We start from the raw sequence: 57,671 nt of genomic DNA on the forward strand, positions 1-57,671 counted from the left end.
TGCGGCGGGGCATATCCGTATTGGTCTGGTGCTGGATCGGGTGAAACTGGCGGATGCCTGTGCGCGGATTGCGCTTTGTGCTGCGCAGCTGTTACAGGCGCGCAGTGCCTGATGGTTTTGTGTTGCCCGTCCCGGCCTCTTCGCGAGCAGGCTCGCTCCCACATTGGTTTTGTGAACACTGAAGATCCAGTGTGGGAGCGAGCCTGCTCGCGAAGGCGGCATTACAGTCACCGATTAATTCAGCCCTGCCAGGCCGATGGATTCACCAGATTCGCCGGCCTCTCTCCCTTCAGCGCCGCCAACAGATTCTCCACCGCACACCGCGCCATCGCCTCACGCGTCTCATGCGTCGCCGAGCCCATGTGCGGCGTCGCCACCACATTGTTCAACTGCAACAGCGGCGAATCATGGTTCAGCGGCTCACGCTCAAACACATCCAGCCCCGCCGCACGAATCCGCTGATGACGCAGCGCATCGATCATCGCCGCCTCATCGACCACCTTGCCCCGCGAGATATTGATGAAGATGCTTTCCGGGCGCATCAGCGCAAACTGCTCGGCGCCGATCAAGCCTTCGGTGTGCGCCGTCAGCGGCAAAGTCAGGCAAATGAAATCAGCCTGCTGTAACAATTCTTCGAGGCTGCGATATTGCGCATCGAATCGCGCCTCGACCGCCGGTTTACGCGACTGGCTGTGATAGATCACCGGCATTCCAAACCCGAAATGCCCGCGCTGCGCCAATGCTTCGCCGATGCGGCCCATGCCGATGATGCCCAGCGTCTTGCCATGCACATCGGTGCCGAAATGCGCGGGACCGATATTGCGGCTCCATTGCCCGCTGCGCACCATGTTCGCCAGTTCGACCACGCGCCGGGCGGCAGCGAGGATCAAGGCGAAACCGGTGTCAGCGGTGGTTTCGGTGAGCACGTCCGGGGTGTTGCTCAGCAGGATCTTGCGTTGGCTCAGGTAATCGATGTCGTAGTTGTCGACACCTACCGAAACGCTAGCGATAGCTTCGAGTTGCGGCGCCAGATCAAGCAACGCCGCATCAAGTTTCAGGCTGGCGCCGAGCAAACCGTGGGCGCGGGGCAGGGCGTCGCGCAGTTGCATCAGACCGTCGGCGTCGAGGCTATTGATCAGCGTCACTTCGCACTGTTCTTGCAAACGCGCCATCAGCGCAGGCGAAAGTTTCTTGTACAACACGACCTGTTTTTTCATGGCAGAAGTCTCTTCAGGAATGTGCTGGCACGGCACGCGTGGCAACGGCTTTGGCGACGACGCGATCACTGGCGCCGGGCTTGAGAAAAATTGTCAGCACCACCGACAGCAGCAGGGCGCCGCTCATCAACAGATACGAAGCGCCGGGCGAACCGGTGGAGCTGTTCAGGTAACCGACCAGATACGAGCCGCCGAACGAACCGAGCGCGCCCATGCTGTTGATCAGCGCCATCGCGCCACCGGCCACGTTGGCCGGGAGAATCTCCGGGACGATGGCAAAGAACGGCCCGTAAGGTGCGTACATGCAGGCGCCGGCAATCACCAGCAGCGTGTACGACCACCAGAAATGTTCAGCGCCCAGTGCGTAAGAACCGTAAAACGCAATGGACGCGATCAGCAGCGGCGGCCAGACAAAGCGTTTGCGCTTCTGCAACTTGTCCGAACCCCACGACACCACGAGCATGCCGATCACCGCCGCTAGATACGGTAGCGCCGACAGCCAGCCGGCTTCGATCATGTCCATTTGCGCGCCGGCCTTGAGGATCGACGGTAGCCACAACACGAACCCGTAGACGCCGATGCTCCAGCAGAAAAACTGCAGCGCGAGAATGATCACCTTCGGCGAACGGAACGCCTCGGCGTAGTTTTTCACCGCTTTGATCCCGACCTGTTCGGCGGCGAGTGCGCTTTCCAGATCGTGCTTTTCCTGGTCGTTTAGCCACTTGGCCTCGGACGGACGATCATCGGCCAGACGCCACCAGATAAACGCCCAGAGCACCGCCGGCAAACCTTCGATGATGAACATCCAGCGCCAGCTGAAATGCTGCACCAGATAACCCGAAACCACTGACATCCACAGCATGGTCACCGGGTTGCCGAGGATCAGAAACGTGTTGGCCCGCGAGCGTTCGGCACGGGTGAACCAGTGGCACAGATACACCAGCATGGCTGGCATGACAGCGGCTTCGACCACGCCGAGCATGAAGCGGATGACGATCAGCCAATAGGCGTTGGAGACCACGCCGGTTAACGTGGCGAGACCGCCCCAGAGGATCAGGCTGACGAAAATCAGTTTCTTCACGCTGTGTTTTTGCGCGTAGATCGCACCGGGTACCTGGAAGAAAAAGTAACCGAGGAAGAACAGTGCACCGAGCAGTGATGACAGGCCCGGGGTGATCATCAGGTCTTCGGCCATGCCCGATGCAGCGGCGAAACCGTAGTTGGCGCGATCCAGATACGCCAGGCTGTAGGTGATGAACACAATCGGCATGATGTACCACCAGCGGCGGGTGGCGAGAGTTGCGGTTTTCATGGGTCTTGCTCCTGAGCTTGTTGTTTTTGTCGCAGCAGGTTCAATGAATCGGTTGCCTGTCAGGGCCTCATCGCTGGCAAGCCAGCTCCCACAGGGATCTCGGGTATGTCAAAGATTGCATTGCCAACATCAACCCTTGTGGGAGCTGGCTTGCCAGCGATGGCGGCCTCAAATTCGCTGAAGAGTTCAGCCCGGGTTGGAAGGCCTTCCATATCCCCGCGACTCTGCACTGCCCGACTGCCAATCCAGTTCGCGCGCTGCACCGCCTCGGCAAAACTCTGCTGTTCGAGCAGGGCGCTGATCATCCCCACTGCAAAACCATCACCGGCACCGACCGTGTCGACGACATTGGCCACCGGCACACCGGCGACAAATCCCGACGCCAGATGCGTTCGGTAATAAGCGCCTTCCGGCCCGAGTTTGATCGCCACCGCTTCCGCACCTTGATCGAGATAAAACGCCGCAATGTCCGCCGGATCGTCAAAACCAGTCAGCAAGCGACCTTCGCTCAAACCCGGCAACACCCAATGGGCGAGGGCGGCGAGGCGATTGATCTCAGTGATCATTTCGCGCTCGCTGGTCCACAGGCTCGGGCGCAGATTGGGGTCGAACGACACGCTGCGCCCGGCATTGCGCATGCGTGTCATCAGTTCGAAAGACATCTCCCGCGCCGAAGCCGAGAGCGCCGGAGGAATGCCGGTGGCGTGCAGATGGCGGGCGCTCAGCAGATTGGTCGTAATCGACTGCGGCGACAAATGACTGGCCGCCGAACCGCGCCGGAAATACTCGACTTGCGGATCGCTGCCATCGTCATTGCGCGATTTGAACTGGAAACCGGTCGGGTGCTGTTTATCGACATCGACGTGGCTGCAATCCAGACCTTCCTTGATCAAGGTCTGCACCACAAAGCGCCCGAGCGAATCATTGCCGACCCGGCTCAGCCACGCGACGTTGAAACCCAGCCGCGATAGCCCGATCGCGACATTGCTGTCCGCTCCGGCAATACGTTTGTGGAAGTGCTCGACCGCCGCCAGATCACCGGTCTGCTCGGCGACCAGCATCGCCATGGTTTCGCCGAACGAAAGAATATCGATCTCAGACATGCGCAGGCTCCAGACGGGATTGGCCGAGGCGGGCGAGGGCGGCCACGTGCTCGGTGGTCAGTTGCACCAGATCTTCGCCCTGCAATGGGTATTCGGCGGCGCGCATAACGCCTTGGGCCATGTGCCGCAACAGTTGTTCCCACAGATGCAGGTCACTGACCGCCGGCGGCACCGCCACCAGTTTGCCGTCGGGGCGGCGGGCCACGGCTTTGCAGTGCACGTAACCGACGTGCCGGCCCAACAGGCGCGCCGCGTTGGTGGCGGACTGGTCCTGCCACTGCCAGTTACCAATGTCGAAGGTCATCTTGATCGGCAAGCTGTGCTGCTCGACGGCGGCGAAGAAGCGCTGAAACGGCTCGATCCGACCGCCATGCAAGGTCTGGTCGTTCTCCACCAGCAACTGCACCGGGCTGAGTTTCAAGCGTTCGTCCAGGGCTTGCAGATCATTGTTATCGGTGAAGTAGCCGAGAGAAACCTTCAACCATTTCGATCCGAACGCTTCGGCCTGTTGCAGCGCGGTGATCAGCTCGGGATTGGGGCGTGACTGGCCGGCCAGCCAGAGTTCGGTGGGCGAGGAATAGATGCTTTGCAGACCTTGCGCCAGCGTGGCCTGAGCCAGTTGCGCAGGGTCTTCACGCGTCAGCAGCTCTTCGCGCCACTCAATGCGATTCGCCCCGGCCGCAGCCAGAACATCGATGAAAGCATCCTGCCCGCGCTGGCGCACAAGCTCGGCGCCGTAGCTGGACAGGCTGATGGAAACGGCGGGTTTATTCATTGTTATTGACCTCTGAAACCGGTTTCATTTTTGTTCAAAAAAATATCAGGTGTTTCTGTGTTGTCCTTTAGGGCGCCTTCGCGAGCAGGTCGAATCGTCGCACCGTCGCTCCCACATTTGGAACGCGGTCACCTGTGGGAGCGAGCCTGCTCGCGAAGGCGTCAGATCAAACACCACCAACCTCACGGGTCGACCCACGCTCAACCAGCACCGGCGCAAAATCCACCACCCGCGCCACCTCATCATCCCCACGCAAACGCTTGAGCAGACACTCAAACGCCCGCGCACCAATCTCTGCCGTCGGCTGAGCCAGCGCGGTAATCCCGCTGCCCACCAACGGATACCAATCCAGATCATCCAGGGCGATCAGCCCGACGTCCTCGAACAATCGGCAACCCATTTGGCGTAACGCAGTCGTCGCAGCCAGCGCCGCTACGCCATTGGCGCAAAACAGCGCTTTCGGACCATTACCGGGTGTGTTTAAAAAGGTTTGAAGTTGCGCGTTCAGATCATCGCCGGTTTCCAGCACCGCCCCGGTCAACCCCGAGCGCTGCGCAATCTGCGCCTGAAAACTGCTGACCCGCTCAATCCGCGAACTGGTGCCGTCGTACGGTTCGGTCACCAACAGCAAATCCCGATAGCCACGTTGTTCAAGGTGCGCGAGGGCCATCTGCACCGCTTGCGGGTTATTCAACCCGACCATGTCGCTGTCGAGCCCGTCGACCTTGCGATCCACCAGCACCAGCGGCATCTCGCGGCGCAACTCGTGCAACTCGTCGCGATGATGCCCCAGCGTGTTCACGATCAGCCCTTCGATGTTGTACGAGCGCAACAGCGCCAAGTGCTGGCGTTCCTGCTCGTCATCGCGGTCGGTGTTGCACACCACCAGGCTGTAGCCGTGGGCACGGCAGGCGGTTTCCACCCCGTGCATCACGGCGATTGAATAAGGGTTACGGATATCGGCCACCAGCATGCCGATCAGGCGTGTGCGACCGCGTTTCAGACCGCGAGCCATCTGGTTGGGGCGATAGCCGAGTTCCGCGATGGCCTGCTCGATGCGCAGGGCAATGGTATCGGAGAGCAGGGCGCGGTCATCGCCGATAAAGCGCGAAACGCTGGCCTTGGACACACCGGCGCGCTCGGCAACATCGAGCATGGTCACGCGGCTGCGCTGGGCGGCGGAGAAGTCGTTCACGGTCTGAAACCTTGTTATTGGATTTATAGGCTCAACGTCTGAATACAGCGCTGAAACCGGTTTCAGGAAACACCAAAAACAAAGCTTCCGTCAAGTGAATGATCACCAGCGATCTTTGTGCCGCCGACGGGCGGGGTCGCGTCAGCCGAACAAACCCGCGGCGATATTGATCGAAAATCCCAGAATCGCGGTGTTGAACACGAATCCGATCAACGATTGCGCCAATACGATTTTGCGGATATCGCGGGTGGCCACGCCGACATCTGCAGTCTGTACGGCCACGCCGATGGTGAAGGAGAAGTACAAGAAGTCCCAATAGTTGGGGGTCGTCAGCCCCTCGGCGAAGCGCAACGCCGGCTCTTTGCCATTCCAGGTGTAATACAACCTGGCGTAGTGCACGCAGAAAATCACCCCGATCAGCAGCCACGAGCCGATCACCGTCAGCGCGGTGAAACCGTAGTGCAGCAGTTTGCGCGTGGTTTCCAGGTCCTTGCTGCCAGCCAGCTCGAAGGTGATGGTCGCCAAACTCGCCAGCGCGGCGATGCACACCACGAACAGCACCAGCCCGGCATTTTCGTCTTCGACTTCAGCGATGCGTTTGACGTCCGGAGCCTTGGCGCGCACGGTCAGCCAGAACATCAGGATCAGGTAAGTCCAGACGCCAGCGTTCCAGCCGATGAGGATTTTGCTGACGATGGAATCGGCGGGGACCAGGAGACCGGTGGCAAGGCCGAGGAGGGCGGCGGCAGACAGGCGAGGGTGGGTGCGGGCGAGGAAGCGCATGGGGACTCGATGGGCCAAGGTGGTTCAGACACCTTAGCCCAGCGATGGCGGATATGACCACTGGCTCAAGTTTATGACGATCCATGTGGGAGCGAGCCTGCTCGCGAAGGCGTCGGTACATTCAACATCAATGTTGACTGACCGGACGCCTTCGCGAGCAGGCTCGCTCCCACAATTCAGATCAGTGGGATTTGGTGAATCGTTGTACGAGCTTCATGACCACCACGAAGAAGACAGGTACGAAGATGACTGCCAGCGTTGCGGTAATCATCCCGCCGATCACGCCAGTACCGATCGCCTGTTGGCTCGCCGAGCTGGCACCGGTGGCAATGGCCAATGGCACAACGCCAAGAATGAATGCCAGCGAGGTCATTACAATCGGCCGCAGACGCAGGCGTGCTGCCTGCAACGTCGCATCGATCAGATCGTGACCTTCGTCGTACAGGCTCTTGGCGAACTCGATGATCAGGATCGCGTTCTTCGCCGACAGGCCGATGATGGTGATCAGGCCAACCTTGAAGAACACATCGTTGGGCATTCCGCGCAGCGTCACGGCCAGCACCGCGCCGAGCACGCCCAGCGGCACCACCAGCAACACCGAGGTCGGAATCGACCAACTCTCGTACAGCGCCGCCAGACACAGGAACACTACCAATAGCGACAAACCGAGCAGGATCGGTGCCTGGTTGCCGGACAAGCGTTCCTGCAACGACAGACCGGTCCATTCCTGGCCCAGACCTTTCGGCCCCTGCGCCACCAGACGTTCAATTTCCGCCATGGCTTCACCGGTACTGTGCCCCGGTGATGGTTCGCCGGAAATCGCGATCGCCGGATAGCCGTTGTAACGGGTCAACTGCGCCGGGCCCTGAATCCAGTTGGCCTGGACGAACGCCGACAGCGGCACCATGTGCCCGGCGTTGTTACGCACATGCATTTTCAGCAGATCGGCGACCTGGCTGCGTTGATCGCCTTCGGCTTGCACGACAACGCGCTGCATGCGCCCCTGATTGGGGAAGTCGTTGATGTAGCTGGAACCGACGGCAGTGGACAGCACGTTGCCAATGTCGGCAAACGACACGCCCAAGGCATTCGCCTGTTTACGATCCACGATCAGTTGCACTTGTGGCGCTTCGGCCAACGCGCTTTCACGCACGTTCATTAGCACCGGGCTTTTCTCGGCGGCAGCCAGCAACTCAGTACGTGCCTGCATCAAGGTCGCATGGCCAAGGCCGCCGCGATCCTGCAAACGGAACTCGAAGCCGCTCGACGTGCCGAGGCCATCCACGGGCGGAGGCAACACCGAGAACGCCATGGCGTCCTTGATTTCACTCAGGGCGATATTGGCGCGATCGGCAATCGAGCTGGCCGCATCATCACTGCTGCGCTGCGACCAGTCCTTCAGTGTCGAGAACGTCAGTGCCGCGTTCTGGCCGCTACCGGAGAAGCTGAAACCGAGGATCACCACCGTGTCACTGATCCCAGGCTCGCCGGCGTTATGCGCCTCAAGCTGTTCAGCCACGGCTACCGTACGATTCTTGGTCGCACCGGGCGGCAGCTGAATGTCAGTGATGGTGTAACCCTGATCTTCCACCGGCAGGAACGAGGAGGGCAGACGCGCGAAGCACAGCCCCAGTCCTACCAACAGCACAACGTAGATCAGCAGGTAACGACCACTGCGTTTCAGCGCATAGCCGACCCAGCCCTGATAGCGATCGGTCAGGTGCTCGAAGCGGCGGTTGAACCAGCCGAAGAATCCGGACTTCTCATGATGTTCGCCCTTGGCTATGGGCTTGAGCAGCGTCGCGCACAGTGCCGGTGTCAGGGTCAGGGCGAGGAACGCCGAGAACAGAATCGACGTCGCCATCGACAGCGAGAACTGCTGGTAAATCACCCCGACCGAACCTTGCATGAACGCCATCGGAATAAACACCGCGACCAGCACCAGGGTGATGCCGATGATTGCGCCGGTGATCTGGGTCATCGCCTTGCGCGTGGCTTCCTTGGGCGACAGACCCTCGGTGGCCATGATCCGCTCGACGTTCTCGACCACGACAATCGCGTCGTCGACCAGAATGCCGATGGCCAGCACCATGCCGAACATGGTCAGCACGTTGATCGAGAAACCCAGCGCGAGCATGGTTGCGAATGTGCCCATCAAAGCCACCGGTACCACCAGCGTCGGGATCAGCGTGTAGCGCACGTTCTGCAGGAACAGGAACATCACCGCGAACACCAGCAACATCGCCTCGCCCAGGGTGTAAATCACTTTGGTGATCGAGACTTTGACGAACGGCGAAGTGTCGTACGGGATCTTGTATTCCACGCCCACCGGGAAGTAGCGCGACAGCTCATCCATCTTCGCCCGCACCAGCGTCGCGGTGTTCAGCGCGTTGGCACCCGGCGACAACTGCACGCCGACGGCGGTGGACGGCTTACCGTTTAGGCGCGTACCGAACTGGTATTCCTGACTGCCGATCTCGACCCGCGCGACGTCACCGATACGCACAGTGGAACCATCGCGATTGGCTTTGAGGACAATGTCGGCGAACTCTTGCGGCGTCGACAACTGACCTTTCACCAGAATGGTCGCGGTGATTTCCTGGCTGGATGGATTGGGCAGATCGCCGATGCTGCCGGCGGAGACCTGAGCGTTCTGCGCGACGATGGCTTCATTGACGTCAGCCGGTGTCAGGTTGAACGCGATCAGCTTCTGCGGATCGATCCAGATGCGCATGGCCCGTTCGGCGCCATACAACTGCGCCTTGCCGACACCGTCCAGACGCTTGATCTCGTTCATCACATTGCGCGCCAGATAATCGCTGAGCGCCACGTCATCGAGCTTGCCGTCGCTGGACGTCAGGGTGATCAGCAAGAGGAAGCCGGACGAGACTTTTTCGACCTGCAAACCTTGCTGATTGACCGCTTGCGGCAGGCGCGACTCGACTACCTTGAGGCGGTTTTGCACGTCGACCTGCGCCAGTTCCGGGTTGGTGCCCGGCTGGAACGTGGCTTTGATCGTCGCGCTGCCGAGGCTGCTTTGCGATTCGAAGTACAGCAGATGATCGGCGCCGTTGAGCTCTTCCTCGATCAGGCTGACCACGCTTTCATCGACGGTCTGCGCCGAGGCTCCCGGGTACACAGCGTAGATTTCGATCTGCGGCGGGGCGACGTCCGGGTATTGCGCCACCGGCAACTGCGGAATGGCCAGCGCACCGGCCAACAGGATGAACAATGCGACGACCCAGGCAAACACCGGGCGGTCGATAAAGAACTGCGGCATAGAAAAGCGTCCTGCTTACTGACCAGAGGTCTGGGCAAGTGGAAGAGGGGTGTCATCGATCTGCACGGTTTCGCCGGGACGGGCGTGTTGCAGGCCTTCGATGACGATGCGGTCGCCGGGCTTGAGGCCGCCGGTGACGATCCAGCGATTGTTCTGCACCGCGCCGAGTTGGACCGGTTGTTCGGCGACGCGCATTTGCTCATCGACGGTCAAAACCTGGGCAATGCCGGCGCTGTCACGCTGCACGGCACGTTGCGGTACGGTGATGCCGTTCTGGATGGTGGCCTGCTCGAGGCGCACGCGAATGAAACTGCCCGGCAGCAAGTCGAGATCCGGGTTGGGGAATTCGCTGCGCAGGATGATCTGGCCAGTGCCCGGGTCGACCGTGATGTCGCTGAACAGTAATTTGCCCGGCAGCGGATAAAGGCTGCCGTCATCCTGAATCAGCGTGGCTTTGACCTGATCCTGGCCGACTTCCTGCAGTTGCCCGGAGCGGAATGCGCGGCGCAACTCGTTGAGTTCACGGGTCGACTGGGTGAGGTCGGCGTGGATCGGGTTGAGCTGCTGAATCAGTGCCAGCGGCGTGGTTTCGTTTTGCCCGACCAGCGCGCCTTCGGTCACCAGTGCGCGGCCAACACGCCCGGAAATCGGCGCGGAGACGGTGGCGTAACCGAGGTTCAGTTTTGCGCGTTCGACAGCAGCCTTGTTGGCCGCAACGTCAGCGGCAGTTTGCCGGGCATTGGCGCGGGCGTTGTCGTAGTCCTGGCCGCTAATGGCCTGGTCATCGATCAACTGGGCATAGCGCTGCTCTTGCAGTTTGGCCTGGAAGGCATTGGCTTCTGCCTTGCGCAACGCGGCTTCGGCGCTGTCGAGGTCAGCCTTGAACGGCGCCGGGTCGATGCGGAACAGCACGTCGCCCTTTTTCACGTCGCTGCCTTCGCGGAAGGTGCGCTGCAAGACCACGCCGGCCACCCGTGCCCTCACTTCGGCGATACGTGGTGCGGCGATGCGGCCGCTGAGTTCGCTGCTGAGCGTCAGGGGGTGCGCTTCGATCGTCTCGATGCGCACCGTGGCCGGTGGCGTCTGATCCTCTGCCTTCGAGGACGAATCACAGGCGCTCAGCGTCAGCGCCATCGCGATCAGGCCGAGCCCGGCCAGCAGTTTGTTCGACATGTACAACCCCCAATATTGATGTCCGCATCCTACGGGCAGACGCCGAGATTAGCGGTGAAGCTTTGTAGGCGCTGTGTGAAATTGTGTAAGGGTTTTGCTCAGGGATGGGCGAGGGCGTATATCCTTCAGGTCTTGAAATTTATTGCGACAGATAGATAGCTTTCGCGAGCAGGCTCGCTCCCACAAGGAATCGCATTCCCAGTGTGGGAGCGAGCCTGCTCGCGAATGGGCCGTATCGGTCGCCACAGCACTTTCTGGATCACCCCATGCCCAACATCCTCCTGGTCGAAGACGACACCGCCCTCGCCGAACTGATTTCCAGCTACCTGGAACGCAACGGTTATTCCGTCAGCGTGATCGGCCGTGGCGACCATGTGCGCGAGCGGGCGCGAGTCAATCCGCCGGATCTGGTGATTCTCGACTTGATGCTGCCAGGGCTTGATGGTCTGCAAGTCTGTCGTTTACTGCGCGCCGATTCGGCAACATTGCCAATCCTGATGCTCACCGCCCGCGACGATAGCCACGATCAAGTGCTGGGTCTGGAAATGGGCGCCGACGATTACGTCACCAAACCTTGCGAGCCTCGGGTCTTGCTGGCGCGTGTGCGCACCTTGTTGCGCCGCAGCAGCCTCGGTGAACCGTTGACCGTCAACGACCGCATCGTCATGGGCAATCTGTGCATCGACCTGTCCGAACGCACCGTGACGTGGCGCGATCAACCGGTCGAGTTGTCCAGTGGCGAATACAACTTGCTCGTGGTGCTGGCGCGACACGCCGGTGAAGTGTTGAGCCGCGACCAGATTCTGCAACGCCTGCGCGGTATCGAGTTCAACGGCACCGACCGCTCGGTGGACGTGGCGATTTCCAAGCTGCGCCGCAAGTTCGATGACCACGCTGGCGAGGCCCGCAAGATCAAGACCGTGTGGGGCAAGGGCTATCTGTTCAGCCGTTCCGAGTGGGAATGCTGAGCTGATGTTTCGCATCCTGTTTCGCCTGTATCTAGTGACGATCGTTTCCTACAGTGCGGCGATCTATCTGGTGCCGGATCTGGTGGTCATGGCGTTCCGCGAGCGCTTCGTCACTTACAACCTGGACTATTCGCGCGGACTGCAATCGCTGATCACCCGGCAGTTTCACGCGGTGCCGCAAGCGCAGTGGCCGGCGCTGGCGGCGTCGATGGACAAGGATTTCCAGCCGCTGCACATCGTTCTCGCGCGGATCGACGATGCCCAGTTCACCGCGATCGAGCAGGAGCGCCTACGGCGGGGTGAAAACGTCGTGCGCATTGGTGATTGGGGCTGGCGCACGCTGGCGGTGACGCCGCTGGACGACATCTCGGCCGTGCAAATGGTCGTGCCGCCGGACCCGATGGACGTCAATCTGTTGTACTGGAGCATCAACGTATTGGTCGGCGCGACGCTGCTCGCCTGCCTGCTGATGTGGCTGCGCCCGCACTGGCGCGATCTGGAACGGCTCAAAGGTACCGCCGAACGCTTCGGCAAGGGCCATTTGAGCGAACGCACGGAAATTGCCCCGAGTTCCAACATCGGCAGCCTTGCCAACGTCTTCGACACCATGGCCGGCGATATCGAAAATCTGCTCAATCAGCAACGCGACTTGCTCAATGCGGTCTCCCACGAATTGCGCACGCCGCTAACGCGGCTGGATTTCGGTCTGGCGCTGGCGCTCTCGGACGATTTGCCGGCTGCCAGTCGCGAGCGCTTGCTGGGACTGGTCGCGCATATCCGCGAACTCGATGAGTTGGTGTTGGAGCTGTTGTCATACAGTCGCTTGCAGAATCCGGCGCAAATGCCAGAGCAGGTCGAGGTGTCGCTGGATGAGTTCATCGACAGCATTCTGGGCAGTGTCGATGAAGAGCTTGAGTCGCCGGAGATCGTCATCGACGTGTTGCTCCACGGTCAATTGGAGCGGTTTTCGCTCGATCCACGCCTGACCGCGCGGGCGATCCAGAATCTGCTGCGCAACGCCATGCGCTATTGCGAGAAACGCATTCAGATTGGCGTGCAGGTCAATGCCGAGGGCTGTGAGATCTGGGTCGATGATGACGGCATCGGGATTCCCGATGACGAGCGTGAGCGGATTTTCGAGCCTTTCTATCGACTGGATCGCAGCCGGGATCGGGCGACCGGTGGTTTTGGCCTGGGCCTGGCGATCAGTCGCCGTGCACTGGAAGCGCAGGGTGGCACGTTGACGGTTGAGTCTTCGCCGTTGGGCGGTGCGCGGTTTCGGCTGTGGTTGCCCACTAACGCCTGAACTTCATGCCCCTGAAAAGATACCTGTGGGAGCGAGCTTGCTCGCGAAGGCGGTATGTCAGCCAAATATGCGTTGACTGACCCGACGCCTTCGCGAGCAGGCTCGCTCCCACATGGGGATTGCGTTGTTCAGACCAGCTCTGTGGATTGAATCAACCCGACCCCGGCACTTTGCATACGCTCAATCGCTGCCGTCAGTGATCCGTTCAGATCGATCGCCCGGCACGCATCCAGCACCACATAAGCATTGAATCCCGCCGCCCGAGCATCCAGCGCTGAATACATCACGCAGAAATCCAGTGCCAGGCCCACCATGTAGACCGTATCGATCCCGCGCTCTTTCAGGTAGCCGGCCAGCCCCGTGGTGGTTTGGCGATCGGCTTCCAGAAAGGCCGAGTAGCTGTCGATATCAGGATTGCAGCCCTTGCGAATGATCAACTGGGCATGAGGCAAGTCGAGTTCCCGGTGAAACTCGGCCCCCGCTGTCGATTGCACACAATGGTCGGGCCAGAGTGTCTGCTCGCCGTAAGGCAATTGAATGACATCGTAGGGCTGGTGACCGGGATGACTGGAGGCGAATGAGGCATGGCCGGTGGGGTGCCAATCCTGTGCAACGACGACCTGGGTGAACTGGCGGGCGAGCCGGTTGATCAGCGGCACGATCAGATCACCTTCCGGTACCGCTAATTGGCCGCCGGGGGTGAAGTCGTTTTGAACGTCGATCACCAGTAAGGCAGTGCGAGACGAAATCGCCATCGGGGGAGTACTCCTGGAATATGACTTTCTTCGGCGTGGAAGTAACGTTTCTCTTGGCACAAAACGACTGCTCAACGAATTCAGGCGTGGGATAAGCCGCTCTACGATTGCTGCGAATGGCGCCGGCTTTCGTTCGCCTTTTGCGGTTACTCCGACCAATGGTAGCGTTTTAACCGGTTTTACAGGGTTCACCTGTCAGATCTGACAGTAGGCAACCGCGGGCGATGGGTGTTTCATGCGCAGGACAAGAACCCCTGCTTCCGATCGTATCGGACCCTGCTCCCAAAGGATGATCACTATGGACGTCAAGACCCTTGAAAAACCGCGAATTGCCGGCATGAGTCAGCCGGTCCCCGGGCCAGAAAATGCAGATGCAGGGCTGCCTCTGGCACTGACTTATCTGTACCCGGAAGGGGTGAAGGTGTTCATCGAACCCGCCACTACCGCGCAGGACAATGACGTCTATGTCGTGCGTTTGAACGGAGAACGGGTTGCGGAGAAACCCATCGCCACCGGCGAGGCCTCTCAACGGGTAATCGTCTATGTGGCTGCGGACAAATGGAAGAGTCCGCTGAATGTTCTTGATTACGGGATAGAGCGAGATGGCGTGGAGCTCGAAGCTTCGGCGCCGTTGACGGTTATTTATCACGACAAGCGTCCGGGTAACGTGGACCGTTTTCCTGAGGAGGAAGGCCATTCCGAACTGGTGTTTGAAGTGGCTCCGGATGCGTTGGATGAAGGTGTAGACGCCGAGCGTGCGCGTACAGGCGTAAGCATCAGCGTTACCTACCCGATAATGAGAGCGTTCGACACCATCGTGGTGTATTGCAACGGTAAAACCTTCAGTCATGTGGTCAGTGAGGAAGCGGCGGATCAGCAGCGGCCCATCCAGATGACCATCGATGAGGCGACCTTTCGCGCGGCCGGGGACAGTGCTCACTTTGAAGTGCGTTACACGGTATTTGATCGTGTGGGTAACAGTCCGGATGTCAACAGTCCGAACTCGGCCAGCCAGTATCTGTACGTCAACCTGAATGGCACCTGGTATGACCCACCGATCCTCAGCGAGGACCCCGATGATCCTGACGATGACGCCAGCAGCGTCGAACTGGAAAAACTGGCTGGCGAACCGGCAATTGCACAAATCTATGTATCGCGCAGTTGGCTCAGAGACGATGAAATCCGTTTGACGGGGCGCTTCTATGCTAAGGACGGAGCGTTACTGGAACATTTGACGCTGACCGAAAAAGTGAAGAATGCACCGTTTTCCTACTCGATCCCTGTGCCTTACGCTGCGTTTGCTGCCGCCGCGAAGGGACATGCAGTGTTTTCGTATCAGCGCGTCAGCCAGGGGGTCGAACTCGACCGCTCCTATGTCCTGAAAACCAGTATCACCGGCGAGCCCGCTGCGACCCTTTTACCACCTGCACTGGTGGGCTCCGGTTACCTGATCGATCCTCTGGATTTGCCCAACGGTGTGACAGCCCGAGTCGAATACCTGGAGGATCAACCCGGGGACAAAGCGCGGCTGTTGGTCCAAGGCATAACCGGGCCGGGCTCGCCAGTCTTTGTTCCAAGCACCTTCAACAAGAACCACCGGGCCAACTTTCTGATCGAGTCTTCAGTGCTGGCGGCCAGTCATGGCAAGACAATCCAGCTGTCATGGGAGTTGCTGCGAGGTGCGGCCCCTCAACCCTCCGCGCACCGTGACGTGGTGATCAAGCGGATCGAGGATCGGGATCGACGGCTGCCCACACCCGATATCCCTCAGGCCAGCAACGGGATACTTGATCTGGGTGATTTTACCGGTGGTGCGCAGGCGCAATGTGCGGTGTGGCCATTGATGGCGGAGGGGCAATTGCGTTGGTTTCGTTTGCACGGCACAGATATCAACGGTGACAGTTACACGATTGTCCTCGCCGAAGCTGCTCCAGTGACAGCGCCGGAAAAAGACAGCGGGCTGGATAATGCGTTGCCTCGCAGCGAACTCCGGAAACTCAAACCGGGTACGTCCGTGCGCATGGAGTTGAAAGTTGCCTATGACGGGCTCAATGACGAAACCACTGCAGTGGTGTTCAATTCGCCGACATTCACCGTGCTGAATTCTCCCGCGACGTTAATGGAAGATTTCACCGGCGTGCCGAATCAGACGGCACGACAAGGCGCAATCATGGAAACGCCCACTATGCAGATCACGTTCAAATCCGGTGATGGCGAATGCGCGATCATGCCTCGTTCCGACATCGGTCAATCCTTTCCCGGTCGAATCGATGGTCAGGTACTGAGCATTGGCCGCGACGCCTTTGGCGAGGCCGCGCAGGTAGTGGAAATAAAACTGAAGAATGCCTGCTCGCGAATCAGTTTTTTTCATTTAAGCGTTAACTATGAGGACAGCACCGTGACTTACTACACCAGCAATGGGGAGCTTTTGGGGCGTCAGGCGTTAGGTTCGTCCTACGGCACACCGGTCAATGTTGCCTTTGATGCACCGGGGATCGCACGACTTGAGTTCCATAGTCCGAAACCTGACTGGTTTTCCCTTGACTCCTTTAAAGTGGATGCCTAGTGCCGTCAGACCAGTTCCGCCAACTTGAACATGCCGGTCAAGGCACTAGCCGATGGATCGCGATTTCAACAGTGTTGCGCTCTGCTCAAGTGCAGCCGCCGGAACGTGTCCGATCAACATCCAGGCATGTTCATGCTCTGTCCAGAACACTACGTTCATCTCGTGTCGACGTTCATGCTCAAGCGCTCGGCTACCCTGGTTCGAGCGCGTGACGCATAACGCCAGAGGCCCATGCCTGGCATCGAGGTACATGATCTGTGCGATCGGCACACCGTCGTATTCAAGCACTTGTGCGCGTTTGAATTCGGCACCCGGCAGTTTCAACGTGGCGGGTGAGAGATTCAGGCCCAGACGCGCATCAACCGTGCGCAGTTGCGCGCGTTGGGAGGCTTCGTCGGTGGGCAGGTGATCAAGCGTTTGCGGCACATACAGCGCCATGTAATCGCCCACCAATGCGCGCCAGTTGTTCGATTGCGCGGCGTGCCAGCCGAGGAATAACCGGTCGGCCAACACGCCTCCGGCCAACAGCGCAGCGGCCGCGCCACCGATAAACCAGCGGCGACTCAGCCCAGGCTTTTCTGGCGAAGGAATGGCATCCAGCCGCGCTTGCAGTCGATCCAGCGGCGCCTGTTGCGCCAGCTCGTCATAGGCGTTCTTGAACGGCAGATTACTGCGGCTCAGCCATTGCACGCGCAGGCTGAGCAGCGGGTCTTCGACAATGGCATTGTCCAGTTGGTTGCGATAGTCGCCGTCCAGTTCGACGTCGAGGTAGGCGACCAGTTGTTCATCCGAAGGTTTGTTCATGAGCGGTCTCCTTCGGTGGTTTTTGGCACAGCCTGCAACGGCGGGTATTCGGCGAGTTTCAGGCGGGCGGTGGCCAGACGGCTCATCACAGTGCCGATCGGCACTTGCAGGATCTCCGCGACTTCGCGGTAGGACAAACCTTCGACGTAGGCGAGGTAGACCGTTTCCCGCTGGATTTCAGGCAGCGCATCGACGCGGCGAATCACTTGCGCCGCCATCACGTGCGTCTGCGCCGCGTATTCACCATCGAACGCCAGTTGACCATCGGCATCGACCTGTCCCGTCCCCTGACGCACGCGACGAGCGCGCACTTCATTGAGCCAGATCGAATGCAGAATGCTCAGCAACCAGCGATCCATGCGCGTACCGGCGATGTACTGATTGGCGCGCTCCAGCGCTCGTACACACGTGGCCTGTACCAGATCCTCGGCCACGTGCCGGTTGCGCGACAGCAGCAGACCGTAGCGCCACAGTCGCGCCAGATGCTGCCCGAGTTCTGCTCTGAATGCCTGATCGTTGAAGATGATGGCGGCCCTTATAAGTGCTCAGGTTTTCGATGAGTCGTTGATGGCTTCAGCCAGGTCCTGATATTCCTCGCACGAGGTGCCGCAAATCGATCTGATCTGCTGCAACTGCTCCTGCGCCAGGTCGACGCGGCCTTTGATTACATAGGCCTCACCGAGGTATTCGCGCACTTGCGCGTACTGCGGATCGAGCTGCACCGATTGCAGGTAATAGCCGATGCCCTCGTCGGTGCGCCCCAGTTTGCGCGAGGCGTATCCGCGATAGTTGAGGGCCTTGGCGGTGTTCGGTTGCTTGAGCGTATCGAGCAGCACCAAGGCTTCTTCGTAGCGACCGGCCTTGGCAAGGCGATAGGCGTAATCAGTACGGTCAGCGTCCGGCAGCAGACTGCTGGTTTGCAGCACGCATTTTTGCGTTTTGCTGTCCCAGACCTGGCCTTTCGGGCATTCGGGCTTCTGCACCGGTTCTTCTTCATCACCATTGGCCAAGGCCAATTGGCTGGACATCGCGGCGACCAGCAGCAACGGGGCGGCGAACATAACGGAACGGATAGTCATGGGCAAGGCTCCACAGGGGTTATGTTTCACATTGAACACCACAGGGTGAATTTTTATTCATTGCTTTATCAGTGACTGTTCAAGTTCAGCGTAAATTCAAGCGCTATGCTCGGGAGCGTCTGCCGTCGATCCGATGTTTTGTCGTAAGGAGAGTTGCCATGACCGATCACGTCCATCATTCAGCCGCTGCCGGCTACAAAACCGCCGCCGACACCTACGTCAAAGGGCGGCCGGACTATCCGCCGCAGGTCAGTGAGTGGTTGACTGCGACGCTGGGCCTGGATAGGCATAAAACGGTGATCGATCTGGGCGCCGGCACCGGCAAGTTCACCGGACGCCTGGTAGCGACGGGCGCGCAAGTGATCGCCGTTGAACCGGTGGCGCAGATGCTGGAAAAACTGTCTGACGCCTGGCCCGATGTGCTGGCTGTGTGCGTTACGGCGACCGACCTGCCGTTGCCGGACGCTTCAGTGGATGTGGTGATTTGCGCGCAGGCGTTTCACTGGTTCGCCAGTACCGAGGCGCTGAGCGAAATCGCTCGAGTACTCAAGCCGGGTGGCAAGTTGGGGCTGATCTGGAACTTGCGTGATACCGCAGTCAGTTGGGTGCCGAAACTGGATGCCATCGTCAACGCACTGGAAGGGGACACGCCGCGCTATTACACCGGCACCTGGCGCACAGCATTTCCGCACCCGGCTTTTGAGAAATTGCAGGTTGAACAGTTTCATCATGGTCATACCGGCTCACCGGAAGATGTGATCTTCAACCGCGTGCGCTCGACCAGTTTCATCGCCGCGCTGCCGGATGCGAAACGGGCGAAAGTCGATGAGCAGATTCGTGCGTTGATTGCCGCCGAGCCGGAACTGCGTGACAGGGATGTGGTGACGGTGCCGTATGAAACGGCGGCGTATGTTGCGATTAAGCGGGGCTGAGGTAGCCGGGTTGCGAGAACGCCGGGCTAACCCTGTCAATGTTTACCCCGGCCCTTGGTTGCAGCCGAGGTAAAGGTCTAATTTGTCATGTTGAACTTGCCATTTTTGATAAAGACTTGCTGCCCGTTTTTTTCATTCAGAGCTGTAAAAAACACTGTGCCCTCCACTTGTTCACCTTCGGCTGACGGCACGATAGTTAGCGTTATTTGTCCTGATGTTGAATAGTACGGCTCCGCATCACCAAGAGTGCCGACCGCATAGCTTCCTCGAAAGTCGCCGTCCCTGGTCAGCGGATAGGTGCCTGCCGTTACCCCCACAGGGAAATAGACACTCAGATAGGCGTGTCGCCGCGGAAGCGGTCCGTCGAATTCCTGATCGCCAATAGCTTGCCAAAAAGGGACAGGCACCGGGCGAGAGCTGATGGCCAGATTCACTAACGTCGTATGAAACAACAAGCGTTCACCACCTTCCGTCTCGGCAGAAAACTCTCCTGTAGATGTGTACGCTGAATCACTCATTGCTCATGCTCCTGACGTATGGCCTCAATGGGATCAAGCTCCCGGTGAAGGCTCAAGTTACTGCATCAGGATGTGCCGCATAACTGTCATAGTTGACAGTTGACATCTGGGTTGATCAGGCATTCTTGAACGACATGCACCTTGCCAGTGCTGACACCAACCCCTGTGGGAGCGAGCCTGCTCGCGAAGGCGATCTACCCGGCATCCGATAACCCGGATCAACCCACCCGAGCCAGATCCACCAGCTTCCTGTTGCGCTCGCGAACCCCACGCACCACCAGATACAACAACGGCCCGATCGACACAAAAACCGCCGTCAGCAACAAATAAGGCACCACCGACCAGACCGACTGCCCACGCGATCGGGCATCCTTGACCATCCACACCCCGGCCAGTGTGGCCAGCAGATACAGGTCAATCACCACCTGCGCGGTGTCGGGCCGCGACATCAGGCTGATGCCAAAATCGATCAACGACTGTTCAGCCTGGAGCATCACCGAAACGGTATAACCGCTAAACGCGAGCAAAGCCGTGAGGGGCAGGGCGATAGACATCATGCAATCCTTCCTTGGTGTGATGAGAGAGTCGCCAGACTAACGCCGCCGCGCAAAATTGGCCATTGACTTGCCATTAGCGCACAGGCTAATTTCCAGCCCATGACTTCGACTGTATCGCGCTGCCAGCCAAGCATTATTACCGCCATTCCTCATTTGGCGGGCTAGCTCACGACTGCAGCACCCAACCCGCCCTAGAGGCGGGTTTTTACTTTCTGTCTCCGGGGTTCTGAAAAATGTCAGGAGACGACCATGCCGCACAGCCCCGACCAGCAAACCCTGCTTGAGCACTACGTGAAAAAGATCCTCGCCGCGCCGGTGTACGACCTCGCGGTGCGCACGCCTTTGCAAGCGGCGCCGGCGCTGTCGGAGGCGCTGGGCAACCGGATTCTGCTCAAGCGTGAAGACCTGCAACCGACGTTCTCCTTCAAGATCCGTGGTGCCTACAACAAACTGGTGCAATTCAGTGACGAGCAAAAGGCGCGCGGAGTAATCACCGCATCGGCCGGCAATCACGCGCAAGGTGTGGCGCTGGCAGCTCGCGAGCTAGGGATTGCGGCGACCATTGTCATGCCGGCGACGACGCCGGAACTGAAAGTGCTGGGTGTGCGCAGTCGTGGCGCTGAAGCGCTACTGCACGGCGAGAGTTTCCCGTTCGCGCTGGCCCACGCGCTGCAACTGGCGGAACAGACTGGACGCACCTTCGTGTCTCCATTCGATGACCCGGAAGTGATCGCGGGGCAGGGCACCGTGGCGATGGAAATCCTTCGTCAGCATCAGGGCACACTGGATGCGATCTTCATCCCGGTGGGCGGTGGCGGTCTGATCGCCGGCATCGCAGCCTACGTCAAATACCTGCGGCCGGAAGTGCGGATCATCGGCGTCGAATCCGAACACTCCGCGTGCCTGAAGGCTGCGCTGGAAGCCGATCAGCGTGTCGTGCTGCCTAATGTCGGTACGTTCGCCGATGGCGTGGCGGTTGCGCAGATCGGCGCGTTCGGGTTTGAGGTTTGCCGCTTTTGCGTCGACGAGGTAATCACCGTCAGCAACGACGACCTCTGCGCGGCGATCAAGAACATTTACGACGATACTCGCTCGATCACCGAACCTTCCGGCGCCTTGGCCGTGGCCGGGATCAAGCAGTACGTAGCGCGAACCGGGGTGCGCGAGCAGACATTCGTGGCGATCGACTCGGGCGCCAATATCAACTTCGACAGCCTGCGCCATGTCGCCGAGCGCGCCGCAGTCTGCGGCGTCTCGGCGTGAAGCGGTTTACGGCAGCAAGGGGCGCAGGAAGCTGCGCTCATAGCTGACGATGAACTTTTTCTCGACCAGGCTGGCTACCAGTGCGGTGCTTTCCGGATCGGTCAGCGCGATGTGCCGATAGCTTTCGTAATCCGTCAGCGACGGAAAACTGAACAGGCAATAAGCGATATTGTTCGCGCCTTCGGACGGCAGGAAGTAGCCGTGATGAGTGCCGCCCAAGCGCTCGACGATGCCGAGCCAGGCCTTGGCGTAGGCCTCGAACTCAGGCAATTGGTACGGATCAATGACATATCTGACGTGGCAAGTAATCAAGCAGCGAACTCCTTGTTCGGGTTATTCCTGCAGGGCTGTACCGACTTTGTCCGACGCCGACCAGATGCGATAGCGCACTTCGACGTCCGACGGTGCGTACACCACGACCGGCAACTTGCTGTTGTACCGCAGCATGAAGCCGTCACCGACGACAGGCACGAACGCGCGTTTCTTCTGGCTGCCGGGCGGGCAGGCCATCATCGTACTCATCGGCCCAATGACCTTTTCCAGTCGATAGAACGGATAACCCCAACCTTCAAGATTCTTCTCATCGAGAACACCGCCCAAACGCTGGCGGTTGCAGTCCACTTCCAAAGTTTTGCCGGCGAGGATTTCAACCTGGAAGTTCTCTTCCTGCTCTTGCTTGGGCAAGTGAATGACCTGACGGGTGAACCCGGCTTCAGCCTTCGGGAACGGCGCGACGTCTTCAAGCTTAGCGGCGTGGGCGAGGGTGGACAGGCTGGCGATGAACAGCCCGGTGGTCGCGTAAACGCGGAAAGAACCCATGGAAGCCTCCGTGCGGGTGTAGGGTGGATAACGGGCATTCTTACCGTCATGGGCCGTGATTGCAAACCAGCGTCGAGTTGCAAATTGCAGTACCCGCCGAGGCCATTCTTGCAAATTGCAAGTAGCCAAATACTGGCACCGCCGCCAAGTGCTTGATTTCATGAGGGTGAAAATGAACCGATGAAAGGCACGCTTTATGCGTCTTTTCAGTGCGGCGCACCGGCCTTGGGCGCCTACACTCCAATGGGCATTTCGCAGTACCACCGCTTGTCGCACCAGGGAAACAGCGGGGACACACCCGTGCAGGGGCAGCAACGGTCAGCGTGAATACTTGATTGGCATCTCACAGTAAGGAGAGGGTTTCGCCATGTTTCTGTCTGCCTTGGAACTACGCAATATCATTGAAAGCAGTTTTCTGCCGAAACGCTGCCAGTGCACGCTGTCGCCGGACTTGTCGATGACCGTCAAGGTTTTCGGCGATCACCAGACCGATCAAGTCGATCTGCTGGTCAGCGGCATCGACGCCAGCCATCTCAACGGCTGTCGTGAAATCAACGAACTGATCGCCGGGCTGCGATCGGATCTGAACCAGCAAACTGTGCAACACCACTACAGCCCACACTCCAGAGTCGTTTAACGCACCGTTTCACCCAGTTCGACCGTCACGCGCCGGGCCTGCACAAAACCAAGGCCCAGCGCGAACTCGACCAGCACCGCGAGCAAAATCCCGGGGCCGGCATGGCCGTTTAGCCATTCCGCAAAACCCAGCACCGCCAAACCAAAACAACCGACGATAAACCCGTTACTCAGCGCATTACGCCCCAGCGACGGCGGTGCATTACGCACCAGATAAAACATCACGCCCAACGCCGCAAACACCACTGCACTGCGCCGCGCGACAAACCCTGCAGCGTCGGAATACTCGATGCTCCAGATCGCCAGCAGCCTCTCCGGGAAAACGCCCCAGGCCAACGCCAGCAAAAAACACAACGAACACGTGAAGCCCGACAACGTGCGAAACGACAACTGCATGGCGAATCCTTGCGGCAGTGAGGAGGGCTCCGAGCATAACCGCCGAAACACCCCACGCCTACCGCAAAACCGCAAATCAGACGTTTCTGTCAGTTCTGGAAGTTGCACGCGTCAGACAATTTCCGGTAGCTGATTTCCTCGGGCTTACCGGCATTGTCGATGTACTTCATATCGGCCGTGACCACTTTGCACAGTTGCGTTGGCGGCTCGGTCAACGACACCACCTTGGCCACATGCAGCGGCATGCCGTACTCATACGGCACGGCTTTGGACGTGGCAGAGGTGTCATTGGCCTGGGCCAGCCCGGCAAACGCGGTGCAGGCGAGGGCGGCGCTGAGCAATAAAGGACGAATGTTCATGAAAGGACTCCCGAGTGGCGGTTCTAGAGTTCGGCGTGATGCACCCGAACCTGCCGCACTGGGCAACAGCCAGAATGGCTGAGGGCGTGCGGTTCAGTAGAGTTTTTGACCACGGCGTTAAGGGATGGTTAACCGAGCTGAACGCCGGCTGTCAGGGAGTGGGGTGGTTTTCTTCGGGATGTTTGGCGAATTCCTACAAAGGCTGCTGCCTTGTCTGCTTTCGGCGGCTGGAGCGGGGCGGTTATTGTCGGTTGCCGCTGCAAAATCAGTGGTTCGGGTTTGGTCACCTGATAACTTCCCTTATTGCAGATGTGCCATCATTTGCGCTGCGGACATCTGTGTCCGTGCGGTGCATAGCTGTGGCGGCTGTGTGCAGGACGCCTTCGGGCGAGCTGAGTTGGGGTTGTTCTCGGTTGACCAAGCCTGCACACAGTCCGCCTCCCACTGTTTGGTCACAGTGCTGGCGGTTACTTTCGCCCCAATTGAGTAATCACCTATGCCGATAATCAAACTGCTACAAAACCGCTATCTCCCCCTCAGCAGCAACGTCACCGAAACCCCGACACTGCTCATCGACACCCAAGCCAACCCGAAAGACATCCTCGAAGCCGCCGTCCAGCGCATCCGCGCCGCCGCTGACCTGCTCGAAACCCTGCATTGCCTGTGCTTCAAGCACGCCGACGTGCAGGACATTCCACACATCACCCATGCGCTTTACCTGCTGACGCAGGATGGCAATGATTTGCTGCAGGTGGCGCAGCAGCAGATGTTGAGTTGGAAGGCGCCGGTTTGATGGGCTAGTGAAAACGGCAGGGGTGAACAGCTGAATTTACGCGGGCTGATTCACTTGCTGCCGGTTAATGCAAGCGGGGTGTTGTGCGACTAACCGCTGGGGCTGCGGTCAATCTCCTAGTTTGTCAGGGAAAAATGAGAGGGGTGGGTGAGTGTCTTTCCACTGTTTTGCGAAAACTTTTGATTGCTCGATTTGCTCGGGTGTCATCTTCTCAGCAATTTTTTCTATCTTCCGGTCAACATAATCTTGAATGCCTCCGGCATCATTCAAGTCTTTCATTAGATAGAACATCGCATAGCCTTCGACTAGATTCAGTGGGTAGCCAATTTTATCTGGCGTATGCGAAATGTAAGCACCATAGTTGCTCATAGCATCTTGCTCGCCAGTTTCAGCTGCAATTTTTAGCCAATGATGGACAGCCTGCATGTCGCCGTCCCTGTAAAGAATTTCCAGATAGTTATTCATCGCTTTAGGGTATCCACCCTCTGACGAAAGCCTTAACCAATTTCGGACCGATTCGTCGCGTTTCCCAGGGATAAAAAAGAATCCCTTCCCCTGCCGCTCACTCACCGCCATCCAATACTGCGCAAGTGGGTAACCAGCGTTTGCTGACTTTTCAAGCCATTCGTCATTCAAAGTTATTTCATACATCAAGAATAGAGACTCAGCGTCACCGCTGTTCGCTTTTGCCAACGCTAGTTCTTTGGCATACGCAAACCACTGAGCAGGACTTTTGGAACTGGCAGGGCAGTTATCCATTATCTTGCACAAATCCGAATTTTTACGGCCTAGCTGAATCATCGCGTATATGGAACCATTCATCGCAGCCGTTTCATACCAGTGCTGTGCTTCGGGCGTCATGTATCGGTTTCGCTTTCTTAGCGCTTCGCCTAGGTAGTATTGCGATTCCACGTTTCCAGCTTGCGCTTCTTTTTCTAATACAGGAAAGGCTGCATCAAGCTTTAGCTGATTATATAAAATAATGCCTGCAGATACTTCGTGCGCTGGCTGCGACGCAAAAGTAAGTGTGGCACTTGTTAAAAATGTCGCGATAATAAAATATCTAAATGGCCTCCCTGGCGTTAATATCCTAGCTTGTCCGGAAAAAATGAGAGTGGCGGGTGAGTGGTTTTCCACTCTTTAGCTATTCTTTCTGAATCTTCAATCTGTGCTGGTGTCATTTTCTCGCGAATTTCTTCACCTTTTCGCTCAACATATCTTCCGATTCCGCCAGCATCACCTAGATCTTTAAGCAATGTAAAAAGCGCATTACCTTTAACTAGATCTAGGGGGTAATCCAGTTTGTCTGGAGTGTGGGAAATATAGGCACCATAGCTGCTTACTGCCACTTGGTAACCACTGCGGGCTGCTAACTCAAGCCACTGGCGAATACTCGCTGTGTCGCCTTCTCTATGTAAAATTTCTAGGTAATCCATCATTGCTTTTGGATATCCGCCTTCCGACGAAAGCAAAAGCCATTTTTTTACAGATGCATCACGTTTTCCTGGAATCAAGAAGAAACCTTCGCCCTGACGCTCGCTGACCGCCATCCAGTACTGCGCGAGCGAGTATCCCGCGTTTGCGGATTTCTCTAACCACTCACGATTAAGAGTGATTTCATACATTAGATACAAGGATTCGGGATCGCCTTCCTGCGCCTTTGGTAGAACTAATCCTTTAGCTTGTGCAAACCATTCCGCTTGGGTTTTCTTGAATGGAGGGCAGTTGCCAATCTTCTGACAAAAGTCATTTTTGTGTCGGCCCAGTTGAATCATTGCATAGATATTGTCTTTTTCTGCCGCCTTTTCATACCAATGTTGCGCTTCGGGGGCCATGTAACGGCTTTTTTTACGAATGATTTCCGCCAAATAGTATTGAAAGTCCGAGTTTCCGTCGTTGCTTTCAATTTGGAGTTGTTGAGTCGCTGCGTTAATATTGAGTTGGTTGTATAGAACTAATCCTGAAACTTTTTCAGGGGCGCTGTCTGCCGCCAGACTTGGTTCCGCCCAAGAAAAAAGAGCAATTAATAAAGGCCAAGTCAAGAATCTTGTCATTCTAATTATCTGCCTAGCTTTTCGGGGAAGAAGGAGAGCGGTGGGTGAGTGGTTTTCCATTGCTCAGCGACAGCTTTAGAACTTTCTATCTGTTTAGGTGTCATTTTGCTGCCAATTTCTTCGAGAGTATCTTGAACGAAATCTTGAATAGCGCCTCCACCATCCAGCTCTTTCAGAAGGCTAATCAGTGCATAACCTTTAACAAGGTCGAGGGGATAACCAACTTGGTCGGGTGCATGGGCAATGTAAGAGCCATAGCTGCTAATTGCTTTTTGATCGCCCGTTTCAGCTGCTGCCTGAAGCCAATGGCGCACCCCATCAAGATCGCCTTTCTTATACAGGATCTCAATGTATTCCATCATTGCTTTTGGATTGCCGCCTTCAGAGGCAGCTTTCAGCCATTTGCGGATGGCCTCATCACGTTTTCCAGGTATAAGAAAAAATCCCTCACCTTGTCGATCTCCGACGGCCATCCAATATTGAGCGAGTGGATATCCTGCATTTGCAGATTTCTCTAACCACTTATGATCCAAGGTGATTTCATACATTAAATACAGAGATTCTGGATCGCCGTCATTTGCCTTCGGCAAAGTGACCTTCTTGGCTTCCACGAACCACTCGGCTTGAGTTTTTTTAGACGGTGGGCAGTTTTCCATTATTGCGCAAAGATCGTTTTTTGCTCTGCCCAACTGAATCATAGCGTAAATCGAGCCATTCATCGCCGCTGTTTCATACCATTGCTGTGCTTCAGGCGTCATATATCGGTTACGCTTTCTTAGCGCTTCGCCTAAGTAGTATTGCGACTCCACATTTCCAGATTGCGCTTCTTTTTCTAATGAGGGAAAGGCTGCGTCAAATTTTAACTGATTATATAACGCAATGCCTGCAGAAACTTCGCGCTCTGATTTTGACGCAAAAGCAGGCGTGGTACTTATTAAAAATGTTGCGACAAAGAAATACCTGAATAGCCTCACTGGCGTTAATATCCTAGCTTGTCAGGGAAGAACGAGAGAGGCGGGTGGTTGGCCTTCCACGTTTTTGCGAGTTCTTTTGCTTTCCCTATCTGCTCTTTTGAAAGGTTTTTTTCCACTTCTGGCAAAACATCGTTAACATTGTTTGTTACGTTTCCACCACCATCAAGCTCTAGTAGATTTGATAGTAGCGCATATGACGTCACTGGGTCTGAGGTGAATCCGTATTTTGGTTCAACTTCGCCTATATAAGAAGCATAACCAAAAACCGCTGATACGTAGCCTGAATCTGCAGCTTTTTCATTCCAAGTTCTAAACGATGAAAAGTCGGCTTTTTCAAGCCTGGCAGCGGCAAATCCCATCATAGCTGGAGGATAGCCATTCTCTGCAGACGCTTTCATCCACTTTTCGATTTCATCTGATCTTCTGGAGGGCAGTAGGAATACTCCGCCACCTTCTTGATATTTAGTCGCTAAACGAAATTGCGCCAATGCGAAACCTTTTTCTGCAGATTTTTCTAACCATTCATCGTTCCCTGTTATTTCCCATAACAAGTACATAGACTCAGCATTTCCATGAGATGCCTGATCAGTTGCAAGCTTCTTAGCTTCATTCATCCAGCCTTCAGGCGATTGCTCAGAGGGGGAACAATTCTTCATGGTTACGCACAAGTCTTGGTCCGCTCCTCCGAGCCGGATCATAGAATAAATATTGCCTTTTTTTGCTGACTCCTCGTAAGCTTTTTGTGCTTCCTGAGTCAAGTATCTGTTGTTTTTTCTTATTGATTCACCTAGGTAGTAGAGTGCCTCATCATCGCCACCATCAGCTGCGATCTTCAAAAACTCAATCGCAGAAGTGGCTTTGTATTGATTGTAGAGTTTTATCCCCTCGCTTTTTGATTTTTGTTGTTGGGTGGATAGCTCGGAGTTTGCATGCTTGCTAAACAGCATGCATGCAAATGCCAAGCTTAGAGTCAAGATTTTGAGTGGTTCAAAGTAACTTGGTCTTGCAATTATGCTTGTTTTTAATTGTAGAGGCTGATGCAAGATTAAAAGCCTATTTTTTCAGGGAAGAAAGAAAGAGGCGGGTGAGTAGCCTTCCATTCAATCGCATATTTTTTTGCTTCCTCAATTTGAGCTGGCGTCATTTTCTCTGCTATTTGAGGTAACTTGCCATCGACATAAGCTTGAATGTTTCCACCGCCATCCAGTTCTTTAAGCAAGGATACGAGTGCGTAGCCTTTAACTAGATCTATGGTATAGCCAACCTTGTCGGGAGTATGGGATAGATACGCACCATAACTTGCAACGGCGGCTTGGTAGCCGGTTTTTGCCGCCACGTCCCACCAATATCGAACACTTTCTAAATCGTTTCGTTGGAAAAGGATCGATATATATTCAATCATCGCTGGGGGATAGCCACTTTCTGAGGCGGATTTTAGCAACTCCTCCTCAGCATTCTTCCTCTTCCAAGGAAGTAAAAATGTGCCTTCGCCCTCGGCATAACGATTGGCGAGTAACCACTGTGAAGGTGCATATCCAGCTGCCGCTGACTTCTCCAACCACTTTAACTCTGCAGTTGCATTGTACAAAATCGCCATTGCTTCGCCATCTCCACTTACGGCGCGAGGAGTTGCGGTTTTTATCAATAGGTCTAACCATTCACTCGGTTTTTTGCTTCCTGGAGGACATTGATTGATGACGGAGCAAAGATCTCCTGAAGTCGTTGCAAGTTTGAACATTGCATAGTAATCGCCCTGGGAGGCTGAAGCCTCATACCATTTTTTTCTTCTTTATTACTATAGCGCTTCTTTTTGCGAAGTTCTTCCGCTAGGTAAAATTGGGCCTCTGCATCTCCAGCTTCCGCAGCGATACGTAACTGCATCTCAGCAGCTTTGTATTGGTTGTAGAGTTTTATCCCCTCGTTTTTTGATTTTTGTTGTTGGGTGGAGAGCTCGGAATGTGCATGTTTGCTAAACAGTATGCATGCAAACGCCAAGCTTAGAGTCAAAATTTTGAGTGGCTCAAAGTAACTTTGTCTCGCAGTTGAGCTTGGTTTTAATTGTAGAGGCTGATGCAAGATTAAAAGCCTATTTTTTCAGGGAAGAAAGACAGAGGGGGGTGTGTAGTCTTCCACTTGGTAGCAAAGTCTTCTGCTTCCTGAATCTGCGTCGGGGTCATTTTTTCTGAAATTTGTGGAAGTGTCTCCTCAACATCTGTTTGTGCTGCTCCGCCGCCGTCTAGCTCTTTCAGCAGAGAAATTAATGCATACCCTTTGATTTTATCTTCCGTAAATCCGAGTGCTTTAGGGTCGACGGCTAAAAAGTAGCCATAGTTATAGACGCCGGCCTCATATCCAATCGACGCCGCTTTTTCTACCCAATAGCGGGCTTGTTCCAGTTCGCCTTTTTCTCTATATATACCAAAAAGTTGCATCATTGCTTTAGGGTTTCCTGCTTTCGCAGAAAGTAAAAACCAATGTTCGACTATCTCTTGGCGCTTCCATGGAAGAATAAAGCCTTCTCCTTGACGATCACCAATAGCCATTCGATATTGGGCGATTGCATCTCCTGCGAGTGCTGATTTCTTTAACCACTCTCTCTCTGCGGTCAACTCATACATTATGTAAAGAGCTTCCGCATCACCGCGATCGGATTTGTCTTTCGCGATTCTCGTCGCTTCAGCCAACCATTCTTTTGGTTCTTTTTTTCCTGTTGGACAATTCTTCATTGTCAAACATAGGTCATTATCGGTTCGGCCGATTCGAATCATCGAATAAAGGTCGCCTTGGGTGGCTGCGGCCTCATACCATTTATAAGCTTCATCGGTGATGTATTGTTTGTTTTGGCGTATTTCCTCTGCTAAAAAAAACTGCGCTTCAGCGTCTCCTGCTTCTGCCGCTATTCGTAATTCGGGTTCGGCAGTCTTATACTGCTTGAATAGTATTATTCCGCGTTCTTTCGCTGATTGCTGCTGAGAGCTAAGCGTCGCAGAAACACATGTTGGTAGTATGATGAATATCGCTACGGCAATTGCTTTAAGTATTGTCATGATTGTGTCTTACTCATTTATTCTTCTGGGCCGTTATATGTTGCTCTTCCGCCAGGAAGGTATGTCCGGCCATAATGCGTAAATCGTTGACAAAATCCGTCTAGTCTCGCGCCAAGCTCCTCAACATGTTTTTTGTATCTGGCCCTCATTTGGTCGTTTCTCTGGTCAGCTAAGCGGAGTATCGCTTCGGACATGAAGTTATCCATGGCTAGGCGTTGCTCACAATAAATTTGGCCTTTGTCGAGACCTTTGGTTCCAAATCTATTCATGCTGATGCACGCTTCTTCAAACTGTGCTTGAGCTTGCGTCAAGGTATTTGTTTTTTTTGCGTTACTCAGAATCCAACCCAATATCCTTTCAACTGCTTGTTGTTGAATAAGGTGGGTCTGCGATCTGTCGTAAGTATATTTCTTCTCTCGAGAAGCACTATCTGCCGAAACATCCGTGATGTTAGAACTTTCAGCTGCTGAAGTTAATGTCATTAACATAGGGCCGAGCGCATTGGGTGTGGCATTCAAAAACCACTGCTCCAACTCATTCTGATTGCGATAAGTCATAATCGTGTGGGCAATGATGGCTCCTCTACCTCCGCCAGTTAACGCCTCATATAAAGACATCACCATATCCACGCCTTGCATATAAAATATCGCCACTTCCATGCCCGCAGCACCGAGGAAGTTAAGTTTGTCTATGTAATTGGCTGCATCATCGGTTACAAAAATCAGCGATTTATCCTGATTTTTGTGCATCTCACGGCGCAGGAGGTTAATCAGGTCAATGACGCCGTCATAACCGACTTCGAACTGGAATTCGCCGCCGGCTCCGGCACCGACAATGACGGATGCCTTGAACCGCATGATGAAGCGGCCTTCGTGCAAGGAAATACCGATGTCTGCTGATGCACCGAGGCCGTATGCGGCGGTGAAACCGGCGGTCAGTCGCGCCAGACTCGACCATTGGCTGGCTTTGGTGCTGTTGACGCTGTTGGTCATTCCTGGTGAAGGTGCGGTTCGCAATGCTGCGATTTCTTTTGGCGGCGCCCAGTTCAAGGCGCCTGTCAGTAGGATCCCTGCCTGCACTCCCGCAAAGAGGTTGAACTGGGCTTTGGCGCCGTCCTCTACCCGAACTTTTGCCGCGTTACCTTCCAGCACCGGTTCGCTTCTCGCGGTTGCAGCGGTTGCATGTGTCGTATCCGGTCGTTTTGCGTCGGTGATTTCCGGTAGGTTCAGGCCGCCTTGCACGTTTGCACGTCCCAACTGCACGCTGGAGGAAAGGAGGAGGGTGGCGCCGGTGTATCCCCAGGCTCTAGCGCCCAGGTGGATCGAGAACCGACCTAGATTCAGGTTTTTGCGGTTTTTCTCATAGTCGAGGTAAGGGATCAGGATGTCTTGGGCCTGATCTCTGCCCGGAAGATCCATTTTCATCAATTCAACTTCGCCACGGGCGAGGTCAATGCCCAGACTCACTTCTGCCTTCGCGGAGGCTTTGAAGTTATCCGCCACACTGAATGTCGGGCCGGTTATCTTGGCGCCGGTGTGGATTGATGGCTGTGGCGGTGTGAGGCAACGCACGAGTTGAGCTTGAGGACTATTGTCGAACAGGCGCAAGGAGCTTCTGACTTCTTCCTTGAACAGCAACTGACGAAGACGAAGTCCCCAATCCTTGCGGGCTCCGGCATCCTCAAAGGTTTCGACCTTGTAGTTCTTCGATTTCAGGTAAGAGTGGAACATTTCCACATCAAACCAGCCTTTCTCATCAAACCAGTCACTCTGCTGATCTTTGATGGCGAGTGCACCTTCAAGCCGCAGCCACTCATGGAAAGGATTGTCGTCAGTGTCCGACGTTGCTTTCCCGGTGCTGTTCCCCGGAAGTTTCTGCAAGTCTTTACTTGCCTTGGCGCCGATTTCACTCGCGTCCTTTTTCAATACCTTTGTGATGCCTTCGAGATTGAGCAGGCTCAGGTGTTTGACAGGACTGTTGGGGCTATTGAAAAGTGCTACTTCGCGCAAAGGAAAGCCTGCTTTGACCAAGCGTTCTTCCGGTTTCGGCTGAAATTGCTCGGGCTCCCACAGCAGATGTCGCAGCGGCAGGGCTGCGGCCACTGCAGCCTCTGCGTCATCGCGAAGTTGCAGGCGATCTTGCTGAATGCGCTGCCATTCTGCCCGTTCCGCCTCCACGATACCTGCAGGTGCCGCGACGTTTTGCCCGCTGGCGTCAATCCAGGCTTTATATTTCGTGCGGATCTGCTCCGTGAGCTTGATCTGCCGCTGCTCCATCTCGAGATATGCCTTGAATTTCTCGATACCTGCGCTGATGTCGCCAGTGTCAGGAATTAGCGCAAATTCCGGTAGGGCCAGCCCATAGTCGGCAACTTTCAAAATCGCATCGATATAAGCAGCAAAGTCTTTTTCGACTTTTTCGCGCTCGTTGGCGACTTCCTTTAAATAACCACACATCCGGGCTTTGCCATCGATGACGCAGTTTGTGGCGTCCAGATAGGCCTTTTTGTTTTTCTGAAAGTCTGCCTCTTTCAGAGTCGTCAACTTGCCACTCTTGGTGAGCGCAGCGCGGGCCTTCAAGTAAGTCTGCACGCGATTTCTTGCTTCGATCGCCCCTGGGGAAAACAGGTTGCCGCTTTCGTAGGTGTAGCCAGCAGTTTTTGCCTGTGCGACTGCAACCGCTTTCAGCTTTTTCCATTCGTTGTAGAGGCGCTGCAGTTTCTGCCCATCAGAGTTGGCTTCAAGCAGGCTCGCTTGCTGTTGATTGGCAAGCTCCCGATTGCGAGCGTATTCGCTTTGGTCCGGCAGTTTGTCCAGCGCTGCGGAGTTTCGAGCCTCTCGGCTGACAGCCTTCAATCGCATAGCCATCGTGGGCTGCGCGATATCGGGTTCCTGAGCCTCGATTTCGAGCATTCGGCTTTTTTGCTCGCCTTGCAGGAAATTACTCAGCTTCGGCTCCAGGAAGTATTCCAGAAGCCCCGCGGTGTTCATCCCCTTGAGTCGTTCTTCTGGAGACTTGCTGGCGCTGATATGTTGCTCGAGTTCATTCATCGCCTCTTTGATCGAGCTGGCCGCACGTTTAGGCAATAGGTAAAACATTTTTTCTTTGGTGGCGTAGATCACTTCGCCATATTCCGTCGAGCAGGCCGTCTTTACCTGGTCGAACGCGTTGGAACAACTGTCAGGCGCTTCAGGCTGGGGATCAAGTTCCAGGGCAGGCTTGCTCTCGACCGGTACCGCTGAAGTCGATGGGTTCGCAGCTGGTTTGTTGAAATCTACCTTGGGTGCTACTGAGATATCAGTTTCCATTTTGCTTCCATTCATTCTTTACGGACGGGTCATCAAGCAGCGCTGATAGCGAGTTGCTGCAACTGCTGCACTTTGATGAACGACTCTTCCCTGGATTGCAGGATGGCCATTGCCTGAGGCTGCGTCTCGAGCAGCGGGCCGTTGGTGATTTGGCCCAGTTTCAGTAAATGGCGACCTTCGTAAATGTTGTGGGCAACCAGCACGTTCAGGTTTTCCACGAGGTTGGGCAGTTGTTCGTCGGTGGGTTCACCGTAGGCTGCGTATTGCTCGTCTGCCCAATAAACCCAACCCAGATGCTCCTGAACCTTTGGCGCTGTTGGCGGCAGGTTGAACGCTGAGACGTCGCCCAGCCATTCAAGTTCCGAAACGGGGCGCCAACTGAGCCAGCGACCGCGATTACGCCCGAAGTGGAGCGGTGCCGGGCTGTAAACGTGTTGCCAAGGACCGAAAAGCTGATGCGAACTTTCACCAGCGGTGTAGGCCAGCGCGGCCCACAGGCTTGGCTTGTGATAGCTCAACAGGCTTTGGCCACCGGAGCCATCGTTGGCACGCAGGAGCCAGCGGGCATGTGCCAGTGCCTTGGCTGGATCTGTTGTGGAGAGGGCAATGCCGGAGAAATTTTCTTCGCAGAGCTTTGCCGCTTCGGCTGCGAGTCGACTGCCCCACGGGGCGACCAGCCAGAGAGGACCGTCAGCGGCAATTTCAGCGAAGTCGGTGTTGAGAAACAGACCTTGGGTGTCTACGGGCTCACCGACACGGTAGAAGCGGCTCATGGCTTCCGGCTGGCGGACGCGATCGATGATGAAACACAGGGTCAGGTCGGAGCTTTCTCTCGGCAGTTCCTCGAACCCATGGCGTGGCGCTTCGAGGAGGGCGCTCAGCGCTTTTACATGCATGTGCAATCCTTACGGCTGCAGGCGCCGTTGCTTTGTTTTCCGCACAACGGCGTGATACCTGACTCGTTCAGACGCTTTGGAAGTGGGATGAGTACTTTTCCAGCCTTATCCGCATCCGCCACCTTCATCGGTCCCGGCAGCAATGGTGCCGCAGGCGTCCCGACCCCAGGCGAGCCGCCGGTATTGATCTTCACCTCGGCCCCGCTGATGGTCACGCCACCCGCATCGACCTTGACGAAACTCCCACCAGCCTTGGCCGTGAGTTCCATTGCGCCTTCGACCACCACTTTCTGGCCGGCGTAGTAATGGATTTCTGACCCGGCCTCGACAAACTGCGCAGTCCCGACCTTCAGGTGCTGGGTGACACCCACGGTCAGGTGATCATCCGCACGCATCTCGCTGATGCGATCCAGATGCGTAATCCGGTGCTCTTCAACCTTGAACTCACTCAGCGTATTGGCTTCAACCGTGTCGTGCCGTTCGTTGCCCACGCGAATCTTCTGGTCGTGCTCGATGTTTTCGTCCCAGTCGCGCTGGGCGTGGATGTAGATCTGTTCGGCGCCTTTCTTGTCTTCAATCCGGAACTCGTTGTAGCCCTTGCCGCCCGGTGAGCTCAGGGTCTTGAAGGTGCTGCGGGTCTTGTTTGCCGGCAGGTCGTAGGGGACGACGTTTTCCTTGTGGTACAGGCAACCAGTGACAAGTGGCTGGTCGGGATCGCCTTCGAGGAAGGTGACGAGGACCTCCATGCCGATGCGCGGGATGGCGATGCCGCCGTACGCGGCGCCGGCCCAGCCGCTGGCGACGCGCATCCAGCAGGTGGTTTTGTCGTTGGACTGGCCGTCGCGGTCCCAGTGGAATTGCACTTTGATGCGGCCGTACTGGTCGCAGTGGATTTCTTCGCCCGCCGGGCCGGTGACGACGGCGGTCTGGCTGCCGAGGACTTTTGGTTTCGGGTGTTCGAGGGCAGGGCGGTAGTGCGCGTCCCACGGGGTGGCGAGGAAGCTGTTGCGGTAGCCCTGGTGGAAATCGCTTTTGTTGTCGGTGACGTCGCTGGTGACGTTTTCGCCGAGCACTTGCGGCTGTTTCCCTTCGTGGAAGACTTCCAGCAGCAGCCACAGGTCATTCCATTCGGCGCGCGGGTGTTCGGCCTGCGTGAGGAAATGGCCGCTGGTGAGGGTTGGTTCATCACCTTTACCTTCGGCGAGTTTGTAGTCGCTGCGATGGCGTTCGAGGGCGCGGGTGGAAAGGAACTTGCCGCGCTCGCGGGTGGTGAAGCGGCCGGGGTAGTCGTAGTCTTCGAGGTCCGGGGCAAAGGTGCTTTTCGCCGTGCCTTCGGGGAGGATCTGCGGTTTTTCGAAGTCGTAGTCGCGGCGGCTGACGCGGGTGGTGCGGGTTTCCAGACGCAGGTTGAAACGCTTGATCACCGGTTTGTCGGCGGCCATGCCGGAGTCTTGCTGGTAGCTCACCGGTTTCAGCTTACGGAACACGGTCTGGTCGTCGCCGAACACCAGTTTGTGGCCGCTGCTGCTGTGCTGGAAGTGGAAGTGAATGCCTTCTTCCTCGCACAGGCGCTGGATGAAATGCAGGTCGGATTCGTCGTACTGCACGCAGTACTCGCGTTCCGGGTATTCGGCGTTGAGCTGGAAGCTGTAGGCGTCGGCAAGAATGCCGCGATCTTCCAGGACCTGAGCGATGATCTTCGGCACGGTCAATTGCTGGAAAATCTGCTGATCGTGGTTGTGCCGCAGGTAGGCCAGTTGTGGCACCAGGCTGAGGCTGTAACGGGTCAGGGTCTTGCCGGAGTCGCCTTGCTCGATGCGATAGACCAGACCGTGGATCTTGCCTTCGCCGGTCGGGCCGAAGGTCAGGACGCCGGGTTTGTGCAACAGCTCTTCGAGTTTGAGGTCGGGGCGGGCGCTGACGAGTTCGAGGTCGAAACGGAACGGTTCGTTGAGGGCTTCGCGACCGGTGAAGCTGAGGACTTGCAGGTCGGCGTTGGCGCCTTCAAGCGTGAGGGTAATGTGGGTTGCGTTGGCGTCCAGCATGCCTTGAATTCCGTCCGTTGAATAAGCAGGTGACGGATGATGGAGGATTAAGCGGCCTCGTTCAAGGCACAAAAGCCGTAGGTCTGGCAGGTTTGCGGTATAGGGAAAACCCTTAGATGGGGTGTTTGGCCCAATGAAACCGGGTGTTTAGTGCGAATTGGCGTTGATTGCCGGCAACTTTTCCCACGACCCTGGGTTGAAGAATCCTCAGTCAGATTCAGACTAAAGTCGCCTGTAGCCCGTCAAAGCCATCTGCCATCATTGCCGCTCACCCCTGCGTGTTCACTTTCTCCTGGTTCAATTCGACCCGGGACGGGAGCTATTTTTCTGGCTTGTTGCGCGCTTGCGCAAACGCTGCATTGTTGGAGTTTTTCATGCGTCCCCTATTTCCCCTCATCACCCCGCGCCAGTCGTTTGGCTTCGGAGCCGTTGTGCTGTGCGCAGGTTTTACCGCACAGGCTCAGGCCAGCGGATTTTTTGAAGACACCACGGCGAAAATCGAATCGCGCACGGTGTACTTCAACCGCGATTTCCGTGATGGGAGCACCTCGAACGCTCAGGGCGCCTCCAAGCGTGAGGAGTCGGCACAGGGTTTTATTCTCAACCTGCAATCGGGCTACACCGAAGGTACGGTGGGTTTTGGTATCGATGCGTTGGGCATGCTCGGCTTTCAACTCGATTCCAGCCCGGACCGCAGCAACAGCGGCTTGCTGCCCTCCAGCGGCAACGATCCGCGCGGCTCGAAAGGCCAGTACGCGAAAATGGGCCTGACCGCCAAAGTGAAGGTTTCGAACACGGTGCTGAAGTACGGTGCACTGCTGCCTGATCTGCCGTTGCTGAAATACAACGACGGCCGTTTGCTGCCGACCATGTTCAACGGCGCCATGCTCACCTCTAAAGAGCTGAAAGACTTGACGTTCATGGCCGCGCGCCTGGACAAGTACACCGCGCGTGATTCCACCGATTCGCAAGACATCCGCGTGCACTGCAAAAACAAGCGCTACGCGTGCAACACCACCGCCGACCATTTCGACATGTACGGCTTCGACTACAAGATCAATGATCGCCTGACTGCGCAGTATCACTACGCCGAACTGGAAGACATTTATCGTCAGCACTTTGTCGGGCTGCTGGGTAATCAACCGTTAGCTGGCGGCGTGCTCAAAGCGGATCTGCGCGTGTTGAAAAGTGCCGACAGCGGTGATGCCAAGGCCGGTTCCATCGATAACCGTGCGTTGAGCGGCATGGTGTCCTATGCGCACAGCGGTCACACGTTCAGCGCCGGTTGGCAGCGTATGAACGGCGACAATTCGATGCCGTACCTCGATGGCAGCAATCCGTATCTGGTCAACTATGTGCAGGTCAACGACTTCGCCGCTGCGCAGGAACGTTCGTGGCAACTGCGTTATGACTATGACTTCAAGGCCATTGGCATTAATGGTTTGAGCTTCCTGACCCGCTACGTGAACGGTGATCACATCAAGGTGTTGGGCAGTGATCAGGAAGGCAAGGAATGGGAACGCGACAGCGAGTTGAAGTATGTGATTCAGACGGGCACGTTCAAGGATGTGAGTCTGCGTTTGAGGAATGCGACTTACCGGACCAACTATGAGAAGTTTGCCCGGGATGTGGATGAGACACGGTTGATTGTGAGTTATAGCTTTTCCGTTCTGTAACGGCCCCAATGTAGGAGCTGCCGCAGGCTGCGATCTTTTGACGTTGATTGTTAAAAACAAGATCAAAAGATCGCAGCCTTCGGCAGCTCCTACACGGGATCCCGAAACTTTTACAACCAATGCCAGAACCGGCTCCAGAACCCCCGATTCAAATCCTCCTTGCACCCGGCATATTGCCGCGCATACACGTCCGAGCGATTCTGCACTTTGCGTGCCGTTGGCATCAGCCAGGCTTTGCTCGCGTAAGTCTTGTTGCGGAATCCGCCCCAGCCTTCGTGGTAGTTGAGGTACTGGTTGTAGGCGTCGTACTTGTACACGCCGTTGATCGAATAGGTCTTGTCCATGTACCAGCCAACAAAGTCGATGGCGTCGTCGAAGTCTTCGCGATCGGCGCCGCTGCGGCCGGTGCTTTTCTGGTAATCGGCCCAGACTTCATCCTTGGCTTGCGCATAACCCGAGGCGGTCGAGACGCGGCCCCACGGGATCACCCACAGCAGGTATTTGCGGGGGGTCTTGGCGTCGTAGCGGTAGCCGGATTCCTGATACATGATCGCGAAGGGCACCTGAATCGGCACGCCCCAGCGTTTTTGCGTGACTTGCGCAGCGTCGTACCAGTCGCTTTTTTCGCGGAAGATTTCGCAGATGTCTTCCGGCGAACGGGGCGGCGAGGTGCCGCACCCGCTCAGTAGCGTTGCCAGTGTCAGTAGTCCAAGCGTTTGCCCGTAATTCAAAAGCCGTTATCCCGTCGTGCGCAAAAAGGCCGACAGTCTACGCGTTCAGCTCAATTGGTGACGATAGGGCAGATCCGGGCCGGTTTTGCTGCAGGTCAGCGCGGCGGCTTGCACGGCGAACCTGAGCATGGCGTCGATCTGCTCGTGCGCGAGTTGCTGCACGCCTTCGACCGAATCCAGACCGTGCTCGGTCAGCCAGGTGATCAGCGCGGCCTGGAAGGTATCGCCCGCGCCAACGGTATCGGCAATCTTTATCGAGGCTGCCGGGACTGACCATGTGCCGTGTTGGCGGCTGAACGCAGTAGCGCCATCGCCGCCACGGGTGAGGAAGACGATCTGGCAGCGATGTTCGAGCCAGCCTTCGATCACCCGTTGCGGATCCTGTTCGGGGTAAAGCAGGCTCAGGTCTTCGTCACTGACCTTGATCAGATCGGCCAGTGGCACCAGCGTCGCGATGCGCTCGCGCCACAGGTCGATGTTCGGCTCGGGATTGAGGCGTACGTTCGGATCGAGGGTGATCAGGCGTTTGCCGCTCTCGCGTTGTACCAGCGTCAGCAAGGTGTCGCCAATCGGCTGCACCACCAGCGAGAACGAGCCAATGTGCAAGCCGCGCACCTCAGGACCCAGCGCTGGCAGATGAGCCAGACTCAACTGCCGGTCCGCGCAGCCTTCACCGCGAAAGCTGTAGTGCGGCGAGCCATTGGCACCGACGGCGACCATGGCCAGCGTGGTCGGCGCGGCGAAATCCACCAGATAGTCCGGGCGCACACCTTCATCCCGCAGCACTTGCCGCAAACGACGGCCGAGGTAGTCAGTGGACAGCCCGCCAAACAAGGCCGAGTCCACCCCCAGACGGCGCAAACCGACGGCGACGTTGAACGGCGAGCCGCCGGCAATCGCCTTGAAGTTCACTTTCGAAGCCAGACCGCTGGCGTCGTCTTCACTGAAAAAATCGAACAGGGCTTCGCCACACACCAAATACATAATTGTTTGCTCTTTATAGGGTTGCGACATGCTGTTGATAGCGTTCATAGGCCTGCTGGAACGCCGCGACGTTGGCGGCAATCGGCAGGGTTTCACTGCTGGAGTCGAGTTTCACGCAGCGCTGACACAGGTCGGCGAGGGTGTTTTCGTGGCCGTTCGACCAGGATTTGCACCACGCCGCTTGAATCGCTGCGCCGAGGGCTGCGGCTTCGCTTTGTTCGGTGCAGATCACCGGGGTGTTCATGATGTCGGCGACGATCTGCCGCCACAACGCGCTTTTCGAACCGCCGCCGATCAGGCAAATGCTGCGGCTTTGTAAACCATTGTGGCGCAGCAAATCCAGCCCGTAGCGTAAACCGAAGGTGGTGCCTTCGACGGCGGCGCGGCACAGATTGGCCTGGGTCAGGTTGTCCAGCGTCAAGCCGTGCAGGCTGCCGGTGGCGTGGGGCAGGGCGGGGACGCGTTCGCCGTTGAGGAATGGCAGCATGCTCACGCCGTCGGCGCCGATGGGCGCCTGGGCGACGAGGTCGTTGAACTGCTGCAGATCGAGGTCGAACAGCTCGCGAATCGCGCCGGTGGCGTTGGTCAGGTTCATGGTGCAGATCAGCGGCAACCAACCGCCACTCGACGAACAGAACGTCGCGACCGAGGCATCCGGGCTGACTTTCGGCACTTCGGAATAGGCGTACACCGTACCGGAAGAGCCGAGGCTCATGGTGATCGCGCCGGGCTGAATGTTGCCGGTGCCGATGGCGCCCATCATGTTGTCGCCGCCGCCGCTGGAGACCAGCGCATTGGGGTTGATGCCGAGGTGTTCGGCAATCGCCGGCAAAATGGTGCCGACAGATTGATGTGCATCGATCAGCTCAGGCAATGCGGCTTGCAGGCGTCCGCTGGCGTCGATGTCGCGCAGCAGTTGCAAGTCCCATTGGCGGGTGCGCACGTTGAAATAGCCGGTGCCGGAGGCGTCGCCGTATTCGCTGCAGGCGCGGCCGGTGAGCCAGAAGTTCAGGTAGTCGTGGGGCAGCAGGATGCGTGCGATGCGTGAGAACACCACGGGGTGCTGCTCTTTGGTCCAGAGCAGTTTCGACACCGTGTAGCCCGGCGCGATGACCACGCCAAGGCGTTCCAGCGAACCTTTTTCACCGCCCAGATGCACCAGCATACGGTCATTTTCGGCGCTGGTTTCGGTGTCGCACCAGAGCTTGGCCGGGCGCAGCACTTCGCCTTGATCATCGAGCAGGACCAGACCGTGTTGCTGACCGGATACGCCGATGCCGAGGATCGACTGGCCGTCGACATTCGCCGCGAGCAATGCCTGGCGGGTGGCGAGGGTGAAGGCTTCCAGCCATTGCTGGGTGTCTTGTTCGCGACGGCCGTTGGCGCCGCTGATCATCGTGTGTGCGGCGGCGCCTTGGCCGAGGACTTGACCGCTGATGGCGTCGAGGATGATGGCTTTGGTGCCTTGGGTGCCGCAGTCGATGCCGAGGAACAGTTGTTGTGTTGTCATGTGTGAACCACTCGGGGTGTGGTGAAGATCAAGAGCTTACCCCCTCACCCCAGCCCTCTCCCCCAAGGGGGCGAGGGGGAAGGGAGCCGATCGGGGGCTGTTCAAAATCTGAGTTCGACTCCGGATATCTCAAACCGGGGCTGTTCAAATCCTGAGTTCGACTCCGGTTCTCTCAAACCGGGGCTGTTCAAAACCTGAGTTCGACTCCGGTTCTATCAAACCGGAGCTGTTCAAAACCTGAGTTCAACTCCGGACTTTCAGGTCGATGTAAGGTGTACAAACCACTCGGTCAGTCCCCTCTCCCTTTGGGAGAGGGCTAGGGTGAGGGGCTTTTCAATCCAGAATCCGCTGCAAAGTCCGCGTCACACCCTCTTCACGCAAACTGTTGCAGCACCACTCAAACGCCGCCACAAACTCCGCCGAACGCGGAATCGCCGTGCCGAAAATCTCCTCGACCGCCAACAACCGCTGCGTAATTAAAGCATCGTCCGCGACCAACGCCTGACAAAACGCCGCGCGCGGATCCGGGATCGAATAGGTATCGCCATTCTCATCGACCCCCTTCAAATACAACGCCCAAGCCGCCACCACCAACGCCGCGCGCTTGGTCTCCTGCCCATCAGCAATCAACCGGTTGATCGTCGGAATGGTGAATTTGGGAAACTTCGACGAGCCGTCCGAACACACCCGCTCCAGCTGATCGGCAATCGCCTGATTGGAGAAGCGCGCCACCAGCGTGTTTTTGTAATCGGTCAGATCAATGCCCGGCACCGGCGCCAGTTGCGGGGTCACGTCGAGATACATATAGGCGCGCATATAACGTACGAACAGCGGGTCGTTCATGGTTTCATGAACAAACCGATAACCCTTCAAAAAGCCCAGATAGGTCAGCGCCAGGTGGCTGCCGTTGAGCAGTTTGATCTTCATTTCTTCATAGGGCGAAACATCGTCGGTGAATTGCACGCCAACCTTTTCCCAGGCCGGGCGACCGTTGACGAATTTGTCTTCCAGCACCCATTGCACGAACGGCTCGCAGACCACCGGCCAGGCATCGTCGACGCCGTGTTTGTCGGCCAGTTGCAGGCGATGGGCAGTGCTGGTCATCGGTGTGATGCGATCGACCATGGCGTTGGGGAAACTGACGTTGGCGTCGATCCAGCTGCACAGATTGCTGTTGCGCAGTGTGGCAAATGCCAGCAACGCCTTGCGCGTCACGGCGCCGTTGTGCGGCAGGTTATCGCAAGACATCACGGTAAACGCCTGGATGCCTGCCGCGCGGCGTTTTTCCAGGGCTGCACACAAGAAACCGAACACGGTTTTCGGTGCATCGGGATGGGCCAGATCGTGTTGGATCTGTGGCAAGTGCGCCATGAATTCGCCGTTGCTGTCGTCAATGCAGTAACCGCCCTCGGTGATGGTCAGCGAGACGATGCGGATTTGCGGATCGGCGAGTTTGTCGATCAACGCCTGAGCGTCGTCCTCGGCCAGCAGCATGTCGCGAATCGCACCGATCACGCGGACTTCGGTGTCGTCGCCGTCGCCGAGTTCGAACAGGGTGAACAGGTAATCCTGTTCCTTGAGGTCACTGCGGGCGCGGCGGTCCTCAGCGCGCAGGCCGACACCGCAAATCGCCCAGTCGAGGGCTTCGCCGGTGTTCATCAGCGCATCGGTGTAATACGCCTGATGCGCGCGGTGGAAGCCGCCGACACCAATGTGTGCGATGCCTTGACGCGTGTCGTTGAGGCTGTAGGCCGGCAGTTGTACTTCGCTGGCCAGACGATGGAGATTCTGTTGGTTGAGTTTCATCGGGAATTCTCGAAATCAGGCCGCAGCACGCAGCGGACGGGTCAACGCGATACCTTCGGCATCGAATAAATGGCAGTGCGCCGGGTCGAGGTGCAGGCTCAGCTGTTCGCCGTAACGGCTGGCCAGATCACCGCGCACGCGCATGGTCAGGGCTTCGCCGGCGTTGGTGGTGACGTGGCAGAAGGTGTCGCTGCCCAGGCGTTCGCTGACGTCAGCGGTGACTTGCAGCGTGCAGTCGCCCGCTTGCGCCAGCTCCAGATGTTCCGGGCGAATGCCCAACGTCACGGCGCTGCCGACACTGAGGTTGGCGGCGTTGAACGGCAGGGTGATGCGCGTGCCGGCGTCCAGCGACACTTCGCAGCTTTGGCCGTCGACGCGGGCGATCTTGCCTTTGAGGAAGCCCATTTTCGGCGTGCCGAGGAACCCGGCGACGAACAGGTTCGCCGGGTTGTGATAGAGGTCCAGTGGCGAGCCGACCTGTTCGATCTTGCCGCCATTGAGCACCACGACTTTGTCGGCCATGGTCATCGCTTCGACCTGATCGTGGGTGACGTAGATCATCGTCGCTTGCAGGTCTTTGTGCAGGCGCAGCAGCTCCAGGCGCATCTGCACGCGCAGCGCGGCGTCGAGGTTGGACAGCGGTTCATCGAAGAGGAAGATTTTCGGATTGCGCACGATGGCGCGGCCAATCGCAACGCGTTGACGCTGGCCACCGGAGAGCTGTTTCGGCTTGCGCTCAAGCATCGGCCCGAGCTCGAGAATGCGCGCCGCTTCGCCGACTTTCTTCTCGACTTCGGCTTTCGGCACGCCGGCCAGATCGAGGGCGAACGACATGTTCTTTTTCACGGTCATGTGCGGATACAGCGCGTAGGTCTGAAACACCATCGCCAGATCGCGCTTGGCCGGGCTGACTTCGGTGATGTCGCGGCCATCCAGTTCAATGGTGCCGTCGCTGACTTCTTCCAGGCCGGCAATCAGGCGTAGCAGGGTGGATTTGCCGCAGCCCGACGGGCCGACGAAGACCACGAATTCCTTGTCGTTCACTTCCAGGTCGATGCCTTTGATGATGGAGAAGCCTTCGAAGCCTTTTTGCAGATTCTTGATTTTCAGGTTGGCCATGAGGATGGGCCTCCACAATGTTGTTATTCGTATGAGCCTTGCAGGCTTTTTTGTGGGAGCGAGCCTGCTCGCGAAGGGGCCGTGTCAGTCGCCATCAGGGTTGAATGACACTCCGCTTTCGCGAGCAGGCTCACTCCTACAGGGGAATGTGTTGGGTTCGGGATCTTCATTTCACGGCGCCAAAGGAGAGGCCGCGCACCAGTTGTTTCTGGCTGATCCAGCCGAAGATCAGGATCGGCGCACAGGCCAGCGTCGACACCGCCGACAATTTGGCCCAGAACAAGCCTTCAGGACTCGAATACGAGGCGATCAACGCGGTCAGTGGCGCGGCTTTCGACGAGGTCAGGTTCAGCGACCAGAACGCCTCGTTCCAGCACAGAATCAACGACAGCAGCACGGTCGAGGCGAGGCCGCCCTTGGCGATCGGCAGCAGCACGCGGACCATTTCCTGCCACAGTGTGGCGCCGTCGAGGCGGGCGGCTTCGAGGATGTCTTTGGGGATGTCCTTGAAGTAGGTGTAAACCATCCAGACCACGATCGGCAGGTTGATCAGCGTGTAGATCACGATCAGTGCGATGCGCGTGTCGAGCAGGCCGAAGCTTTTCGCCAGCAGGTAGATCGGCATCAGCACGCCCACCGGCGGCAGCATCTTGGTCGAGAGCATCCACAGCAGCGTGCCTTTGGTGCGTTGGGTTTCGTAAAACGCCATCGAGTACGCCGCCGGCACCGCGATCAGCAGGCACAAAGCGGTGGCGCTGAAGGAAATCACCACCGAGTTCCAGGCGAAGCTGAAGTAGTCGCTGCGCTCGTTGATGTGCAGGTAGTTCTCCAGCGTCGGCGTGAAAATGAATTGCGGCGGCGTGGCGAACGCGTCGATTTCGGTTTTGAAACTGGTCATCACCATCCACAAGATCGGGAAGAAAATCACGATGGCGATGGCCCAGGCCAGGGTGCCGAGCAGCAGGCTTTGCAGCCGGCGGGATTGTTGAAGAGTCATGGCAGGCCTCAGGCTTTGTCAGTCAGGTTTTTGCCGATCATCCGCACCAGAATGATCGCGGCGATGTTGGCGATGACCACAGCAATCAAGCCGCCCGCCGACGCCATGCCGACGTCGAACTGCACCAGCGCCTGGTTGTAGATCAGGTAGGCGAGGTTGGTCGAGGCGTAGCCGGGGCCGCCGTTGGTGGTGGTGAAAATCTCAGCGAACACCGACAGCAGGAAGATCGTTTCGATCATCACCACCACGGCAATCGGTCGTGCCAGATGCGGCAGGGTCAGGTGCCAGAAGATCGCGATCGGCCCGGCACCGTCGAGGCGCGCGGCTTCTTTCTGTTCCTGGTCCAGCGACTGCATCGCGGTCATCAGAATCAGGATGGCGAAGGGCAGCCATTGCCACGAAACAATGATGATGATCGACAGCAGCGGGTAGTGTGCGAGCCAGTCCACCGGTTGCGCGCCGAACAGCTTCCAGATGTAGGCGAGGATCCCCGAGACCGGATGGAAGATCAGGTTCTTCCAGATCAACGCACCGACCGTGGGCATGATGAAGAACGGCGAAATCAGCATGACCCGCACGATGCCGCGACCGAGAAATTCGCTGGCCTCCAGCAACGCACTGATCAACACGCCCAACACAACACTGATCAGCAACACGCTACCGACCAGCAACAGCGTGTTGGTGGCACCGGGCATGAAGCCCGAGTCGGTCAGAAAGTAGGTGAAGTTCTCCAGCCCGACGAACTCGTTCTCACCGGGGTAGAGCAGGTTGTAGCGGATCATCGAGAAGTAGATGGTCATGCCCAGCGGCACGATCATCCACAGCAGCAACAGGGCCACCGAAGGGCTGACCAGAAACCAGCCGGGATTGCGTACGCGGACCTTGCGCGCAGGTGGCGTCAGGTCGAGGTGGGCTTTGGCAGTTGAAGTATTCATGGTGATCACAACCGAGTCATACAGACCTATGGAGATCCCATGTGGGAGCGAGCCTGCTCGCGAAAGCGCTGGATCAGTGCCATGTGTTTTGGCTGGCACGACGCCTTCGCGAGCAGGCTCGCTCCCACAGGAGGCAGGAGCAAGTCGTTCAGCGGTTACTTGGGATAACCGGCGCGCTTCATCTCGCGTTCAGTGGTTTGCTGCGCGGCAGTCAGGGCCTGATCCACCGTGGTTTGGCCGATCAGCGCCGCCGAGAATAGCTTGCCGACCTGCGTCCCCACTGCCTGGAACTCAGGAATGGTCACCAGTTGAATGCCGATGTACGGCACCGGTTTCAGCGTTGGCTTGCTCGGGTCAGCCGCTTTCAGCGATTCGAGCGTGACCTTGGCAAACGGCGCGGCGCTCATGTAGGCATCGCTGTAGGTCGAGGCGCGGGTGCCTGGCGGTACGTTGGCGATGCCGTCAGTTTTGGCCACCAGTTCGCCATATTCTTTGGAGGTTGCCCAGGCGCTGAATTGCTTCGCGGCGTCTTTGGCTTTGGAACTGGTCGGAATCGCCAGCGCCCACGAGTACAGCCAGGCCGAGCCTTTGTCAGTCACTTGATGCGGGGCGAAGGTGAAGCCGACATGATCGGCAACCTTGCTCTGGGTCTTGTCGGTGACGAACGAGCCGGCGACGCTGGCATCGACCCACATCGCGCATTTGCCGCTGTTGAACAGTGCGAGGTTTTCGTTGAAACCGTTGCTGGAAGCGCCCGGCGGGCCGGATTTCTTCATGGTGTCGACATAGAAGTTCAGCGCGTTTTTCCACTCAGGGCCGCTGAATTCCGGTTTCCACTGCTCATCGAACCAGCGCGCGCCATAGGCGTTGGCGACGGTGGTGATCAGCGCCATGTTCTCGCCCCAGCCGGCCTTGCCGCGCAGGCAGATGCCGTACTGTTCCTTGTCCTTTTTCGTGAGCTTTTCGGCGAAACCGGCAATCTCTTCCCAAGTCGGACGCTCGGGCATGGTCAGGCCGGCATCCTTGAACAGGTCGGTGCGGTAATAGGTGATCGAGCTTTCCGCGTAAAACGGCAGGGCGTACAGCGAACCCTTGACCGACAGGCCTTCACGCACCGACGGGAACACATCGTCGAGGGCGTAACTGGCCGGCAGATCCTTCATCGGTTCGAGCCAACCCTTTGCGCCCCACAGTGCCGCTTCGTACATGCCGATGGTCAACACGTCGAACTGACCGCCCTGAGTGGCGATGTCGGTGGTCAGGCGTTGGCGCAGAACGTTTTCTTCGAGCACCACCCAATTGAGTTTGATGTCCGGATGCTCGGCCTCGAAGGTTTTCGAGAGCTTTTGCATGCGGATCATGTCGCTGTTGTTGACGGTGGCGATGGTCAGGGTCTGGGCGCCAAGGCTGACGCTGCTGAGGGTCATGCAGGTGAGGGCAAGCAGAGCTTTTGCAGTGGGTTGCATCGTGCACTCCTTTTCTGCGTCCGGTGGGAGGCAGAAGGACAGTTATTGTTTTTGTGTCTTCCGACGACAGGAAGAATGTGCACTGATTACAGCCTTCAATCGCAGGGCTGACAAATCATCCCTAGCACTTTTATCGATACTTTTTTGCACTGGGCTTTTGCTGACTAAACGCAGGGAAGGGCGTTTCAACGCCGAGGTGCTATCGAATGCGTACAGGTTTCTGATGTCGACACAGCCCCTTGTAGGAGTGAGCCTGCTCGCGATAGCGGAATGTCAGCCAACATTTCTGCAAGCTGTCACACCGCTATCGCGAGCAGGCTCAGTCCTACAGTGGAATTGCGTTGTCAGTGGTGGTTCTGTTCGGTCAGGCGCTGCACCGCGAGCCGTCGATAATGCGACGGCGTCATGCCCTTGAGCTGCTGAAAGCGCCGATTGAAGTTGGAAATGTTGTTGAAGCCGGATTCGAAACACACATCGGTCACCGGTTTATCGCCGTCAGCCAGCAGTTCACAGGATTTGCTGATGCGCAGGCGATTGACGAACTCGATGAAGTTGCGCCCAGTGGCCTGTTTGAACACTCGGCTGAAATAAGTGGGTGTCATACCCAGATGTTCCGCGACTTCCTCCAGTGAAATATCCCGGGCGTAGTGCGCAAAGATGTAGTCCACGGCGCGGTTGGTGCGGTCGATATTGTGTTCATCGGCCAGTTGCGTGTTAGTGGCGCCCGAGAGCAATTGATAGTCGTCACTCGCAGCGAGCAATTCCATCAGGATAAAGAAGTGGCCGAGGCGGGTAATGCCTCTGGAATCGGCAATGCGCTGCATCAGCGTCATGGCCTGGCGAATCGTGTGCTTGCAGCGGAATTCGATACCGTACTGCGCACGTTCCAGCAGCGGTGCAAGGGATTTGAGTTCGGCGAAAACCTGATGGCCGTCTTCGAACAATTCATCGGTGAAGTTGACCAGCATGTCGCGCTTTTCAACCACTTCGTCTTCAGCTACCTGGCTGATCCAGTTGTGCGGCAGATTGGGCCCGGTGAGAAACAGGGTTTCGGGATAAAAGTTGCCGATGTAGTCGCCGATGAACACCTTTCCGGCGCTGGCGACGATCAGATGCAGTTCGTATTCCTTGTGGAAATGCCAACGTACCAGCGGGCAGGGGAAGCCGTGCTGGCGGTAGATGATGGACAACCCGTTATGGTCATCCATCAACTCGTATGAAGGGTCGGTCACGCGGGCGGTTCGGGTCATGGCGGGCAGCTTTTTTGTTATCGCCCGCCGATCATGCCTCGTTTGCCGTGGCGTGCGCCAGTTCGTTGCGAGGGCATTCCATGGAGCTGACTCAATCAGACTGCACGCGCAGCGTTACTGCGCCTTCTCGTTAGCTTTCTCAAGATTGGCCAGACAGCAATAAAAGACAATTTTCGAGTCTTTAATAAAATCGAAATTGATGATGTTGCACAGCTTCGCCCAGCCTGTCCTGTCCGGGGAGAACCAGGTGTCCAGATCATTAAGAATTCGCTTTGGCCCGCCGGGAAACGTAAAACACGTAGCAGAGAGCGACCAGAGGTGTTGCCTGCTCCTGGGCTCGGCCATTACCTTTGTAATGAATTGGTGCAGGTCAGTGGTGCTGACAAGGCTTTGGCCGATCCATTTGTGGTTGATTGGTGAGTAAAACCGATTGTCGTTTGCGTTCCACGGCATCGACGCTGTAACCAGGACTCTTTGCAGAGCACTTGATTGTTTGAGCTGGCCAAGTGAGCGGTACACGTTATGGCTGGGAATCATCCGTTCACCAAGATGTTGCAGCATCAAATCCCTGAACTTGATGAAGTTGAACTCACTGTCACCTTTTTTCAGTTCATGAAAGTCGAGGATAATGAATTCATCCGGTCTTTCCGAGAGGAATCTGTTGACATCGCGAACAAGATCTTCAAGGGTTCGCGAAGTAAGATACCCGTTGTGCTGAAAACGGAACTGACTGAAACCTTTGGCTTTGTCGTGATACTCCAGGCGAACATCCAGTGCTCGGGCACCGAGGTTGAGTTGCGCGTAGAAAGAATCATCCTGGCAGGCGATGAGGTTTTTGCCTGGAAGCAATGCGTACGAGGCTTTCCAGTCACAGCCCGCATTATGCGTTCCAGGCAGTGTCAGTTCAAAAAGGGACAAGTTATCAAGTTGCGGGATGGCGGACATCCATTGATTAAGTGGAATGTTTTCGAGTTTGGTGTTAAGCATTTCATTGTCCTGCGTAAAGTTATAGAAGTTGTGCGCGCAGGATGTTTATAGTGTCTGGGGCTTGTTTGGCCAATGCTTTGTTTAATGCAATTCGTGTATCGGTGGATGCGGGCGTGCGCTAGGTAATGCCGCCAAGTGTTTTTTGTATGTTACTTGGCGAACATGATTCGCTTGGTTTACTGTTTATCAGCTGTTTGAATGGCGGAGGATATAGGAAGAATGCCCTCGGGATTTTTCAAAGGCCTTCTTGATATTCGCCTGATAGCAGAAATAAACGAGTTTTGAGTTTTTTATGAAATCGAAGTTGATAATGCTGCATTTTTCTGCCCAGTCACTGTTGTCTGGATCGAACCACGTGTCGAGCTGATCAAGCATTCTGACAGGCCCGCCAGCGTCATAGATGGCTGCCGACAGCGACCAGGGTGCCGACTTCTCAGGAGGCTCAGCCAACACTCTGGCAATGAACGCCTGCAGGCGCGTGTGTTGGGGTTGAGCTATCTGCTCCAGGGTATCTCCGACAACTTTCAGAAAGTCACTGCCGGCCCATTGATGGGTTATTTGCGCACCGAAGACGGTTCGGTCCAGGTGGCGGTTGGCAGGTCCGGTGACCAGCACACGCTGAAGTCGGCTGACGTCCTTTAATTGACCAAGTGTCAGGTGTCTGTTGCCGGTGGGGATGATGTGCTCACCCAGTTGCACCTTCATTACCTCATTGAAGTATTTGAAATCGAAGGGTTCAGCGCCGTGTTCGATTTTGTGAAAGTCCAAAATGATGAACTCATTAAAACTTCTCTCGAGAAACGCTTTAATGTCACGAATAAGGTCGGCCAGCGTGCGCGAAGACCAGGTCTTGTCGTGTACAAACCGGAACTTTTCAAGCCCGTTCGCATGGGGGTTGTAAACCAGGCGCACATCAAGCGCCCGGGCACCGCGGTTGAGCTGACTGTAAAAGGATACGTCCTGGCAGGCGAACCAGTTACGCGTGAATACATTGGAATAGTCGGCTTCCAGGTCGCAACCGGCGTTATGGGTGCCTGGCAATGTCAGCTCATTGAGTGAAAGTGTGTCGATTTCCGGGGCTGCATTCATCCACTCGTAAAGAGGCAGTATTTGTCTGTTGAGTTGCGTCATGTTATCCATCCGGCACAAGTGAGTAATGAAAGTCATTATTGATGCGAGAGCGGATGGTTATAGCGCTTGATATTTGTTTGGCCAATATCGGTAGTTATGCAGTGTGTGTCGTCACGACCGGTTACTGATCGTCACGTTGGCGAAGTATTGCGGTTTTTTGCTTCAATCCATTGCGCCATATATTGAGTACTTTTGTGCGCATGATGCCGCAACATGCTGCCGATAAAGTTATTGGCTCTGAGTGTCGGCAAGTTCAGTTGGCAATCACGCAGCTTTTCGATCAGCGCCTGACCATGCACTGCCCGTTGGTAGCGCTCGCCGAGCAAGGTGTTTGCCGCCAATTGGCTCGCCTGCCACTGCGTTTCATCCTGATAGAGGCGAACGGCCTGGTTGGCCAACTCGGTCGCCGAAAGCGCAACGGCACCGGGCCACGGCTGACCGGCATGCATGCCCTCCGCTCCAATGGGGGTGGTGACACTCGGTGTGCCGCACAGCATGGCGTCAACCAGTTTGCCCTTTATACCGGCGCCGAAGCGCAGCGGGGCCAGGCAAACCCGTGCGGCGGACATGACCTGCAACGCGTCTTCGGCCCAGTTCATCACATGAAAGCCCTGCGCAGCATTATGCAACGCCGTGGCCTTGGGCGGTGTGTATGCGCCATAGATGTGCAACTGCGCTTGCGGCAATTGCTGACGTATAAGTGGCCAGACGATGGATTTCATCCAGAGCACCGCATCCCAGTTGGGCGCGTGCCGGAAGTTGCCGATGCTTACAAAGTGCGCTCGATCGGTGAAGGCCGCAGGGGGGGCACCTGGCAGGTCAATCATCAGTGGGCACCAATGCAACAATTGACGTGGCAAGCCGAATTGTTCGACCAGCAAGTCAATTTCCACTTCGGAAATCATCAGGTTCAGATCGCAGCGGTACAGCGCCGCGATTTCCCGTTTGGCCAGATCAGTATCGGCCATCAACTCAAACTCTTCGCGCAATGCCGGCGCAAACAGCTCGCTGAAGTCGTCCTGATCGCTGTTGGCTTTCAGGCGGTCCTTGAGCCGCTGATGGCGGGCATGTCGCAGGCTCTGCAGGTCGGAGGTTTCCAGCACACGCAGGGCCTCGGGGCAGTGCTTTTCAACCCGCCAGCCGAACTGCTCCTCCATCATGAACTGGTCGAACAGCACAATATCCGGCGCCAGTTCACTGATGAATACGTCGAAACTGCTGTTGTTGAGTTCAATGGATACTTCGCGAATACCCAACGCAGATAGATCTGCCTTATGTTCGCCGGGGCCGGCGGGACTGCTGAAGGTGATGTCCCAACCCTGTTGCAAAAACGTTTCGAGGATCTGCATGACGTGGCCACTGGCGGCGGACGAGCGCGGTTCGGGCCAGACATATCCGATGACCAGGACTTTGGTAACGGGCTGAGTCATTAGCAGTGATCCTATGCAGCAAAGCGTGGGCGAAAAAAGGGCGCAATTAAACCACAGTGGTGGTTGCTTGCACCCGGTTATCAATCAGGCCCGGTGGCGGAAATACAGGTAAGACCTACGCTTTGCCCAGGTTGAGGCCCAGAGTGCCGAGGAATGGTTCGGCTGCGGAATTTTTCAGCGCTGAGTCGAGGGTCGAGATGTTTATGCCAAATCCAGCTGGATCGGATTTGATTTGATCAATCAAAGAAACCGCTATTTCGTAAGAGTCTGCGTTGTACAGAGCCGGGTGCTTCTGAATCAAAGTCGGAAGACTCGGACGAATGGAATCAAACTGATGCAGATGGGTGAAGCTGTCCGTGCTCACTGTTCTGTAAGGATTGGAGAACGTCGGATCGACCATGCGCGGGTTTCGTGCGAGATCAATCAGAGAAGCCACATCGGTTTGCGCGTATTCCAGGGGCTTTCCGTAATACAGATCGAGTGTGCCGGGTGCGCCATGGGACATCTCATGGATCAGAACATCCGCTATCCGGGTTTCGTCGTATTTGGATGTGCGATATAGATCATCCAGATGTTCCGGAAAAATCTTGATGAACCTTTTGATTGATTCCTGATGTACGGTGCCCTTGACGACTGCCTTTTTCCATTGTTTGTAATCGGGCACATTCAAGGCTGCCACCGCAGGCACATTGGTTCTTTTGAATGATACGTTTGCGAGCGTGAAAGCATCCAGATCCTTGCGCATTGCCTGCAGTCTCGACCCTATGTGCTTTACGGCTTCGTCAGACCCAGTACCAAACACATAAGTAAGAATCTTGCGAACTTCGAATTCCCATTCCGAGTCGCCCAACAAGGCGATGGCATTGTTGAGTTTGGTTTTGGCGGCGGGGATTGCTTTTTTCAAATAGCGTTTGGTGTAACTTTTTGGCATGAGCTTGCGCCAAGGTAGGGAAGGCAGTTTGAACTTGTAATTCAGACTGTCCATTTTGGCTCCCCATGGTTCGCCCAAACGGTTCAACGCGTACCATTCATCACTGTGGCGTATGCCCCAAACCTGGAACACGTCTGCGGATTCTTGCGCAGTTTGTCGGATGCCCAGGCGGATAGTGTCTGGATCGACAGCCTTCGAAAGTGCGTGATAGGGCGTCTTTCCCGACCATTTGCGCGCATCGTAAATGGCGCTTTCGAGGGCAGCCACACTGCTGTGCCAGCCTTTACGCAAAAGTTTGGCACCATTCACAAGCAAATCGGTTGCGCCATCCAGCGGATTGAGCAAGTTGCTGATCAATCCAGCGCCTGTCGAAGCTATCTTGCTGGCCTTGGTGGCGATACTCATGCTCGTGGCGGCCAGGCTGGCAATCTTTGCGATGGCTCCGACCACTAACAGAATGGTCATCGCGGCTTCCAGGGTGCACGCCTTGGCTCCGTCCAATTGTCGCTCGATGTCGTCTGAACCGAGATCTTCGATGCATGACTTGAAGGGCACGACAAAGTTGAGAAACGTGTCCAGGTCCTTTTCCCGTTTTGCACGCAATGCTTCAAGCCGGGTCTGGCCCCAGCACTCTTTGACCAACTCATCGTAAGTCGCGACGGGTCTGTGCTTGAGTACGAAGTTCACCAGACGGTCGAACTCTGTCGAGTAGAAGCTCTGGTAGTACCCATTTATTGGCGACAGTGGCGCGACGGCTGACAACTCGGCAACTTTGTCGATCACCCCCGAACTGACGTCCACGAGACCGGGCGTTACACCATGGGTATAACACTCGATGTTCATCGGCAGTTGATGAACTTTCGCAGGCGCAGAGTAATTCGTCTCATTGCTGCGAGCGGGAGCGCTCAACAGATTTTCCCTTTGCACAAGCTTGGCCAACTCGGTGTTTTCGCGACAGACGCCGTGCAGCGTGAATAATTCGTAACAGGTCACCCGGCCTTCGAACTCGCAGCAGACCACTACGCCGTAGCGACCCTTTGCTTCATCTATTTCTTTATGACTTTCCGTCGGTTTGCGCTCAGTCGTTTTCAGAATGGCGTCAAGGGTCGTCGCGATAGGATTGGCCGAGATACCGGTAATCGATTGGAGTCTGGCGACCGAGGGCCTGACGGTGAACATCGTCACCTTGCCCTTGAGCAATCGAATCCGGTCGAGCAATGGCATTGAAGTAAATGCTTGCTTCAAATGCGTATTCATCGCTTGCGCATACGCCAGATAGGCCCGATTGAACTGACGGTAGAACTCATCGTCGGGAGAAACCAGATTACCGCGCATGTTGGGGAACGCTGTATAGATGCTTTCCCCTTTTTTCAAATCCCAATTGCCGGTCGCCAAGTCGTTGGACATATGCAACTCGACAGGTGACATTTTTAGCGAAATGTAAGCGTCTTCCAGCGGTCGATTGCGCGTTTGCTGAAGGACGTCGCTTTCAAGGTAAGTGCAACCCTTGGCGACCTGCTTGAGGATATCCAGTGCCACGCTTTTGCGGGTTGGCAGTTGACGCGTCAGTGTTTCAGCGTTTTCGGCAAGCGTCCTCGCGTGTCGGGCGTAGGCGTCCGTGGCGACTTTCAGTGAGTCAGTGACTGATTTTTCGACGTCATCAGGCGTGACGATTTTGTTGAGCACTGCCCAATCAATCACAGGATCCACGGCGGCCAAAGCGTCGAGCATCTTGCGCGATTCGGTCACTGGTTCCAGTGTCGAAAGTTGCTGCAATTGCGCGTAAGTCATGGATCGAGTCGAGCCTGGCGCTATGATTTCTTGCACCGCCACGATTCGGCAAAATTCCACGCATTGCGGCGTTCCCACTAGCAGGGTGGCAGGTAGACCTTTGACCAGAAATTCCGGCGCAGGCTCCGCCAGCAGCAAGTGAGCGGCCAATGCTGCATTCTTTTTACTCACCCTGTGGTGCTCGATCAGGTGATTCTCGAAATCGGTTTGAATCTCGGCGAAGGACTTTTCCATATGCTTGGCAGCATACAAATCGAAACCGGCAACATGATTTCGCGGTACATCTTCTCCGACTTGAGGATGAAGATTGAGCAGCAGCGAAGTCAGGACAATCTGCTTGCGCGACGTTTCCGATTGCGGTTGGTTGTCGCGCGCGCCGTACCAGTCAAGATCCCGTACGTAAGCGTCGGCCCAGTCAGCAGCGATGGGGCTGGAAACAAGTGCCTTGATAATGTCCTCAGCCTCGGCACGTGTGAAGGGCGCAGTTCGTCCGCCAAAAATGCTCTCCGACAAATGCTCCAGTAACGATTGATCCTTGATGTAACTGGTGATGAGTTTGCGGAACTCACTGCGCTCAGTTGCAGTAAGCGTCGCCGAGTTGCCTTCTCCAGTCTTTATCATTTCCCAATAGTTACTCAACTCTGGGCTTGCAGGAGGGGCAGCTTGCATGAATGCCAGTAACCGGTAAACGTCGGCGGCATGGCGAGGGGTCAAGTAACCGTGGAAAGCCAGCCATTGTGCTAAATCAACTTCGTCTGCGGTGGAAATTTTGCCACCGGTCAAATGGGCCATTTCAACCAGTGTCTGCAGATCATCTTTCAGATCAGGGGAAAGTTTGAAGGCGTTTGCAAAACTCACGATCGCACCGGAGTGCTTTGCATTTATTTCGCCTTCAGCGGTCACTTCAAAGTCTGAGTGCTCGGAAAGTCTTAGCGTGCCCAGTAGTCTTTTGAAGGAGTCTTGTTCGGACATCAGTTGCAATAGCTGTCTGCCGGGAAGCAGGGCGTCTTCAAGTGACGATCCCGACTCCACAGAAAGTTTTGCGCCTTCCAGTGAAATTCTTTGCGCAGGAGCAAGATGTGCTGAGCGCTGCTTGAGTTTATATATCACTTCCTCTCGTTCACGGTTATCGCTTGCAACGTATTCACGGTGACGGTTAGAAGAAGGGGCAGGTCGGGATAAGTAACGTTGATTCAGGGAGTTTGAAAGTTTTAGGGTCATAATAAATTCGTTTATTTTGGTTTGTATGTTTGAGTGATCCTCTTTTGTTGGGCTGCGTTTATCAAGAAGCATTATGTGAGTGTGTTTTTCAACAGCTCGCCAGCTTGTATTTTATTCGCGAAAATATGAGGCCGGACTGCCCCTTGAAGTTGTTTGAAAGGGGCGGTCCGTTGACTTGTTTATTGAGTGATGCTTTTTACTTTGTCGCGCAATTGATCGATCGAAAAGGGTTTGCCGATGACCTGCATGCCTTCGGGCACTTCGATACTTTCAGCGTAACCACTGGCAAACAGGATTGGCAGGGCGGGGCGCACGATGCGTGCCTGAGTCGCCAACTCACGACCATCCATACCCGGCAAACCTACATCGGTCATCATCAAATCAATGTTCTGGTTCTTGTCATTGAGAAACTCCAGCGCCTGTTCGCTGCCGTCAGCCTCCAGCACCTTGTACTCCAACTCCTCCAGCACATCGACGATCAGCATGCGCACAATGGCATCGTCTTCTACTACAAGGATGATGGACGCTGGGGTGGACATAATAGAGGCTCTCAAAGATAGAAATTCAGGGGTATCGGCCGGTCGAATCTGCCGGGCTCATGCATGAGTAAGTGGCGCATGGCCATAAGTTCCCGGTTTGATACAAAAAACATTCACTGCAAATGGACAGGCAAGGATAACTGTTGGCGTGGCTCTAGACGCGAGCAAATGTAGGAATTTGCTGCCAAAGCTGTGAGAAAAATGGATCCATACCACCGTTTTGGGGCAAACTCTCGGGTTTTCAACAGTTCGAC

49 protein-coding genes and 1 pseudogene (1 of these 50 only partly in view) are annotated in these 57,671 nt (G+C 56.3%); 9 read left to right on the forward strand and 41 right to left on the reverse strand.

What is annotated here, in order from left to right:
• Positions 1 to 112 carry the 3' end of a pyridoxal phosphate-dependent aminotransferase gene (locus HU718_RS14235; protein WP_095120918.1) on the forward strand. 1,076 nt of this gene lie to the left of the window's left edge, so the window shows 112 of its 1,188 coding nt (coding positions 1,077-1,188); its start codon lies beyond the left edge, outside the window; its stop codon occupies positions 110 to 112.
• A gap of 127 nt (positions 113 to 239) precedes the next feature.
• Here HU718_RS14235 and HU718_RS14240 read toward each other — a convergent pair whose 3' ends face one another.
• The 8 genes from HU718_RS14240 to HU718_RS14275 all read right to left on the reverse strand — a co-directional run bounded on the left by HU718_RS14240 (position 240) and on the right by HU718_RS14275 (position 10,838).
• The gene (locus HU718_RS14240; protein WP_186615936.1) at positions 240 to 1,217 is read right to left on the reverse strand and encodes a 2-hydroxyacid dehydrogenase; all 978 of its coding nucleotides are present in this window, start codon (positions 1,215 to 1,217) and stop codon (positions 240 to 242) included.
• A gap of 13 nt (positions 1,218 to 1,230) precedes the next feature.
• Entirely contained in the window at positions 1,231 to 2,529 is a 1,299-nt protein-coding gene (locus tag HU718_RS14245; RefSeq protein WP_134177380.1) for an MFS transporter, read from the reverse strand.
• Positions 2,530 to 2,588: 59 nt separating this feature from the next.
• Positions 2,589 to 3,632: a sugar kinase gene (locus HU718_RS14250; protein WP_186615937.1), complete on the reverse strand. Its 1,044-nt coding sequence runs from the start codon at positions 3,630 to 3,632 to the stop codon at positions 2,589 to 2,591.
• Complete coding sequence (locus HU718_RS14255; RefSeq protein WP_186615938.1) at positions 3,625 to 4,407, reverse strand: sugar phosphate isomerase/epimerase family protein; 783 nt, start codon at positions 4,405 to 4,407, stop codon at positions 3,625 to 3,627. Before HU718_RS14255 ends, HU718_RS14250 begins: the two co-directional genes overlap by 8 nt.
• Positions 4,408 to 4,573: 166 nt before the next feature.
• Positions 4,574 to 5,602 carry a LacI family DNA-binding transcriptional regulator gene (locus tag HU718_RS14260; protein ID WP_186615939.1) on the reverse strand — a complete coding sequence of 343 codons (1,029 nt, stop codon included), beginning with the start codon at positions 5,600 to 5,602 and terminating at the stop codon, positions 4,574 to 4,576.
• A gap of 141 nt (positions 5,603 to 5,743) precedes the next feature.
• Positions 5,744 to 6,385 (reverse strand): DUF1345 domain-containing protein, encoded by a 642-nt coding sequence (locus HU718_RS14265; RefSeq protein WP_007912177.1) that lies wholly within the window; start codon positions 6,383 to 6,385, stop codon positions 5,744 to 5,746.
• A gap of 181 nt (positions 6,386 to 6,566) precedes the next feature.
• Positions 6,567 to 9,665, reverse strand: a complete 3,099-nt coding sequence (locus HU718_RS14270) for a multidrug efflux RND transporter permease subunit (RefSeq protein WP_186615940.1) — start codon at positions 9,663 to 9,665, stop codon at positions 6,567 to 6,569.
• Between the two features lie 15 nt (positions 9,666 to 9,680).
• Positions 9,681 to 10,838, reverse strand: coding sequence for an efflux RND transporter periplasmic adaptor subunit (locus tag HU718_RS14275; protein WP_186615941.1), 1,158 nt, complete (start codon positions 10,836 to 10,838; stop codon positions 9,681 to 9,683).
• 266 nt (positions 10,839 to 11,104) lie between these two features.
• Here HU718_RS14275 and HU718_RS14280 point away from each other — a divergent pair, with 266 nt between their 5' ends.
• Together HU718_RS14280 and HU718_RS14285 are read left to right on the forward strand one after the other, a co-directional pair.
• Positions 11,105 to 11,806 carry a response regulator gene (locus HU718_RS14280; protein ID WP_016984459.1) on the forward strand — a complete coding sequence of 234 codons (702 nt, stop codon included), beginning with the start codon at positions 11,105 to 11,107 and terminating at the stop codon, positions 11,804 to 11,806.
• 4 nt (positions 11,807 to 11,810) lie between these two features.
• Positions 11,811 to 13,112, forward strand: coding sequence for an ATP-binding protein (locus tag HU718_RS14285; protein WP_095120910.1), 1,302 nt, complete (start codon positions 11,811 to 11,813; stop codon positions 13,110 to 13,112).
• A gap of 128 nt (positions 13,113 to 13,240) precedes the next feature.
• Here HU718_RS14285 and pncA read toward each other — a convergent pair whose 3' ends face one another.
• A complete protein-coding gene (gene pncA, locus HU718_RS14290; RefSeq protein WP_127927233.1) occupies positions 13,241 to 13,867 on the reverse strand; it encodes a bifunctional nicotinamidase/pyrazinamidase in 627 nt (208 codons plus the stop codon).
• A 298-nt stretch (positions 13,868 to 14,165) separates the two neighbouring features.
• On the opposite strand from pncA, the gene HU718_RS14295 reads away from it, so the two are divergent.
• On the forward strand, positions 14,166 to 16,433 hold the full coding sequence (locus HU718_RS14295; RefSeq protein ID WP_186615942.1) for a hypothetical protein: 2,268 nt from the start codon (positions 14,166 to 14,168) through the stop codon (positions 16,431 to 16,433).
• 45 nt (positions 16,434 to 16,478) lie between these two features.
• Here HU718_RS14295 and HU718_RS14300 read toward each other — a convergent pair whose 3' ends face one another.
• The 3 genes from HU718_RS14300 to HU718_RS14310 form a co-directional block, all read right to left on the reverse strand.
• Positions 16,479 to 17,237 (reverse strand): transcriptional regulator, encoded by a 759-nt coding sequence (locus HU718_RS14300; RefSeq protein WP_186615943.1) that lies wholly within the window; start codon positions 17,235 to 17,237, stop codon positions 16,479 to 16,481.
• Positions 17,234 to 17,719, reverse strand: a complete 486-nt coding sequence (locus HU718_RS14305; RefSeq protein ID WP_127930389.1) for an RNA polymerase sigma factor — start codon at positions 17,717 to 17,719, stop codon at positions 17,234 to 17,236. The genes HU718_RS14300 and HU718_RS14305 overlap by 4 nt, the downstream gene beginning before the upstream one ends.
• Before the next feature lie 63 nt (positions 17,720 to 17,782).
• On the reverse strand, positions 17,783 to 18,316 hold the full coding sequence (locus HU718_RS14310; RefSeq protein WP_186615944.1) for a tetratricopeptide repeat protein: 534 nt from the start codon (positions 18,314 to 18,316) through the stop codon (positions 17,783 to 17,785).
• A gap of 158 nt (positions 18,317 to 18,474) precedes the next feature.
• On the opposite strand from HU718_RS14310, the gene HU718_RS14315 reads away from it, so the two are divergent.
• Entirely contained in the window at positions 18,475 to 19,248 is a 774-nt protein-coding gene (locus HU718_RS14315) for a class I SAM-dependent methyltransferase (protein WP_186615945.1), read from the forward strand.
• Between the two features lie 77 nt (positions 19,249 to 19,325).
• Here the strand turns inward: HU718_RS14315 and HU718_RS14320 are convergent, their stop codons facing one another.
• Positions 19,326 to 19,766 carry a hypothetical protein gene (locus HU718_RS14320; RefSeq protein ID WP_150730139.1) on the reverse strand — a complete coding sequence of 147 codons (441 nt, stop codon included), beginning with the start codon at positions 19,764 to 19,766 and terminating at the stop codon, positions 19,326 to 19,328.
• Positions 19,767 to 19,984: 218 nt separating this feature from the next.
• Positions 19,985 to 20,323: a DUF2834 domain-containing protein gene (locus HU718_RS14325; protein WP_186615946.1), complete on the reverse strand. Its 339-nt coding sequence runs from the start codon at positions 20,321 to 20,323 to the stop codon at positions 19,985 to 19,987.
• Between the two features lie 249 nt (positions 20,324 to 20,572).
• Between HU718_RS14325 and ilvA the strand changes: the two are divergent.
• Positions 20,573 to 21,562, forward strand: a pseudogene (gene ilvA, locus HU718_RS14330) (threonine ammonia-lyase, biosynthetic); the annotation flags it as partial.
• Positions 21,563 to 21,592: 30 nt separating this feature from the next.
• Here the strand turns inward: ilvA and HU718_RS14335 are convergent.
• Positions 21,593 to 21,898: an NIPSNAP family protein gene (locus HU718_RS14335; RefSeq protein WP_186615947.1), complete on the reverse strand. Its 306-nt coding sequence runs from the start codon at positions 21,896 to 21,898 to the stop codon at positions 21,593 to 21,595.
• Positions 21,899 to 21,919: 21 nt separating this feature from the next.
• On the reverse strand, positions 21,920 to 22,405 hold the full coding sequence (eco, locus tag HU718_RS14340) for a serine protease inhibitor ecotin (protein ID WP_122599955.1): 486 nt from the start codon (positions 22,403 to 22,405) through the stop codon (positions 21,920 to 21,922).
• A gap of 367 nt (positions 22,406 to 22,772) precedes the next feature.
• Between eco and HU718_RS14345 the strand changes: the two genes are divergently transcribed.
• Positions 22,773 to 23,042 (forward strand): DUF1652 domain-containing protein, encoded by a 270-nt coding sequence (locus tag HU718_RS14345; protein WP_150730143.1) that lies wholly within the window; start codon positions 22,773 to 22,775, stop codon positions 23,040 to 23,042.
• Here the strand turns inward: HU718_RS14345 and HU718_RS14350 are convergent.
• Together HU718_RS14350 and HU718_RS14355 are read right to left on the reverse strand one after the other, a co-directional pair.
• A complete protein-coding gene (locus tag HU718_RS14350; RefSeq protein ID WP_186615948.1) occupies positions 23,039 to 23,437 on the reverse strand; it encodes a hypothetical protein in 399 nt (132 codons plus the stop codon). The two genes, HU718_RS14345 and HU718_RS14350, sit on opposite strands and share 4 nt — an antisense overlap.
• Before the next feature lie 89 nt (positions 23,438 to 23,526).
• The gene (locus HU718_RS14355; protein WP_186615949.1) at positions 23,527 to 23,796 is read right to left on the reverse strand and encodes a DUF2790 domain-containing protein; all 270 of its coding nucleotides are present in this window, start codon (positions 23,794 to 23,796) and stop codon (positions 23,527 to 23,529) included.
• A 496-nt stretch (positions 23,797 to 24,292) separates the two neighbouring features.
• Here HU718_RS14355 and HU718_RS14360 point away from each other — a divergent pair, with 496 nt between their 5' ends.
• A complete protein-coding gene (locus tag HU718_RS14360; RefSeq protein WP_007912147.1) occupies positions 24,293 to 24,589 on the forward strand; it encodes a hypothetical protein in 297 nt (98 codons plus the stop codon).
• 108 nt (positions 24,590 to 24,697) lie between these two features.
• On the opposite strand, the gene HU718_RS14365 is transcribed toward HU718_RS14360, so the two are convergent.
• From HU718_RS14365 to HU718_RS14405, 9 genes are all read right to left on the reverse strand, one after another.
• Positions 24,698 to 25,726, reverse strand: coding sequence for a tetratricopeptide repeat protein (locus HU718_RS14365; protein ID WP_225936858.1), 1,029 nt, complete (start codon positions 25,724 to 25,726; stop codon positions 24,698 to 24,700).
• Complete coding sequence (locus tag HU718_RS14370) at positions 25,672 to 26,643, reverse strand: tetratricopeptide repeat protein (RefSeq protein ID WP_186615950.1); 972 nt, start codon at positions 26,641 to 26,643, stop codon at positions 25,672 to 25,674. Before HU718_RS14370 ends, HU718_RS14365 begins: the two co-directional genes overlap by 55 nt.
• Positions 26,644 to 26,648: 5 nt before the next feature.
• The gene (locus tag HU718_RS14375; protein WP_186615951.1) at positions 26,649 to 27,617 is read right to left on the reverse strand and encodes a tetratricopeptide repeat protein; all 969 of its coding nucleotides are present in this window, start codon (positions 27,615 to 27,617) and stop codon (positions 26,649 to 26,651) included.
• Positions 27,618 to 27,622: 5 nt separating this feature from the next.
• Positions 27,623 to 28,564, reverse strand: coding sequence for a tetratricopeptide repeat protein (locus tag HU718_RS14380; protein WP_225936859.1), 942 nt, complete (start codon positions 28,562 to 28,564; stop codon positions 27,623 to 27,625).
• A 98-nt stretch (positions 28,565 to 28,662) separates the two neighbouring features.
• Positions 28,663 to 29,355, reverse strand: a complete 693-nt coding sequence (locus tag HU718_RS14385) for an SEL1-like repeat protein (RefSeq protein WP_225936860.1) — start codon at positions 29,353 to 29,355, stop codon at positions 28,663 to 28,665.
• Positions 29,356 to 29,695: 340 nt separating this feature from the next.
• Positions 29,696 to 30,664 carry a tetratricopeptide repeat protein gene (locus tag HU718_RS14390; RefSeq protein ID WP_186615952.1) on the reverse strand — a complete coding sequence of 323 codons (969 nt, stop codon included), beginning with the start codon at positions 30,662 to 30,664 and terminating at the stop codon, positions 29,696 to 29,698.
• Between the two features lie 17 nt (positions 30,665 to 30,681).
• Positions 30,682 to 33,972, reverse strand: coding sequence for a hypothetical protein (locus HU718_RS14395; RefSeq protein ID WP_225936861.1), 3,291 nt, complete (start codon positions 33,970 to 33,972; stop codon positions 30,682 to 30,684).
• Between the two features lie 32 nt (positions 33,973 to 34,004).
• Positions 34,005 to 34,868: a DUF4123 domain-containing protein gene (locus tag HU718_RS14400; RefSeq protein WP_150706585.1), complete on the reverse strand. Its 864-nt coding sequence runs from the start codon at positions 34,866 to 34,868 to the stop codon at positions 34,005 to 34,007.
• Positions 34,859 to 36,913 (reverse strand): type VI secretion system Vgr family protein, encoded by a 2,055-nt coding sequence (locus HU718_RS14405; protein WP_186615954.1) that lies wholly within the window; start codon positions 36,911 to 36,913, stop codon positions 34,859 to 34,861. Before HU718_RS14405 ends, HU718_RS14400 begins: the two co-directional genes overlap by 10 nt.
• Positions 36,914 to 37,287: 374 nt before the next feature.
• On the opposite strand from HU718_RS14405, the gene HU718_RS14410 reads away from it, so the two are divergent.
• A complete protein-coding gene (locus HU718_RS14410; RefSeq protein WP_186615955.1) occupies positions 37,288 to 38,589 on the forward strand; it encodes an OprD family porin in 1,302 nt (433 codons plus the stop codon).
• A gap of 110 nt (positions 38,590 to 38,699) precedes the next feature.
• On the opposite strand, the gene HU718_RS14415 is transcribed toward HU718_RS14410, so the two are convergent.
• The 14 genes from HU718_RS14415 to HU718_RS14480 form a co-directional block, all read right to left on the reverse strand.
• Positions 38,700 to 39,320, reverse strand: coding sequence for a transglycosylase SLT domain-containing protein (locus HU718_RS14415; RefSeq protein ID WP_116028949.1), 621 nt, complete (start codon positions 39,318 to 39,320; stop codon positions 38,700 to 38,702).
• Positions 39,321 to 39,365: 45 nt separating this feature from the next.
• The gene (locus tag HU718_RS14420) at positions 39,366 to 40,304 is read right to left on the reverse strand and encodes a carbohydrate kinase family protein (RefSeq protein ID WP_186615956.1); all 939 of its coding nucleotides are present in this window, start codon (positions 40,302 to 40,304) and stop codon (positions 39,366 to 39,368) included.
• A gap of 13 nt (positions 40,305 to 40,317) precedes the next feature.
• Positions 40,318 to 41,814: a xylulokinase gene (xylB, locus tag HU718_RS14425; RefSeq protein WP_186615957.1), complete on the reverse strand. Its 1,497-nt coding sequence runs from the start codon at positions 41,812 to 41,814 to the stop codon at positions 40,318 to 40,320.
• Between the two features lie 333 nt (positions 41,815 to 42,147).
• The gene (locus tag HU718_RS14430; RefSeq protein ID WP_186615958.1) at positions 42,148 to 43,620 is read right to left on the reverse strand and encodes a mannitol dehydrogenase family protein; all 1,473 of its coding nucleotides are present in this window, start codon (positions 43,618 to 43,620) and stop codon (positions 42,148 to 42,150) included.
• A gap of 15 nt (positions 43,621 to 43,635) precedes the next feature.
• Positions 43,636 to 44,739 carry an ABC transporter ATP-binding protein gene (locus HU718_RS14435; RefSeq protein ID WP_186615959.1) on the reverse strand — a complete coding sequence of 368 codons (1,104 nt, stop codon included), beginning with the start codon at positions 44,737 to 44,739 and terminating at the stop codon, positions 43,636 to 43,638.
• A 166-nt stretch (positions 44,740 to 44,905) separates the two neighbouring features.
• A complete protein-coding gene (locus tag HU718_RS14440; RefSeq protein ID WP_095120887.1) occupies positions 44,906 to 45,736 on the reverse strand; it encodes a carbohydrate ABC transporter permease in 831 nt (276 codons plus the stop codon).
• 8 nt (positions 45,737 to 45,744) lie between these two features.
• Positions 45,745 to 46,671, reverse strand: a complete 927-nt coding sequence (locus HU718_RS14445) for a carbohydrate ABC transporter permease (RefSeq protein ID WP_186615960.1) — start codon at positions 46,669 to 46,671, stop codon at positions 45,745 to 45,747.
• Between the two features lie 155 nt (positions 46,672 to 46,826).
• Positions 46,827 to 48,137, reverse strand: coding sequence for an ABC transporter substrate-binding protein (locus HU718_RS14450; protein ID WP_186615961.1), 1,311 nt, complete (start codon positions 48,135 to 48,137; stop codon positions 46,827 to 46,829).
• A 344-nt stretch (positions 48,138 to 48,481) separates the two neighbouring features.
• A complete protein-coding gene (locus tag HU718_RS14455; RefSeq protein WP_186615962.1) occupies positions 48,482 to 49,387 on the reverse strand; it encodes an AraC family transcriptional regulator in 906 nt (301 codons plus the stop codon).
• 114 nt (positions 49,388 to 49,501) lie between these two features.
• Complete coding sequence (locus HU718_RS14460; protein WP_095120884.1) at positions 49,502 to 50,374, reverse strand: phosphatidylinositol-specific phospholipase C domain-containing protein; 873 nt, start codon at positions 50,372 to 50,374, stop codon at positions 49,502 to 49,504.
• Positions 50,375 to 50,560: 186 nt separating this feature from the next.
• A complete protein-coding gene (locus tag HU718_RS14465; RefSeq protein ID WP_150706595.1) occupies positions 50,561 to 51,505 on the reverse strand; it encodes a phosphatidylinositol-specific phospholipase C domain-containing protein in 945 nt (314 codons plus the stop codon).
• Between the two features lie 131 nt (positions 51,506 to 51,636).
• Entirely contained in the window at positions 51,637 to 52,935 is a 1,299-nt protein-coding gene (locus tag HU718_RS14470) for a glycosyltransferase (protein ID WP_186615963.1), read from the reverse strand.
• Positions 52,936 to 53,050: 115 nt separating this feature from the next.
• Positions 53,051 to 56,878, reverse strand: coding sequence for a M35 family metalloendopeptidase (locus HU718_RS14475; protein WP_225936862.1), 3,828 nt, complete (start codon positions 56,876 to 56,878; stop codon positions 53,051 to 53,053).
• 179 nt (positions 56,879 to 57,057) lie between these two features.
• Positions 57,058 to 57,417: a response regulator gene (locus tag HU718_RS14480; RefSeq protein ID WP_150706597.1), complete on the reverse strand. Its 360-nt coding sequence runs from the start codon at positions 57,415 to 57,417 to the stop codon at positions 57,058 to 57,060.
• Positions 57,418 to 57,671: the final 254 nt, after the last annotated feature.

The organism is Pseudomonas tensinigenes (genome assembly GCF_014268445.2).
Taxonomy (GTDB): domain Bacteria; phylum Pseudomonadota; class Gammaproteobacteria; order Pseudomonadales; family Pseudomonadaceae; genus Aquipseudomonas; species Aquipseudomonas tensinigenes.

Bases quoted from the DNA above. Each gene is read 5' to 3' on its own strand.
- HU718_RS14240 (WP_186615936.1), bottom strand. From the start codon at position 1,217: ATGAAAAAACAGGTCGTGTTGTACAAGAAACTTTCGCCTGCGCTGATG.
- HU718_RS14245 (WP_134177380.1), bottom strand. From the start codon at position 2,529: ATGAAAACCGCAACTCTCGCCACCCGCCGCTGGTGGTACATCATGCCG.
- HU718_RS14250 (WP_186615937.1), bottom strand. From the start codon at position 3,632: ATGTCTGAGATCGATATTCTTTCGTTCGGCGAAACCATGGCGATGCTG.
- HU718_RS14255 (WP_186615938.1), bottom strand. From the start codon at position 4,407: ATGAATAAACCCGCCGTTTCCATCAGCCTGTCCAGCTACGGCGCCGAG.
- HU718_RS14265 (WP_007912177.1), bottom strand. From the start codon at position 6,385: ATGCGCTTCCTCGCCCGCACCCACCCTCGCCTGTCTGCCGCCGCCCTC.
- HU718_RS14270 (WP_186615940.1), bottom strand. From the start codon at position 9,665: ATGCCGCAGTTCTTTATCGACCGCCCGGTGTTTGCCTGGGTCGTCGCA.
- HU718_RS14275 (WP_186615941.1), bottom strand. From the start codon at position 10,838: ATGTCGAACAAACTGCTGGCCGGGCTCGGCCTGATCGCGATGGCGCTG.
- HU718_RS14280 (WP_016984459.1), top strand. From the start codon at position 11,105: ATGCCCAACATCCTCCTGGTCGAAGACGACACCGCCCTCGCCGAACTG.
- HU718_RS14285 (WP_095120910.1), top strand. From the start codon at position 11,811: ATGTTTCGCATCCTGTTTCGCCTGTATCTAGTGACGATCGTTTCCTAC.
- pncA (WP_127927233.1), bottom strand. From the start codon at position 13,867: ATGGCGATTTCGTCTCGCACTGCCTTACTGGTGATCGACGTTCAAAAC.
- HU718_RS14295 (WP_186615942.1), top strand. From the start codon at position 14,166: ATGGACGTCAAGACCCTTGAAAAACCGCGAATTGCCGGCATGAGTCAG.
- HU718_RS14300 (WP_186615943.1), bottom strand. From the start codon at position 17,237: ATGAACAAACCTTCGGATGAACAACTGGTCGCCTACCTCGACGTCGAA.
- HU718_RS14310 (WP_186615944.1), bottom strand. From the start codon at position 18,316: ATGACTATCCGTTCCGTTATGTTCGCCGCCCCGTTGCTGCTGGTCGCC.
- HU718_RS14315 (WP_186615945.1), top strand. From the start codon at position 18,475: ATGACCGATCACGTCCATCATTCAGCCGCTGCCGGCTACAAAACCGCC.
- HU718_RS14320 (WP_150730139.1), bottom strand. From the start codon at position 19,766: ATGAGTGATTCAGCGTACACATCTACAGGAGAGTTTTCTGCCGAGACG.
- HU718_RS14325 (WP_186615946.1), bottom strand. From the start codon at position 20,323: ATGATGTCTATCGCCCTGCCCCTCACGGCTTTGCTCGCGTTTAGCGGT.
- eco (WP_122599955.1), bottom strand. From the start codon at position 22,405: ATGGGTTCTTTCCGCGTTTACGCGACCACCGGGCTGTTCATCGCCAGC.
- HU718_RS14345 (WP_150730143.1), top strand. From the start codon at position 22,773: ATGTTTCTGTCTGCCTTGGAACTACGCAATATCATTGAAAGCAGTTTT.
- HU718_RS14350 (WP_186615948.1), bottom strand. From the start codon at position 23,437: ATGCAGTTGTCGTTTCGCACGTTGTCGGGCTTCACGTGTTCGTTGTGT.
- HU718_RS14355 (WP_186615949.1), bottom strand. From the start codon at position 23,796: ATGAACATTCGTCCTTTATTGCTCAGCGCCGCCCTCGCCTGCACCGCG.
- HU718_RS14360 (WP_007912147.1), top strand. From the start codon at position 24,293: ATGCCGATAATCAAACTGCTACAAAACCGCTATCTCCCCCTCAGCAGC.
- HU718_RS14370 (WP_186615950.1), bottom strand. From the start codon at position 26,643: ATGACAAGATTCTTGACTTGGCCTTTATTAATTGCTCTTTTTTCTTGG.
- HU718_RS14380 (WP_225936859.1), bottom strand. From the start codon at position 28,564: ATGCTGTTTAGCAAGCATGCAAACTCCGAGCTATCCACCCAACAACAA.
- HU718_RS14385 (WP_225936860.1), bottom strand. From the start codon at position 29,355: ATGTTCAAACTTGCAACGACTTCAGGAGATCTTTGCTCCGTCATCAAT.
- HU718_RS14390 (WP_186615952.1), bottom strand. From the start codon at position 30,664: ATGACAATACTTAAAGCAATTGCCGTAGCGATATTCATCATACTACCA.
- HU718_RS14395 (WP_225936861.1), bottom strand. From the start codon at position 33,972: ATGGAAACTGATATCTCAGTAGCACCCAAGGTAGATTTCAACAAACCA.
- HU718_RS14400 (WP_150706585.1), bottom strand. From the start codon at position 34,868: ATGCATGTAAAAGCGCTGAGCGCCCTCCTCGAAGCGCCACGCCATGGG.
- HU718_RS14405 (WP_186615954.1), bottom strand. From the start codon at position 36,913: ATGCTGGACGCCAACGCAACCCACATTACCCTCACGCTTGAAGGCGCC.
- HU718_RS14410 (WP_186615955.1), top strand. From the start codon at position 37,288: ATGCGTCCCCTATTTCCCCTCATCACCCCGCGCCAGTCGTTTGGCTTC.
- HU718_RS14420 (WP_186615956.1), bottom strand. From the start codon at position 40,304: ATGTATTTGGTGTGTGGCGAAGCCCTGTTCGATTTTTTCAGTGAAGAC.
- xylB (WP_186615957.1), bottom strand. From the start codon at position 41,814: ATGACAACACAACAACTGTTCCTCGGCATCGACTGCGGCACCCAAGGC.
- HU718_RS14430 (WP_186615958.1), bottom strand. From the start codon at position 43,620: ATGAAACTCAACCAACAGAATCTCCATCGTCTGGCCAGCGAAGTACAA.
- HU718_RS14435 (WP_186615959.1), bottom strand. From the start codon at position 44,739: ATGGCCAACCTGAAAATCAAGAATCTGCAAAAAGGCTTCGAAGGCTTC.
- HU718_RS14440 (WP_095120887.1), bottom strand. From the start codon at position 45,736: ATGACTCTTCAACAATCCCGCCGGCTGCAAAGCCTGCTGCTCGGCACC.
- HU718_RS14445 (WP_186615960.1), bottom strand. From the start codon at position 46,671: ATGAATACTTCAACTGCCAAAGCCCACCTCGACCTGACGCCACCTGCG.
- HU718_RS14450 (WP_186615961.1), bottom strand. From the start codon at position 48,137: ATGCAACCCACTGCAAAAGCTCTGCTTGCCCTCACCTGCATGACCCTC.
- HU718_RS14455 (WP_186615962.1), bottom strand. From the start codon at position 49,387: ATGACCCGAACCGCCCGCGTGACCGACCCTTCATACGAGTTGATGGAT.
- HU718_RS14460 (WP_095120884.1), bottom strand. From the start codon at position 50,374: ATGCTTAACACCAAACTCGAAAACATTCCACTTAATCAATGGATGTCC.
- HU718_RS14465 (WP_150706595.1), bottom strand. From the start codon at position 51,505: ATGACGCAACTCAACAGACAAATACTGCCTCTTTACGAGTGGATGAAT.
- HU718_RS14470 (WP_186615963.1), bottom strand. From the start codon at position 52,935: ATGACTCAGCCCGTTACCAAAGTCCTGGTCATCGGATATGTCTGGCCC.
- HU718_RS14475 (WP_225936862.1), bottom strand. From the start codon at position 56,878: ATGACCCTAAAACTTTCAAACTCCCTGAATCAACGTTACTTATCCCGA.
- HU718_RS14480 (WP_150706597.1), bottom strand. From the start codon at position 57,417: ATGTCCACCCCAGCGTCCATCATCCTTGTAGTAGAAGACGATGCCATT.